This window comes from Streptosporangium sp. NPDC023615, from assembly GCF_040640155.1.
Taxonomy (GTDB): Bacteria; Actinomycetota; Actinomycetes; order Streptosporangiales; family Streptosporangiaceae; genus Streptosporangium.
In genome coordinates, this window is sequence record NZ_JBFABE010000002.1 from 175,279 (window position 1) to 231,212 (window position 55,934).

The 55,934-nt window shown below is 72.2% G+C and carries 54 protein-coding genes (2 of these 54 only partly in view); 28 read left to right on the forward strand and 26 right to left on the reverse strand.

The annotated features are described in order from the left end of the window. Nucleotides 1-50, reverse strand: partial view of a uridine kinase gene (locus AB0G16_RS02240; RefSeq protein WP_362797445.1) — the 5' portion only. 583 nt of this gene lie to the left of the window's left edge; only the first 50 of its 633 coding nucleotides appear in the window; its start codon is at nucleotides 48-50; its stop codon lies off the left edge, out of view. A gap of 385 nt (nucleotides 51-435) precedes the next feature. On the opposite strand from AB0G16_RS02240, the gene AB0G16_RS02245 reads away from it, so the two are divergent. Continuing rightward, nucleotides 436-825 carry an isoamylase early set domain-containing protein gene (locus AB0G16_RS02245; RefSeq protein WP_362797447.1) on the forward strand — a complete coding sequence of 130 codons (390 nt, stop codon included), beginning with the start codon at nucleotides 436-438 and terminating at the stop codon, nucleotides 823-825. 66 nt (nucleotides 826-891) lie between these two features. Here AB0G16_RS02245 and AB0G16_RS02250 read toward each other — a convergent pair whose 3' ends face one another. Next, nucleotides 892-1,371: a DUF6789 family protein gene (locus AB0G16_RS02250; protein WP_362797449.1), complete on the reverse strand. Its 480-nt coding sequence runs from the start codon at nucleotides 1,369-1,371 to the stop codon at nucleotides 892-894. A gap of 371 nt (nucleotides 1,372-1,742) precedes the next feature. Between AB0G16_RS02250 and AB0G16_RS02255 the strand changes: the two genes are divergently transcribed. Beyond that, nucleotides 1,743-2,090 carry an STAS domain-containing protein gene (locus AB0G16_RS02255; RefSeq protein WP_362797451.1) on the forward strand — a complete coding sequence of 116 codons (348 nt, stop codon included), beginning with the start codon at nucleotides 1,743-1,745 and terminating at the stop codon, nucleotides 2,088-2,090. Between the two features lie 78 nt (nucleotides 2,091-2,168). Here AB0G16_RS02255 and AB0G16_RS02260 read toward each other — a convergent pair whose 3' ends face one another. Further along, complete coding sequence (locus AB0G16_RS02260) at nucleotides 2,169-2,570, reverse strand: ATP-binding protein (protein WP_362797453.1); 402 nt, start codon at nucleotides 2,568-2,570, stop codon at nucleotides 2,169-2,171. Beyond that, nucleotides 2,563-2,889 (reverse strand): STAS domain-containing protein, encoded by a 327-nt coding sequence (locus AB0G16_RS02265; RefSeq protein ID WP_362797454.1) that lies wholly within the window; start codon nucleotides 2,887-2,889, stop codon nucleotides 2,563-2,565. The genes AB0G16_RS02260 and AB0G16_RS02265 overlap by 8 nt, the downstream gene beginning before the upstream one ends. Nucleotides 2,890-2,954: 65 nt before the next feature. On the opposite strand from AB0G16_RS02265, the gene AB0G16_RS02270 reads away from it, so the two are divergent. After that, nucleotides 2,955-6,299 (forward strand): SpoIIE family protein phosphatase, encoded by a 3,345-nt coding sequence (locus tag AB0G16_RS02270; RefSeq protein WP_362797456.1) that lies wholly within the window; start codon nucleotides 2,955-2,957, stop codon nucleotides 6,297-6,299. Between the two features lie 148 nt (nucleotides 6,300-6,447). Here the strand turns inward: AB0G16_RS02270 and AB0G16_RS02275 are convergent, their stop codons facing one another. Then, nucleotides 6,448-6,666 (reverse strand): EF-hand domain-containing protein, encoded by a 219-nt coding sequence (locus tag AB0G16_RS02275; RefSeq protein ID WP_362797458.1) that lies wholly within the window; start codon nucleotides 6,664-6,666, stop codon nucleotides 6,448-6,450. 150 nt (nucleotides 6,667-6,816) lie between these two features. Between AB0G16_RS02275 and AB0G16_RS02280 the strand changes: the two genes are divergently transcribed. The 3 genes from AB0G16_RS02280 to AB0G16_RS02290 all read left to right on the forward strand — a co-directional run bounded on the left by AB0G16_RS02280 (nucleotide 6,817) and on the right by AB0G16_RS02290 (nucleotide 9,483). After that, nucleotides 6,817-7,305 carry a GNAT family N-acetyltransferase gene (locus tag AB0G16_RS02280; protein ID WP_362797460.1) on the forward strand — a complete coding sequence of 163 codons (489 nt, stop codon included), beginning with the start codon at nucleotides 6,817-6,819 and terminating at the stop codon, nucleotides 7,303-7,305. Between the two features lie 330 nt (nucleotides 7,306-7,635). Next, the gene (locus tag AB0G16_RS02285; protein ID WP_362797463.1) at nucleotides 7,636-8,715 is read left to right on the forward strand and encodes a lytic polysaccharide monooxygenase; all 1,080 of its coding nucleotides are present in this window, start codon (nucleotides 7,636-7,638) and stop codon (nucleotides 8,713-8,715) included. Nucleotides 8,716-8,898: 183 nt separating this feature from the next. After that, the gene (locus AB0G16_RS02290) at nucleotides 8,899-9,483 is read left to right on the forward strand and encodes a cellulose binding domain-containing protein (RefSeq protein WP_362797465.1); all 585 of its coding nucleotides are present in this window, start codon (nucleotides 8,899-8,901) and stop codon (nucleotides 9,481-9,483) included. A gap of 39 nt (nucleotides 9,484-9,522) precedes the next feature. On the opposite strand, the gene AB0G16_RS02295 is transcribed toward AB0G16_RS02290, so the two are convergent. Further along, the gene (locus AB0G16_RS02295) at nucleotides 9,523-9,768 is read right to left on the reverse strand and encodes a type B 50S ribosomal protein L31 (RefSeq protein ID WP_362797467.1); all 246 of its coding nucleotides are present in this window, start codon (nucleotides 9,766-9,768) and stop codon (nucleotides 9,523-9,525) included. 3 nt (nucleotides 9,769-9,771) lie between these two features. Continuing rightward, nucleotides 9,772-9,936, reverse strand: a complete 165-nt coding sequence (gene rpmG, locus AB0G16_RS02300) for a 50S ribosomal protein L33 (protein ID WP_362797469.1) — start codon at nucleotides 9,934-9,936, stop codon at nucleotides 9,772-9,774. 232 nt (nucleotides 9,937-10,168) lie between these two features. Between rpmG and AB0G16_RS02305 the strand changes: the two genes are divergently transcribed. Together AB0G16_RS02305 and AB0G16_RS02310 are read left to right on the forward strand one after the other, a co-directional pair. Then, nucleotides 10,169-11,251, forward strand: coding sequence for a sialidase family protein (locus AB0G16_RS02305; RefSeq protein ID WP_362797471.1), 1,083 nt, complete (start codon nucleotides 10,169-10,171; stop codon nucleotides 11,249-11,251). A 127-nt stretch (nucleotides 11,252-11,378) separates the two neighbouring features. Next, nucleotides 11,379-13,796, forward strand: coding sequence for a Tex family protein (locus AB0G16_RS02310; protein WP_362797473.1), 2,418 nt, complete (start codon nucleotides 11,379-11,381; stop codon nucleotides 13,794-13,796). 52 nt (nucleotides 13,797-13,848) lie between these two features. Here AB0G16_RS02310 and AB0G16_RS02315 read toward each other — a convergent pair whose 3' ends face one another. Together AB0G16_RS02315 and AB0G16_RS02320 are read right to left on the reverse strand one after the other, a co-directional pair. Further along, on the reverse strand, nucleotides 13,849-14,037 hold the full coding sequence (locus tag AB0G16_RS02315) for a hypothetical protein (RefSeq protein WP_362797475.1): 189 nt from the start codon (nucleotides 14,035-14,037) through the stop codon (nucleotides 13,849-13,851). Between the two features lie 58 nt (nucleotides 14,038-14,095). Continuing rightward, on the reverse strand, nucleotides 14,096-14,641 hold the full coding sequence (locus AB0G16_RS02320; RefSeq protein ID WP_362797477.1) for a GNAT family protein: 546 nt from the start codon (nucleotides 14,639-14,641) through the stop codon (nucleotides 14,096-14,098). A gap of 616 nt (nucleotides 14,642-15,257) precedes the next feature. Here AB0G16_RS02320 and AB0G16_RS02325 point away from each other — a divergent pair. Then, the gene (locus AB0G16_RS02325; protein WP_362797479.1) at nucleotides 15,258-16,622 is read left to right on the forward strand and encodes a family 16 glycosylhydrolase; all 1,365 of its coding nucleotides are present in this window, start codon (nucleotides 15,258-15,260) and stop codon (nucleotides 16,620-16,622) included. A 106-nt stretch (nucleotides 16,623-16,728) separates the two neighbouring features. Here the strand turns inward: AB0G16_RS02325 and AB0G16_RS02330 are convergent, their stop codons facing one another. From AB0G16_RS02330 to AB0G16_RS02340, 3 genes are all read right to left on the reverse strand, one after another. Continuing rightward, nucleotides 16,729-18,171, reverse strand: a complete 1,443-nt coding sequence (locus AB0G16_RS02330) for a WGR domain-containing protein (protein ID WP_362797481.1) — start codon at nucleotides 18,169-18,171, stop codon at nucleotides 16,729-16,731. A 64-nt stretch (nucleotides 18,172-18,235) separates the two neighbouring features. Beyond that, entirely contained in the window at nucleotides 18,236-19,213 is a 978-nt protein-coding gene (locus tag AB0G16_RS02335; RefSeq protein WP_362797483.1) for a phosphotriesterase-related protein, read from the reverse strand. 166 nt (nucleotides 19,214-19,379) lie between these two features. Continuing rightward, nucleotides 19,380-20,057 carry a DUF998 domain-containing protein gene (locus AB0G16_RS02340; protein WP_362797485.1) on the reverse strand — a complete coding sequence of 226 codons (678 nt, stop codon included), beginning with the start codon at nucleotides 20,055-20,057 and terminating at the stop codon, nucleotides 19,380-19,382. A gap of 295 nt (nucleotides 20,058-20,352) precedes the next feature. Between AB0G16_RS02340 and AB0G16_RS02345 the strand changes: the two genes are divergently transcribed. Both AB0G16_RS02345 and AB0G16_RS02350 read left to right on the forward strand, forming a co-directional pair. Continuing rightward, complete coding sequence (locus AB0G16_RS02345) at nucleotides 20,353-20,715, forward strand: MerR family transcriptional regulator (protein ID WP_362797487.1); 363 nt, start codon at nucleotides 20,353-20,355, stop codon at nucleotides 20,713-20,715. Beyond that, entirely contained in the window at nucleotides 20,712-21,689 is a 978-nt protein-coding gene (locus AB0G16_RS02350) for an aldo/keto reductase (protein ID WP_362797489.1), read from the forward strand. Before AB0G16_RS02345 ends, AB0G16_RS02350 begins: the two co-directional genes overlap by 4 nt. 39 nt (nucleotides 21,690-21,728) lie before the next feature. Here AB0G16_RS02350 and AB0G16_RS02355 read toward each other — a convergent pair whose 3' ends face one another. The 6 genes from AB0G16_RS02355 to AB0G16_RS02380 form a co-directional block, all read right to left on the reverse strand. Further along, entirely contained in the window at nucleotides 21,729-22,172 is a 444-nt protein-coding gene (locus tag AB0G16_RS02355; protein ID WP_362797491.1) for a protocatechuate 3,4-dioxygenase subunit alpha, read from the reverse strand. Further along, on the reverse strand, nucleotides 22,172-22,879 hold the full coding sequence (gene pcaH, locus AB0G16_RS02360; protein ID WP_362797493.1) for a protocatechuate 3,4-dioxygenase subunit beta: 708 nt from the start codon (nucleotides 22,877-22,879) through the stop codon (nucleotides 22,172-22,174). Before pcaH ends, AB0G16_RS02355 begins: the two co-directional genes overlap by 1 nt. A gap of 89 nt (nucleotides 22,880-22,968) precedes the next feature. After that, complete coding sequence (locus AB0G16_RS02365; RefSeq protein ID WP_362797495.1) at nucleotides 22,969-23,715, reverse strand: IclR family transcriptional regulator; 747 nt, start codon at nucleotides 23,713-23,715, stop codon at nucleotides 22,969-22,971. A gap of 43 nt (nucleotides 23,716-23,758) precedes the next feature. Continuing rightward, nucleotides 23,759-24,199: an SRPBCC family protein gene (locus AB0G16_RS02370; RefSeq protein WP_362797497.1), complete on the reverse strand. Its 441-nt coding sequence runs from the start codon at nucleotides 24,197-24,199 to the stop codon at nucleotides 23,759-23,761. Nucleotides 24,200-24,222: 23 nt separating this feature from the next. Next, on the reverse strand, nucleotides 24,223-25,137 hold the full coding sequence (locus tag AB0G16_RS02375) for an aminoglycoside phosphotransferase family protein (protein WP_362797499.1): 915 nt from the start codon (nucleotides 25,135-25,137) through the stop codon (nucleotides 24,223-24,225). After that, nucleotides 25,137-26,627, reverse strand: a complete 1,491-nt coding sequence (locus AB0G16_RS02380; RefSeq protein ID WP_362797501.1) for a helix-turn-helix transcriptional regulator — start codon at nucleotides 26,625-26,627, stop codon at nucleotides 25,137-25,139. Before AB0G16_RS02380 ends, AB0G16_RS02375 begins: the two co-directional genes overlap by 1 nt. A gap of 226 nt (nucleotides 26,628-26,853) precedes the next feature. On the opposite strand from AB0G16_RS02380, the gene AB0G16_RS02385 reads away from it, so the two are divergent. Continuing rightward, nucleotides 26,854-27,138 (forward strand): hypothetical protein, encoded by a 285-nt coding sequence (locus tag AB0G16_RS02385; protein ID WP_362797503.1) that lies wholly within the window; start codon nucleotides 26,854-26,856, stop codon nucleotides 27,136-27,138. Nucleotides 27,139-27,418: 280 nt separating this feature from the next. Beyond that, nucleotides 27,419-28,153, forward strand: a complete 735-nt coding sequence (locus AB0G16_RS02390; protein WP_362797505.1) for a glycosyltransferase family 2 protein — start codon at nucleotides 27,419-27,421, stop codon at nucleotides 28,151-28,153. Between the two features lie 25 nt (nucleotides 28,154-28,178). Here the strand turns inward: AB0G16_RS02390 and AB0G16_RS02395 are convergent, their stop codons facing one another. Then, the gene (locus AB0G16_RS02395; RefSeq protein ID WP_362797507.1) at nucleotides 28,179-28,544 is read right to left on the reverse strand and encodes an STAS domain-containing protein; all 366 of its coding nucleotides are present in this window, start codon (nucleotides 28,542-28,544) and stop codon (nucleotides 28,179-28,181) included. Nucleotides 28,545-28,644: 100 nt separating this feature from the next. Next, nucleotides 28,645-28,998, reverse strand: coding sequence for an STAS domain-containing protein (locus AB0G16_RS02400; RefSeq protein WP_362797509.1), 354 nt, complete (start codon nucleotides 28,996-28,998; stop codon nucleotides 28,645-28,647). Between the two features lie 121 nt (nucleotides 28,999-29,119). On the opposite strand from AB0G16_RS02400, the gene AB0G16_RS02405 reads away from it, so the two are divergent. After that, nucleotides 29,120-30,403: a hypothetical protein gene (locus AB0G16_RS02405; protein WP_362797511.1), complete on the forward strand. Its 1,284-nt coding sequence runs from the start codon at nucleotides 29,120-29,122 to the stop codon at nucleotides 30,401-30,403. Nucleotides 30,404-30,545: 142 nt separating this feature from the next. On the opposite strand, the gene AB0G16_RS02410 is transcribed toward AB0G16_RS02405, so the two are convergent. Beyond that, nucleotides 30,546-31,886, reverse strand: coding sequence for an APC family permease (locus AB0G16_RS02410; RefSeq protein ID WP_362797513.1), 1,341 nt, complete (start codon nucleotides 31,884-31,886; stop codon nucleotides 30,546-30,548). A 134-nt stretch (nucleotides 31,887-32,020) separates the two neighbouring features. Between AB0G16_RS02410 and AB0G16_RS02415 the strand changes: the two genes are divergently transcribed. Continuing rightward, nucleotides 32,021-32,413, forward strand: coding sequence for a hypothetical protein (locus AB0G16_RS02415; RefSeq protein WP_362797515.1), 393 nt, complete (start codon nucleotides 32,021-32,023; stop codon nucleotides 32,411-32,413). 189 nt (nucleotides 32,414-32,602) lie between these two features. On the opposite strand, the gene AB0G16_RS02420 is transcribed toward AB0G16_RS02415, so the two are convergent. Then, a complete protein-coding gene (locus tag AB0G16_RS02420; protein WP_362797517.1) occupies nucleotides 32,603-33,775 on the reverse strand; it encodes a glycosyltransferase family 4 protein in 1,173 nt (390 codons plus the stop codon). A gap of 60 nt (nucleotides 33,776-33,835) precedes the next feature. Here AB0G16_RS02420 and AB0G16_RS02425 point away from each other — a divergent pair, with 60 nt between their 5' ends. From AB0G16_RS02425 to AB0G16_RS02435, 3 genes are read left to right on the forward strand one after another with little or no spacing between them, the layout of a single operon-like run. After that, nucleotides 33,836-34,666 carry a PIG-L family deacetylase gene (locus AB0G16_RS02425; RefSeq protein WP_362797519.1) on the forward strand — a complete coding sequence of 277 codons (831 nt, stop codon included), beginning with the start codon at nucleotides 33,836-33,838 and terminating at the stop codon, nucleotides 34,664-34,666. A gap of 54 nt (nucleotides 34,667-34,720) precedes the next feature. Further along, the gene (locus AB0G16_RS02430; protein ID WP_362797521.1) at nucleotides 34,721-35,782 is read left to right on the forward strand and encodes a lysylphosphatidylglycerol synthase domain-containing protein; all 1,062 of its coding nucleotides are present in this window, start codon (nucleotides 34,721-34,723) and stop codon (nucleotides 35,780-35,782) included. A 41-nt stretch (nucleotides 35,783-35,823) separates the two neighbouring features. Then, on the forward strand, nucleotides 35,824-39,210 hold the full coding sequence (locus AB0G16_RS02435) for a BTAD domain-containing putative transcriptional regulator (protein WP_362797523.1): 3,387 nt from the start codon (nucleotides 35,824-35,826) through the stop codon (nucleotides 39,208-39,210). Nucleotides 39,211-39,243: 33 nt separating this feature from the next. On the opposite strand, the gene AB0G16_RS02440 is transcribed toward AB0G16_RS02435, so the two are convergent. Beyond that, the gene (locus tag AB0G16_RS02440; protein ID WP_362797525.1) at nucleotides 39,244-39,957 is read right to left on the reverse strand and encodes a hypothetical protein; all 714 of its coding nucleotides are present in this window, start codon (nucleotides 39,955-39,957) and stop codon (nucleotides 39,244-39,246) included. Between the two features lie 242 nt (nucleotides 39,958-40,199). On the opposite strand from AB0G16_RS02440, the gene AB0G16_RS02445 reads away from it, so the two are divergent. From AB0G16_RS02445 to AB0G16_RS02460, 4 genes are all read left to right on the forward strand, one after another. Continuing rightward, nucleotides 40,200-40,703: a hypothetical protein gene (locus tag AB0G16_RS02445; protein ID WP_362797528.1), complete on the forward strand. Its 504-nt coding sequence runs from the start codon at nucleotides 40,200-40,202 to the stop codon at nucleotides 40,701-40,703. Then, nucleotides 40,700-41,026: a transcriptional regulator gene (locus AB0G16_RS02450; RefSeq protein ID WP_362797530.1), complete on the forward strand. Its 327-nt coding sequence runs from the start codon at nucleotides 40,700-40,702 to the stop codon at nucleotides 41,024-41,026. The genes AB0G16_RS02445 and AB0G16_RS02450 overlap by 4 nt, the downstream gene beginning before the upstream one ends. 169 nt (nucleotides 41,027-41,195) lie before the next feature. Next, nucleotides 41,196-41,744: a VTT domain-containing protein gene (locus tag AB0G16_RS02455; protein WP_362797532.1), complete on the forward strand. Its 549-nt coding sequence runs from the start codon at nucleotides 41,196-41,198 to the stop codon at nucleotides 41,742-41,744. Nucleotides 41,745-41,913: 169 nt separating this feature from the next. Continuing rightward, nucleotides 41,914-42,849, forward strand: coding sequence for a serine hydrolase (locus AB0G16_RS02460; protein WP_362797534.1), 936 nt, complete (start codon nucleotides 41,914-41,916; stop codon nucleotides 42,847-42,849). Between the two features lie 149 nt (nucleotides 42,850-42,998). On the opposite strand, the gene AB0G16_RS02465 is transcribed toward AB0G16_RS02460, so the two are convergent. From AB0G16_RS02465 to AB0G16_RS02475, 3 genes are all read right to left on the reverse strand, one after another. Continuing rightward, nucleotides 42,999-45,668, reverse strand: coding sequence for a tetratricopeptide repeat protein (locus AB0G16_RS02465; protein WP_362797536.1), 2,670 nt, complete (start codon nucleotides 45,666-45,668; stop codon nucleotides 42,999-43,001). Nucleotides 45,669-45,870: 202 nt separating this feature from the next. Then, complete coding sequence (locus tag AB0G16_RS02470) at nucleotides 45,871-46,713, reverse strand: RNA methyltransferase (RefSeq protein ID WP_362797722.1); 843 nt, start codon at nucleotides 46,711-46,713, stop codon at nucleotides 45,871-45,873. Nucleotides 46,714-46,816: 103 nt separating this feature from the next. Continuing rightward, on the reverse strand, nucleotides 46,817-47,590 hold the full coding sequence (locus AB0G16_RS02475; protein ID WP_362797538.1) for a DUF4184 family protein: 774 nt from the start codon (nucleotides 47,588-47,590) through the stop codon (nucleotides 46,817-46,819). Nucleotides 47,591-47,901: 311 nt separating this feature from the next. On the opposite strand from AB0G16_RS02475, the gene AB0G16_RS02480 reads away from it, so the two are divergent. The 6 genes from AB0G16_RS02480 to AB0G16_RS02505 all read left to right on the forward strand — a co-directional run. Beyond that, on the forward strand, nucleotides 47,902-48,567 hold the full coding sequence (locus tag AB0G16_RS02480) for a hypothetical protein (protein ID WP_362797539.1): 666 nt from the start codon (nucleotides 47,902-47,904) through the stop codon (nucleotides 48,565-48,567). Nucleotides 48,568-48,746: 179 nt separating this feature from the next. Continuing rightward, a complete protein-coding gene (locus AB0G16_RS02485; RefSeq protein ID WP_362797541.1) occupies nucleotides 48,747-50,531 on the forward strand; it encodes a substrate-binding and VWA domain-containing protein in 1,785 nt (594 codons plus the stop codon). A gap of 202 nt (nucleotides 50,532-50,733) precedes the next feature. Then, nucleotides 50,734-52,788 carry a sigma-70 family RNA polymerase sigma factor gene (locus tag AB0G16_RS02490; protein WP_362797543.1) on the forward strand — a complete coding sequence of 685 codons (2,055 nt, stop codon included), beginning with the start codon at nucleotides 50,734-50,736 and terminating at the stop codon, nucleotides 52,786-52,788. Nucleotides 52,789-53,378: 590 nt separating this feature from the next. Continuing rightward, the gene (locus AB0G16_RS02495; RefSeq protein WP_362797545.1) at nucleotides 53,379-54,437 is read left to right on the forward strand and encodes a GNAT family N-acetyltransferase; all 1,059 of its coding nucleotides are present in this window, start codon (nucleotides 53,379-53,381) and stop codon (nucleotides 54,435-54,437) included. 150 nt (nucleotides 54,438-54,587) lie between these two features. After that, entirely contained in the window at nucleotides 54,588-55,418 is an 831-nt protein-coding gene (locus AB0G16_RS02500) for a glycosyltransferase family 2 protein (RefSeq protein WP_362797547.1), read from the forward strand. Nucleotides 55,419-55,420: 2 nt separating this feature from the next. After that, nucleotides 55,421-55,934, forward strand: the 5' portion of a protein-coding gene (locus AB0G16_RS02505; RefSeq protein WP_362797548.1) for a glycosyltransferase family 2 protein. The gene runs 434 nt beyond the window's last position; 514 of the gene's 948 nt are visible here — the first part of the coding sequence; its start codon is at nucleotides 55,421-55,423; its stop codon lies beyond the right edge, outside the window.

A 55,934-nucleotide genomic window follows, 5' to 3' on the forward strand; every position in this document is an offset into this window, starting at 1 on the left:
GCGAGTTCCTCTATCAGTGACGACGGGGAGATCGGCCGTATCTGCTGCACCCCACCATCCTGACCGACGCGCGGCCGTCACGGATCCGCGGGGACGGGCTCCGGCCCACCCGCGCGTGAGAGCCTCGCCCCACCGCTGGGACCCCGTCGGCTCCACGGGTACGGGCCCCGATCCACGACCGCGGGCCCGCCGAGCATCATGGCCCGGTCAAGGTCGGACGTGAGGGCGCTCAAAAATCGGCGTGCCCGGGTTGTCCGGCCGCTATGGGCGGTAACGAACCATATGGATCGACGGCTCGGCCGTGACCGGGCGTCGGCCTCCTGATCGCGTCACGTCTCTGTCGGCGCGATCCGGTAGTTGGCGTGATCCTCACGCTTTCCGCAATCGAGATCACGGCGCATTACGTACAGAGACAGTGATGTCAGGAGGATTTCAGTGATCAAGCGCGGTAAGCCGACCAAGAACGGCCAGGTCAAGCTGACTTTCACGATAACGGAGAACCCGGGCCATGGCGGGGTCTCGCTGGTCGGCGACTTCAACGACTGGGACCCTTACGCCCACCCCATGGAACTCAAGGAGAACGGCGCCTACCAGGTGAGCGTGGTCGTTCCCGCCCGGCAGCCCATCCGCTTCCGCTATCTCGCGGACGGCGGCGTGTGGTTCGACGACGCCGACGCCGACCACCACGACGAGCACGGCGGCCGGATCAACCCGGTGGACGTACCGGAGATGCCTGACATGACCACGGCGCGCACCGTCGGCAAGCCGATGCGGCAGACGCTCTCGGCCGAGCAGCCGGCTCCGGCCTCGGTCTCCGCCTCCTAGGCACCTCCTGGGACGGGACCTCGTTCGCGGGGACGGCCGGATCCGCGGTCCCCGCGAACCCCGCGCTCACCCGCGCGGATCGCCGCTCCCCGGTCCGGCAGGGCCGGCGGAGCGGCGGATGCCGTTCACGGCCAGGGCGAGCGTCGCGCCGTACACGACGTGGGCGGCGCCCATCACCGCCGGGCGTCCCGGCCGGTCGTCGGAGATCGGCGGCAGAATCCCCATCATCGGCACCCAGCCCTGGTAGCTGACCGCCCAGATCGCCAGCCCGTACCCCACCCCGAGCGTCACCGGGGCGCGGCGTTTCCGGCAGAGCACCCCGAACGCGGCCCCGCACGCGGTCCCGAACGCGAAGTGGGTGAGCGTGCCCAGCGCCTTCTCCCCCTGCTTGGGCCGGTGCCGGTGTCCGGGCATGAAGGCGCGGACGATCCGCTTGGGCGGCTGGTCGGGCATCAGGCCCGCGCGATCCCCGGCGAGCATCACCGCGCTCATCGCCGTGGTGGCGAGAAGACCGCTCGCGGCCCCCCTGACGAGATCACGAAACATGACCGCTCCTTTCGACGCGTCCGGTCCGCGAGGCCCCGTCCCCGCCGGATCGGTGGCCCCGCCCCCACGCCGTGCCCGCGACCGGGCCGGGCAAACGGCGGCTTCCCGGCAGGTCAACCGGTCCGCGCCGACGGGGCCGGGGGCGGGGCGCGGGGTGGGGCCGGAGCGGGAACGGCGGAGGCGCCGGCGCGCACCGTCGGTGGAGTCCCCGGGACGTTCGGTCACCGGTGGTATGACGTCAGCCGTTGAACTGTCACGAGCCACGGGCGTACGGTGGTGCCAATGGCATCCGTCCTTGCACGGCTCCCGACCGGGCGCTGTCCCCAACCTGCCGTAGACAGCGGGGCGATATGACTCGGCTTTCCGTCACCGTGGACACACATCCGCGCTTCTCCGTGGTGACCCTGACCGGAGATCTGGACAAGTCCTCGGCACCGGGACTGGAGGAGCGGCTCGCGGAGTTCATGAGGCGGGGGCATGTCTGCCTGATCATCGACACCACGGATCTGGAGTTCTGCGACTCCACGGGCATCTGGGTGCTGCTGACGAGCCTGCGACGCGCCTACGAGCGGAAGGGATGGCTGCGCCTGGCGGGCGTGCACGGTTTCCTCGGCCGCCTGCTCGAACTGACCCGCCTGCGCGACGCGTTCCCCATCGACTCCACCGTCGAGGAGTCCCTGCGCGTGCTGTCCGGCGGAAACGTCCCGGTCGCGCGCTGATCCCGGCCCGCGGGGAACCAGAGAACCCGGAGAACCCGGAAAAGGCGGAGAACCGGTGCCGCGACGACCTCGTGGCCCTCAGGGAAGCAGCATCGTGAGCCGTACGGTCGACCCCTCGGGACCGTGCAGGATCTCCACCGAGTCGCACAGCCGGCGCATCAGCCAGAGCCCGTAGCCCCGGCGTGACCCCACCGGCGGCTGCTTCGTGCCCGCCTCGGGATCGACCAGCAGGCCGGCCTCGTCGTGGATCTCCGCGACGACCCGTCCCTCGAGGTAGCGCATCGTGAGAGTGCCGGTGACTCCCGAGTGGTCGAGCACGTTGTTGGCCGCCTCGCTCAGGGCGAGGATGAAGTTCTTCTCGGTGACGTCGTCGAAGCGCGCCCGGGTCAGGAACGCGCGGGCCCTCGCCCTGAGGGAACCCAGATCCCCGGCGATCGGGAAGGACACGTCGGCGATCTCGTTCCCCCTCCCGTCATCCATGGGATTCCTCGACGATCCGGATCACCTGGTCGAGCGCGGAGATCCGGAAGAGCTCCCGCAGATGCCCGCCCACCCCGGTGAGGACGAACTCGACCCCCAGGCGCGAGGCGTCGTCGTGCGCGTCGAAAAGGGCGACGATCCCCGAGGAGTCACAGAACGGCACCCGCGTCAGCTCCACGACCAGCCGGGGCGGAGACTTCCGCAGATCCGCGTTCACCGCCGCGGCCAGCGGTTCGGTGAAATCCCGGTCGAGATCACCGATCGGGATGATCACCAGTGAACCGTCGGGGTCGGTCCTTCGCTCCAGACGAATGCCCATGTCCTCACCGCGAAAGCCGTTGGTCCAGCAGGTATCGTCACATTACCTGATGGGTGGGGAGTGAGATGCGGCAGGTGAGCCTTCCCGGCGGGGAGATGGGCCGGCGGATTCACGGTCACGACTGGGCCGCCACGCCGCTGGGCCCGCGGGAGAGCTGGCCCGCGGCGCTGAGGTCCGCGGTCGACATCGCGCTCTCCTCCCGCGCCCAGATCGTCATCTTCTGGGGGCCGGACTACGTCGCGCTCTACAACGATCCGTACATCCCCACCATCGGCGCGAAGCATCCGGCGGCGCTCGGCCGGCCCGCCGTGGAGAACTGGTCCGAGACCTGGGACGTCCTCAAGCCACTGCTCGACGAGGTGCGGAAGACCGGCGAGCCCTTCTGGGCCCAGGACCACCTGTTCCTGCTGGAACGTCACGGCTTCCTGGAGGAGACCTACTTCGACGTCTCCTACGGCCCGATCCGGCTGGAGGACCAGACGGTCGGCGGGGTGATGTGCCTGGTCAGCGAGACGACCGGGCGGGTGCTCGGCGAGCGCAGGATGCGCACGCTGAGCCGGGTGGGCGAGGCGGCCAACGGCAGGGCCACCCGGGACGAGGTGGCACGGGCGGCGCTGTCGGCCCTCGCCGAGGCGCGCGACGACGTGCCGTTCGCCCTCGCCTATCTCGCCGGGGACGCGGACGATCTCACCGGGGACGCGGACGGTCTCACCGGGGACGCGGACGACGAACCGGGCGGCGGCGCGTCGGTCCCTCCTGTCGGCGGCACCGGCCGCGACGCGCCGCACACGTCCTCGGACGGGAACGGTCCCGGTGGGGACGGATCCCGCGGGGACGAATCCCGCGGGGACGGATCCGGCGAGGACGGGACGGGTGAGGACGCCTACGGGGGCGCCGCCGAGCTGCGCATCGTCGTGCCGGACGGGGCGGCGCCGGAGCGGATCGGCGCGGGCGAGGAGCCGGCGTGGTTCGCGCGGGCCGTCACCGCCGTGCCCGGCGAGCGGTTCGGCGCGCGGGGACCCGCCGTCGCCCTGCCGCTCACCTCCGGCGCCGGGATCCGGGGACTGCTGGTGTGCGGGGTGAACCCCCGGTTGCAGCCGTACGACGAGTTCTTCGGGATGCTCGCGACGAGCGTGTCGCGCGCGCTGTCGGCGGCGGAGGCGCACGAGCGGGAGCGCGGGCACGCGCGCAGGCTCGCCAGGCTCGACGCCGACAAGACCGCGTTCTTCGCCAACGTCAGTCACGAGCTCCGTACCCCGCTGACGTTGATCCTCGGTCCGCTGGAGGAACTGCTCGAGGATCCCTCCATCGGCCCGGAGCAGGGCGCGGTGCTGCGGACCGCCCGCCGCAACGCGGTGCGGCTGCTCACGCTCCTGGACGACGTGCTCGACGTGACCAGCTTCGACGCGGGCCGGACCCGCGCCTACCACCGTCCGGCCGACCTGGTGGCGCAGACCACCGAGCTGGTGAGCGTGTTCCGCTCCGCGGCCGAGAGCGTCGGGCTCACCCTCACCGTCGAGTCCGAGCCGCTGCCCGAGCCGGTCTTCCTGGACCGGCGGATGTGGGAGCGGATCGTCTTCAACCTGCTCTCCAACGCGGTGAAGCACACCTTCTCCGGGGGCGTCACCGTCGGCGTCCGCTCCGGCGGCGACCACGCCGTGGTCACGGTCTCCGACACCGGCATCGGCATCCCCGGCGGGGAGATCCCGCACCTGTTCGAGCGCTTCCGCCGGGTGCCCGGTTCCCGCGCGCGCAGCCACGAGGGGGCCGGCATCGGCCTGGCGCTCGTCCACGAGCTGGTCGGCCAGCACGGCGGGCGCATCGAGGCCAGCAGCGTCGTCGGCGAGGGGACCACGTTCACGATCAGGCTGCCGTACGGCTCCGCGCACCTGCCCCCCTCGCAGGTGGGCGAGGCGGCGCAGCCGTACGAGCCCGGGACCGGCTACCTGTCGCACTGGCTGCCGCTGCCCGGCGAGTCCTCGGGGCGGCTCTCCGCGGACGGGATCGCGACGCCGGCGGGCCCGCGGGGGCCGGAGCGCATCCTGGTCGCCGACGACAACGAGGACCTGCGCCACTACCTGGTCCGGCTGCTCAGCCCGTACTGGTCGGTGACGGCGGTCGCCGACGGGGCCGCCGCGCTGCGCGCCGCCCGGGAGGAGGTGCCGGACATGATCGTCGCGGATGTGATGATGCCCGGTATGGACGGCCTGGACCTGGTCCGCAGGCTCCGCGCCGACGAGGTCACCCGGAGCGTTCCGATCATGCTCCTGTCGGCCAAGGCCGGGCAGGAGGCGTCGCTGAGCGGGCTGATCGCGGGCGCCGACGAGTACCTGGCGAAACCCTTCTCCGCCCGCGAGCTGCTCACCCGCGTGCGGGGCGTGCTGAGCCTGTCGGCCGTCCGGTCCCGGCACAACCGCCAGCTACGGGAGCTGACCGAGGCGGCCCTCGCGCTCAACGGGGCGTCCAGCACGGCGGAGGTGCTGGCGCTCGCCGAGACGTACGGCGAGCGACTGGCCGGCACCTCCGGGGTGAAGGTGGCGCTCACCGACGACACGACCGGCCACGACGACCGTGACACGAGGACCGGGACGGTACGGATCGCGGTCTCCGGCGGTGACCCCGGCCGGATGACGGACGACACCGTGCTGCGGCGGCTCGCCCAGCTCACCTCGGCCCGGCTGCGGAACCTGGAGCGGTTCGAGCAGGAGCACCGGATCGCGACCACGCTGCAACTGGCCCTGCTGCCGGAGGTCCCCGAGATCGGCGGCACCGCGATCGTCGGCCGCTACGTGCCCGGCAGCGACGAGGCCGGGGTGGGCGGCGACTGGTACGACGTCATCCGGATCTCCGACACCGAGCTGGTGCTGGTCATCGGCGACATCGTCGGCAAGGGCCTGCGGGCCGCCGCCTCGATGGGCCGGATGCGCAACGCGCTCAGGGCGTACGCGCTGGAGGACCCCGACCCCGGACGCACCCTCGGCCGCCTCAACCGGATGACCGCCGGACGGCACGACCGCATGCACGCCACCGTCCTGTGCGTGCGCCTCTCCCTCACCGACGGGCGGGTGGAGTACGCCAGCGCGGGCCACCCGCCCGCCCTGGTCTGCACCGCGGACGGGCGGGCGGACTTCCTCGGCGGAGCCCTCTCCCCGCTGATCGGCGCCATGCCCTTCACCGACTTCCCGACCGGCACGACCCGGCTGGAACGCGGCGACCGGCTGCTCCTCTACACCGACGGCATCGTGGAGAACCGGTCACGGAACATCCTGGACGGCATGAACAGGCTGAGCGAGGAGATGGCGAGGGCCTCGCGGCTCGATCTCGGCGCCATGCTGGAGTCGCTGCTCACCCTGGTCGAGGGCGGGGAGAAGCGCGACGACGTGGCCCTCCTCGGGTTCGCCCGCGCCTGAGAGAGTCCCCGCCCGAAGCCCCGAACCCCCCGAAGTCCCGGCGGACCGGTGGGCCGGGCGGACCGGTGGGCCACGGGTTCGGCGTGCCGCGGGCCCGGCGGAGAAAGGCTCGTCGGACCGGGGCCTCGGCGCCCGAGGCCCCGGGGGATCAGTCGCGGGCGACCAGGCGGACGAACTCCTCGAAGGAGAAGCGGCCGTCGCCGTCGGAGTCGGCGTCCCGGTTCAACGAGCCCAGGGCCTCGGCGGGCAGGGCCGGGAAGTGCTCGCCGAACTCCCTTTCGGTGATGAAACCGTCGCCGTCGGTGTCGATGAAGGTGAACGTCTGCCTCAGCTCCGCCAACCGCTCCCCGCTGGGCTCTGTCGACATGGTGACCCGCCTTCCTCAACGACCCGTGCTTCGATCAGCAGACAACTTACGGGAGAGGCCACCGACACGACCACACGACCCCTTATAAGTGGATTTATCATTGAAAATCCTTTTTCGAGGTCGTGCGCCGCCCCCACCTAGACTTCGGAGATGATTCGCCCCGCAACGCCGGACGACGTACCGGCGATCATCGACATGATCCGCGGACTCGCGGAGTACGAGAAGGCGCTGGACAAGGTCGAGACCACCGCCGACCAGCTCCGGGAGGCGCTCTTCGGCCCCTCTCCCGCGGTGTTCTGCCACATCGCCACCGACGACGAGGGGGTCGCGGGCTTCGCGGTCTGGTTCGTGTCCTACTCGACCTGGCTCGGCAGGCACGGGATCTACCTGGAGGACCTCTACGTCCACCCCGACCGGCGCGGGGGCGGGCACGGCAAGCGGCTGCTGGCGGAACTGGCCCGCATCTGCGTGGAGCGCGGTTACGGCCGCTTCGAGTGGGCGGTGCTGGACTGGAACACCCCCACGATCGACTTCTACCGCTCGATCGGCGCGGAACCGCTGGACGAATGGATCGGCCACCGCCTCACCGGCTCCGCGCTCCAGCGGCTCGCCGCCACCGCGCAGGAGCCGCGGGCGTAGCCGGGTTCACCGGTGGAGGCGCCGGCCCGGCCGCCCCGCCGGGCCCGCGCGCCGCCGGAAGCACGGGCAAGCCGGAAGCACGGGCAAGCGGGAAGCACGGGCAAGCACGGGGAGAGCGCGTTCCGTACGTGAATCTTTCATGCTCCGGCGGGGGCCCGCGTCCCCTCTGATCTCGTACGACGGCCGGCGGCCGGGGCGCGGGGGACACGCCTCGTTTACACCCGCGAAACAGGGACCTAGAGTCCGTCTCGCGTGAGCGCTCAACGCCATTGATCGGCAACCCTTCATCCCCCGAAAGGGAGGGTAAATCCTGTGAGTAAATGGCGAAGCATGGCTGTCGCCGGTGTGGTCACATTGATGACCGCGCTTCTCGCCGTCGTTCTCGTCCCCCAATCGGCATCGGCGCACGGCGCCATGATGGTGCCGGGCAGCCGGACCTTCTTCTGCTGGCAGGACGGCCTCTCCCCGCAGGGGAACATCGTGCCCATCAACCCGGCGTGCAAGGCAGCGGTGGCCCAGAGCGGGGACAACTCGCTCTACAACTGGTTCAGCCTGCTGCGCTCGGACGGAGCCGGCCGGACCCGGGGCTTCATCCCCGACGGCAAGGTGTGCAGCGGCGGTAACCCCGGCTACAGCGGGTTCGACCTCCCGAGCGCCGACTGGCCGGTCACCCACCTGACCGCGGGCTCGAACCTGCAGTTCAAGTACAACAAGTGGGCCGCCCACCCCGGCTGGTTCTACCTCTACATCACCAAGGACGGCTGGAACCCCAACCGGGCCCTCACCTGGGACGACCTGGAGAGCGAGCCCTTCCACACGGCCGACCACCCCCAGAGCGTCGGCTCGCCGGGCACCAACGACGCCAACTACTACTGGAACGCCAGGCTTCCCTCGGGCAAGTCGGGTCGCCACATCATCTACTCGGTGTGGAAGCGTTCCGACAGCGCGGAGACGTTCTACAACTGCTCCGACGTGGTCTTCGACGGCGGCAACGGCGAGGTGACCGGAGTCGGCAGGCCCGGCCCCACGCCCAGCCCGACCCCGACCGTCACGCCGACCCCCGAGCCGACCCCCAGCGTCACGCCGACCGTCACGCCGACGCCCGGGCCCGATGGACCCTGCACCGCCACCTACAAGACCGTCAGCTCCTGGTCCGGTGGTTTCCAGGGTGAGGTGACCGTGAGCAACCCCGGTTCGACGGCCCTCAACGGCTGGTCGGCCACGTGGACGCTCGGTAACGGCAGCACCGTGAACAGTGTGTGGAACGGCACGCACACGACATCGGGATCGTCCATCACGGTGAGGAACGTCGACTGGAACCGGACACTGGCCGGTGGCGGCTCCACGACCTTCGGGTTCACCGCCTCGGGCAGCAGCGGCACCCCCGCGGTGACCTGCACCAGTCCGTGACGAAAGGAGGTCCCGGCCGGTGCCCGACGGCACCGGCCGGGACCTCGCCCGTTCCGCCCCCCGCCTTCCGGCCGCCCGCCCTCACGGCGCCCGCACGGCCGTCACGCCCTCTCGAATCCGCCCTTCGCGGCGCGTCCGTACGGTCACCGCGCCCTCTGCACAGGGAGTCCCGTGCCGCCCACCATGAAGTTGACCTCGCTGCTGGGCCTCGTGTCGCTCGCGGCGGCGGCGGCCCTGCTCGGAGCGGCGTGCGCCGGTCGTACGGCGGAGAGCGGTCACGCCGGCGCGCACGCGCCCTCCCCGGCCGCGCAGACCGCCGCCCCGCCGGACGCGGCACCGCCGAGCGGCGCCGCGCGGAACGCGGCCCAGGCGACCCCGCCCGGCACCGCCCCGCCCTCGTCCCCGTCGTCCCCCTCGTCCCCGTCGTCGGCGGCCGGTGACCCGACGCACACGATCAACCCGGTGGCGGCGAAGTGCCGGGCGACGGTCACCCTGGTGGAGACGTGGCCGGGCGGCTACCGGGGCACGGCGACGATCACCAACAAGGGTGACCGGCCGCTGGGAGGCTGGTACATCCAGTGGATGATGCCGCTCGAGGCGACGATCACCCAGGCCTGGCAGGGGACCCACATGAAGAGCGGGCCGGTCGCGATGATCCACGCCCTGCCCGAGGCCCCGCCCCTGGCGCCGGGGAAGAAGCTCTCGGAGATCGGCTTCATCGGGGCCTCGGCCACTCCCCCGGCCTTCACCGAGGTCACCTGCGGCTAGGACCGCCGAGGGATCCCTCCCGCCCTTCGCGGGCCGGTCTCAGCTCCTGCCGTAGCGCTGGTTGAAGCGCTCGACGCGGCCGGCCGTGTCGAGGACCCGGCCGCGGCCGGTGTAGAAGGGGTGGCTCTCGGAGGAGACGTCGACGTCGACCAGCGGGTAGACGTTCCCGTCCTCCCACTCGACGGTCCTGCCGGTCCGGACGGTGGAACGGGTCAGGAAGGCGTAACCGACGCTCGGGTCGCGGAAGACGACCGGGCGGTAGTCGGGGTGGATGCCCTTCTTCATGATCTATCGGTCCTCTCGGAACGGGACGTGCTGGCGGACGATGGGGTCGTACTTGACGAGGGTGAGCCGGTCGGGGTCGTTACGCCGGTTCTTGCGGGTGACGTAGGTGTAACCGGTACCCGCGGTGGACCTCAGCTTGATCACTGAGCGCACCTCGTTCCTGGCCACTGTCGGCTCCTTTCCGGGGGACGCGTCCTGTGGTGCCGATGATAACGGTTTTCATTGACGGAACATTCCCGCCGGGGACCGGCGGGCCGATCGCGGCGCCCGCCCTCGCGCCCCGGGGCGGACGACGCCCCCGGACGCCCTCGGACGCCCCCCGGAGGCCCCCGAACGCCCCCCGGACGCCTCCCGGACGTCACCCCCCGGCAACCTCCCGGCCATCGCCCGCCTGTTCGCCGTGACCCATGTCCTGGCCGGAGACCGACATCGCCTGTGGCTGGTGCCGTACTGGCGCCAGGCGGGCGGCACGACCAGGGCGGGCGTGCTGCGCTCGGCCGACCTGACGAGCTGGACCTCGGGCGAGCTCGCGGAGAACCCGCCGGGCGTGGCGGTCGAGGAACCGCAGATCGCTCCCTCCGGCGACGCCCCGGGGACCCTCGTCATGGTGACCCGGACCCTGGACCTGCGGAGCGGCACCTCCGCGGCGGCGCGCGACGCCCGCTACCGGTCGGGCGCGGCCCACTGCGCCACGGCCGTCAGCACCGACGCCGGGCTGACCTGGTCACCGCTGCGGCTGGACGAGGACCTGCCCAACTACTACGTCAAGACGTTCTTCACCCGCGACTCGGCCGGCCGCCAGCTGGCGATCTTCAACACGCTGGCGGGACCGTTCACCGGCCCCTCGGCGAGCAAGCCCGACCAGTACCGGGAGGTGCTCTACTACAAGGTCAGGCGGCCCGGCGGGCCCTGGGAGCCGGGCAGGCTCTTCGCCGGCGGCCCACGGCTGACGAGGGGCGCGGCGCGGGGGTGGGACGTCTACCCCAGCGCCGACGAGTACGAGCCCGGCCGCTTCTTCGTCGTCTGGGAGCACAACCAGACCAACATCAAGGTCGCCCGGCTCGACATCACCCGGCCCCTCCCCGACACCCCCCTGGCCACGGGCACCTGGGCCGCCGGTCCGGGGGACCCGCCCGGCCGGACGGGGTCCGGGGCGGGGGGCTGGACGCTGGGCGGCGGCGCGCGGGTCACCGGTGACGGGCTCCGGCTCAGGAGCACCGGCACCGGTACGTGCCACGCGTCCTTTCCCCTCGCCCCCTCCCGGGGGTGCGACTTCGTCCTGGAGTTCCGCGGCCGGGTGGACGACGACAGCGCGCTCGACCCGCGCACCGGCCACGGCGTCTGCCTCGGCGCGAAGGTGGCCAACGGCGCCAGGCGGCTCGTGCACTGGGTGGCGGGCACCCCCGGCGGCAACGGCGGCAACACGGCCGGGGCCACCGTCGAGTGGACGCGCCTGACCCCCGCCCTGGAGACGTCGCCCTGAGCCCCTCCCCGGCCGTGCCCGTACGCCCGGTTCCTCTGTGGTTCCCCGGATTCGCCCCCGCGGCTCTCCGATCCGACGGCGGACGAGGCGGTAGCTTGGTCACTGCCACCACGGAGGAAGAGAGATCGTGACCACGTCTATTCATCAGCGGATCGCCGAAGAGCTGGGTGTGCGCGAGCGACAGGTGCGGGCGGCGGTGGACCTGCTCGACGGCGGCGCCACCGTGCCGTTCATCGCCCGGTACCGCAAGGAAGCCACCGAGATGCTCGACGACACGCAGCTGCGCACGCTGGAGGAGCGGCTGCGCTACCTGCGGGAGCTGGAGGAGCGGCGCACCGCGATCCTGGAGTCCGTCGACGGCCAGGGCAAGCTCGACGACACCCTGCGCGCGCAGATCATGGCGGCCGAGTCCAAGGCCCGGCTGGAGGACATCTACCTCCCGTACAAGCCCAAGCGGCACACCAAGGCGCAGATCGCCAGGGAGGCGGGGCTCGAACCTCTCGCCGACGGCCTGCTGGCGGACCCGTCCGCCGACCCGAGGGCCGCGGCGGAGGCGTTCGTCGGCGAGGGCGTGGCCGACGCCGCCGCCGCGCTGGACGGCGCCCGCGCGATCCTGGTCGAGCGGTTCGCCGAGGACGCCGACCTGGTCGGGGAGCTGCGCGAGCGGATGTGGACGAAGGGACGCCTGGTCGCGGCGGTCCGCGAGGGCAAGGAGGAGGAGGGCGCCAAGTTCTCCGACTACTTCGACTTCGCCGAGCCGTTCACCAAGCTGCCCTCGCACCGGATCCTGGCGATGTTCCGGGGGGAGAAGGAGGAGGCCCTCACCCTCACCCTGGAGCCGGAACCCGAGCCCACCGGCACCTACGAGGGCCGCATCGCGCACCGCTTCGGCATCGCCGACCGCGGGCGGCCCGCCGACGCGTGGCTGGCCGACACGGTCCGCTGGGCCTGGCGCACCCGCATCCTCGTCCGTCTCGGCATCGACCTGCGGATGCGCATGTGGCAGGCCGCCGAGGAGGAGGCGGTGCGGGTGTTCGCGGCGAACCTGCGCGACCTGCTGCTCGCCGCGCCCGCCGGGAGCCGCGCCACCATGGGGCTCGACCCCGGGCTGCGCACCGGCGTGAAGGTGGCGGTGGTCGACGCGACCGGCAAGGTGCTGGAGACCGCCACGATCTACCCCCACGAGCCGCGCCGCCAGTGGGACCAGTCGCTGGCCGTCCTGGCCGCGCTGGCGAGGAGGCACGACGTGGAGCTCGTCTCCATCGGCAACGGCACCGCCTCGCGCGAGACCGACAGGCTCGCCGCCGAGCTGGTGAAGCTGGTCCCCGGCCTGACCAAGGTGATGGTGTCGGAGGCGGGCGCGTCGGTCTACTCCGCCTCGGCGTTCGCCTCGCAGGAACTGCCCGGCATGGACGTGTCGCTGCGCGGCGCCGTGTCGATCGCCCGGCGCCTGCAGGACCCGCTGGCCGAGCTCGTCAAGATCGACCCCAAGTCGATCGGCGTCGGCCAGTACCAGCACGACCTCGCAGAGACCAAGCTCTCCCGCTCGCTCGACGCGGTCGTGGAGGACTGCGTGAACGCCGTCGGCGTGGACGTCAACACGGCCTCCGCACCGCTGCTGACCCGGGTGTCGGGCATCGGCTCGGGCCTGGCGGAGAACATCGTCGCCCACCGCGACGCCAACGGCCCGTTCCGCTCCCGCAGGGCGCTCAAGGACGTGGCCAGGCTCGGCCCGAAGGCCTTCGAGCAGTGCGCGGGCTTCCTGCGCATCCGCGGGGGCGACGACCCGCTCGACTCCTCCAGCGTGCACCCGGAGGCGTACCCGGTGGTCCGGCGCATCCTGAGGCGCGCCGGCGGCGACGTCTCGACGCTCATCGGCAACGGCACGGTGCTGCGGACGCTGGACCCGCGGGAGTTCGTGGACGACACCTTCGGCCTGCCGACCGTCACCGACATCCTCTCCGAGCTGGAGAAGCCGGGCCGCGACCCCCGTCCGGCCTTCAAGACCGCGACGTTCAAGGAGGGCGTGGAGAAGCTCTCCGACCTGACGCCCGGCATGCTGCTGGAGGGCGTGGTCACCAACGTGGCCGCCTTCGGCGCGTTCGTCGACGTCGGCGTGCACCAGGACGGCCTGGTCCACGTGTCGGCGCTCTCGTACGAGTTCGTCAAGGACCCGCGCGAGGTGGTCAAGCCCGGCGACGTCGTCCGGGTGAAGGTGCTCGACGTCGACATCCCGCGCAAGCGCATCTCGCTCACCCTGCGCCTGGAGGACGACGTCAAGCCCGCGGGACCGCGCGGGCAGCGTGACCAGCAGGCCGGCGCGGGACGCGGCGAGGGGCGTGACGGCGGCGGGCAGGGCCAGGACGGCGGCAGGCAGAGCGGCGGCCAAGGGCGCGGGCAGGCACGCGGGCAGGGACGCGGGCAGGGCGGCGACCGGCAGCGGCAGGACCGCGGAGACCGGTCGCAGTCGCGCAACGCGCCGAGCGGCGCGATGGCCGACGCCCTGCGCCGCGCCGGTCTCGACGGCTCGGGCAAACGCCCCTGACCCGCGCCGAGCGCCCCGCGACGGGTTCGGCGGCGGCGCCGCGGTGACGGGTTCAGCGGCGCCGCAGCAGGGCCGAGACGGTGAGGACGACGCCGACGGCGAACATCGCCAGGCCGATCCACGTCCACTCACGGGCCCCGCTCATGAAACTCCCGCCGACGTGGCCGAGCCCCTGGAGCGCCCAGAGGCCGCCCACCAGGATGAGCAGGATGCCGAGACCGGCCGGGAGCCAGGTCCTCATCGGGTACCTCCGGTGTGGAAGGCCCGGGCTCTCCGGCCCGGGCGGGACGTCGGCACTCTCACAGACCCGCGCCGGCGCGCGGGCCGGTGAACTCGGTGGCGAGGAGGCCGAACAGCGCCTCGTCGACGAAGGAGCCGGCCACCCAGGAGTGGCCGCGGAGGGTGCCCTCGCGCCGGAAACCGGTCCTCTCCGCGGCGGCGATCATCGCGGTGTTGGTGACGAGCGTCTCCAGGCCGAGCCGGTACAGGCCGCGGATGCGGAAGGCGTAGTCGCACAGCAGCCCCAGCGCGGCGGGGGCGTACCCCTGGCCGCGCGCCTCGGTGAGCAGCGAGAGGCCCAGGTGCCCGTTGCGGTTGAGGGTGTCGATGCCCCAGACGATGCCGAAGCCGAGCAGCTCTCCGGAGAGGGACTGGACGGCGAACTCGACGTTGGCCGGGTCGGGCTCCCGGCGCTCGTACCGGGCGACGGCCTGCTCGGCCGTCTCGGGAAGCCAGGGCATCACGGTGGCGCCGACCGCCGTCTCCACGTCGTCGTGCAGCCGCTGGAGCGGGACCAGGTCCTCCTTGGTGATGGCCCTGAGCAGAACCCTGTCGCCACGAAGCATGAACGGAACCTCGATGTCGGATGTCGTACGGCCTGTCGCCGGGTGACTCGCGGGGACGATCACCTACCGGACATCACACCACACGGTCCGCCGGGAGGGTGAGGAACGACGCCCCGGCAGGAGGGTCCGGCGGCCGCCCCTGACAGGCACCCCTGACACCCGTTCCCCCTGGAACGATCCCGGCGCCGCCCGCCCCGGGCCGCCCCCCGCCGCCGTCCCGCAGCCCAGGGGGCTCCCCCGCCCACGGCCCGCCACGGTCGCGCGGCTTTTTTTACTGCTTGTATTGACCCGAGAACGAAGGCTGACCTATGGTTCCGGCAGGCGGGCCCTCGCCTCCCGGCCCGTCCCCCGGATCACCCCGAATCACCCCCGACTCCCCCCGAATCGCCTCCAGAGCCGTTCTCCCCGCCGTATCCGTCGCGGCGGGGCACAGGACGCGCCACGCGCCGCCCCGCGGCGGGCCCACCCGGCCGGCCGCGGTAGGCGACACGCTCACCGCGTCCGGCGGCATCCGCACGTCACCCCCCACCCGGGTCGTGGTGCCGGTCACGCGTTCCCCGCGCAACGGGTCGCGTCGTCACCGGAGACCACCTCCCACGACGGAAGGAGTCCGCGCATGGACGCCACACGACCCTCTCCCCGGCGCCGTCGCGTCTCGCTGCCGGCCGCCCTCGGCGGCGCGTTCACCGCCCTCCTGCTCGCCGTCGCCGGCGTGGCGGCCGTGCCGCCCGCCGCCGCGGCCGGCACGCAGGCGGGCGCACAGGCGGGCGCACAGGCGGGCGCACAGGCGGGCGCACAGGCGGGCGCGGCCCACGCCCCGGCCCTGAGCTCGGCCGCGGCGCCCGGTCCCCTCGTCTGGTCGGACGAGTTCAACGCCGCCGCCGGCACCGGCGCGGACGCCGCGAAGTGGCGCCACGACGTGGGCGGCGGCGGCTGGGGCAACAACGAGCGGCAGTACTACACCACGGGCACCCAGAACATCGCCCACGACGGCGCCGGCAACCTGGTCATCACCGCGCGCAAGGGCAACCCGTCCGGTCACGGCTGCTGGTACGGCTCCTGCGAGTACACCTCCGGCAAGCTGACCACGGCCGCGACGTTCACCCGCGCCTACGGCCGCTTCGAGGCGCGGATGAAGCTCCCGCGCGGCAAGGGCATGTGGCCGGCGTTCTGGATGCTGGGCACCGGGGGCGCCACCTGGCCGGCCAACGGTGAGATCGACATCATGGAGAACGTCGGCAGCGTCCCCGGGCAGGTGCTCGGCAGCCTGCACGGCCCCGGCTACTCGGGCGGCAGCCCGCTGAGCGGCAGCTACGACCTGCCCGCCGGGCAGGCGTTCGCCGACGCCTTCCACACCTTCGCCGTCGACTGGGAGCCCGGCTCGGTGACCTGGTACGTCGACGGCGTGCAGTACTCCAGGAAGACCCCCGCCGACACCAGGGGCAACCCCTGGGTCTACGACCACCCGTTCTTCATGATCCTCAACCTGGCGGTGGGCGGGAACTGGCCCGGCTCCCCGGACGCCTCCACGACCTTCCCGCAGCAGCTCACCGTCGACTACGTCCGCGTCTACGCGCAGGGCGGCGGGACCGGCGGCCGCACCGGGCAGATCACCGGCATCGCCGGCAAGTGCGTGGACGTCGCCGGCGCCGGCAGCGCCAACGGCACCCCCGTCCAGCTCTACGACTGCAACGGCACCGGCGCCCAGCAGTGGACGATCGGCACCGACGGCACGATCCGCGCGCTCGGCAAGTGCCTGGACGTCACCGCCGCCTCCACCGCCGACGGGGCGCAGATCCAGCTCTACGACTGCAACGGCACCTCGGCCCAGCGGTGGGTGTACAGCGGCGCGCGCGACCTGGTGAACCCGGCGGCGAACAAGTGCCTGGACGCCACCGGGCAGTCCAGCGCCAACGGAACCCGCCTGCAGATCTGGACCTGCGGCGGCACCGCCAACCAGAAGTGGAACATCCCGGCCTGACCCCGCCCGCGGGCCGGGACACCCGTCCCGGCCCGCCACGGGCCCGTCCCGCTCGCACCCGCCACGAGCCCGTTCCCGCTCCGGCCCGCGGCGGGCCCGCGGTCGCTCAGAGCAGGCGCCTGATGTCGCCGTACGCCCGGTAGAAGCCGCCCCGCTCGGAGAAGCGGACGCCCTCGACGAGGTAGCGGGCCCCGGCCTCGCGCACGTCCTTGGGGAACTGCACGTTGCGCCGCACGTCGTAGCCCTCGCTGACCACCCGTACCCGGAGCCGGTCGCCCTCGCGGAAGCACTCGACCACGACGCCGTCGCCGCCGCCGGGGACGGCGTCGAAGGTCACGGTCTCCAGCGTCGCGGTGGGTTCCACCACGGCCAGCCCGGCGGCGGCCTTGACGTCGACCGGCGTGGGGACGCTGCCGGCCTGGGCCGCCCTGATCGCCTCCTCGGTCGCGTCGACGCAGGCCAGGGTGCCGTCGGTGGTCACGATGTAGAGGCGCTCGTCGAGGTACTGCATGGAGAAGGCCGACCCGCAGCCGGTGGCCAGCTTCCACAGCCGCTTGCCACCCTCGTCGAAGCAGTAGATCGAGGAGTGGCTGTCGCCGGCGAAGACGTACCGGCCGCCGGGGGCGGTGGCGCAGGAGAAGACGGTGTCGTCGCAGCGGTAGACGGCCTGGGGGACGCCGTCGGACTTGCGCAGGCGGTGCACGGCGCCGTTCCCGGTGCCCGCGTACACCGCGTCGGCCTCCTGCCAGCCGAAGAGCACCGAACCGTCGACGGGCGTCTCCCACACGGGCGTGCCGTCCGCGGCGTCGTAGCGGGCCACCCCGGTGGAGTGGCCGTGGTAGACGGCCTCGTCGTCGCAGCGCACCATCCAGGCCGAGTGGCCCCTGCCCTTGCGGGCCCACTGGAACTCGTCCTCGTGGTCGATGGTGGTGATCCGGCCCTCCCGGTCGGAGACGCCCAGCACGCCCTCGTGGATGTCGAGCCAGTAGATGTCGACGTCCTCGGCGATCTCGTACGCCACCCTGGGGACCTTGCCGCTGAGGTCGTAGACCTTGCCGTCGTCTGCGCCCGCGTAGATCCAGAAGTCGTCGGCGACGATGCACTTGACCCCGTCCGGCAGCCGGAAGCGGCCGGTGACGGTGCCGTCGTGGGTGACGGTGTAGACGTCGCCGCGCTGGTTGCCGACCCAGCAGCGCCCGGCGTCGACGAAGATGCCGAACGCCGCCGCGCCGCTGGCGAAGCGCCACAGCACCGGCGCCTGGGTGGCGGTGGAGCGGCTGCTCTGCACGCTGCGCCGGGTGACGGTGCGGCGCTGGCGCACTCCCCGCACGGCCGGGGCGTACCCCCGGCGGACCTTCTCGCCGATCTTCTTCGCGGCGGCCGCCGCGGCCTTCTCCGCGCTGGCGAAGGCCGAGGCCTTGGACTGGCCGGGCTCGCCGATGCGGCCGTACCTGATCGTCACCTCGGTGCCGTCGAGCACGACCTCGTAGAACTTGTGCGAGCTCCCGTCCTCCTCCGAGAGCTCCAGGTACGTGCTGCGTGCGGTCATGCTCCACCCCTCCGTCGTTCGGTCTCACGGAGCGTACGGGAGGTATATGACAAACGACGAAATGTCAGGAGAAGTAGCGCCGGGGATTGCCGACGAGCATGAGGTCGATCTGCTCGTCCGTCACCCCGGCCTCGCGCAGGGCCGGGAGCACGTCGTCGTGGACGTGGTCGAACCGCCAGTTGGGGGCGGCCAGCGGGATGCCCTCGTCCCAGGCCTCGCCGAAGTAGTCCATGAAGCACGCGGTGTCGTGGCTGAGCACCATCCGGTCGGCGTACCCGCGCTCGCACAGCGCCACGATCGTGGCCACCCGGGACGACGTGGGGTTGTAGGCGTCGAGCCCGAAGCGGTCCATGCCGAGCGTCGCCCCGGTGTCGGCCAGCCGCATCAGGTGGTCCAGGTCGTTGCTGTCGCCCGAGTGCCCGAGCACGACCTTCGCCGGGTCGACCCCCTCCTGCCGGAACAGCTCCAGGGCGAGCAGGCCGGTCCCGGCCGAGGGGTTGGTGTGCACGGTGATCGGCGCGCCGGTCTCCCGGTGGGCGACGGCGACCGCCCGGCAGATCCGCTCGACGCCGGGGGTCAGCCCCTTGCTCTCCACCACGCACTTGAGGAACGCGGCCCGCACGCCGGTGTCGGCGATGCCCCGGGTGATGTCGCGGGTGAAGTCCTCGACCATCGGCTCGGGCACGTCCATCATCAGGCCGGGCCCGCGGTGCGCGTAGTGGAAGGGGATCTCGTCGTAGGAGTAGACGCCGGTGGCGACGACGACGTTCAGCTCCGGCACCTGCTCGGCCACCCGCCGGACGCGCGGGATGTAGCGGCCCAGCCCCCACACGGTGGGGTCGACGATGGTCCGCACGCCCTTGGCCGCCACCGCCCTGAGCTTGGCGACCGCGTCGGCCACCCGGAACTCCTCGTCCCACCAGGCGCCCCTGCCGTGGTTGTCGACGTGCTCGGGGGAGATCACGAAGACGTGCTCGTGCATCAGGGTCTGCCCCAGGTCGGCGACGTCGACGGGACCTCGGACGGTGTTCACGACCGGCATGCGCGTCCTTTCGGGGTGCCCCGACCGGACGGCGGTGACCTACCGAGCGGTCGCTTCATGCGAAGGTAGGCCCGGCGGCCGGGGCCGTCAACCGGGCCACGCGGCGCGGGGCCGGGGTGTTCCGCGAGGTCGCGGAGCCCCTCGGGGAGTCCTCCGCGAAGGCCCCCTAGGAGATCCCCGCCACCCGCCGGGAGGTCGCGACGGCCCTCCGGGGGGCTCCGGCCGCCCGCAGGGAGGTGCTGGCGACCAGGCCCAGCAGGGTCAGCACCGCGACCTCGAAGCCCACCACCAGCCGCTGGGTCACCCCGGCGGGGATGTCGTCGTTGGTCACCTCCACGCCGAACGTCCGCAGCACGTACGGAAGGATCACCAGGACCAGCACCCCCAGCGAGGCCAGGCTGAGCAGGCGGACCGTGCGGGCGTACCGGCCGGACGCGTGCCGCCGCGCCAGGATCAGCCCGGCGACCGGCATGGTGAGGAAGGCCACGAACGCGGCGTAGCGGTGGATGCCGCCGGACATCGAGAGCGGCAGGCCGGGCTCGTCGGTGGGGAAGGCGCCGATCAGCAGCATGCACAGGCCCCAGGTGCCGACCAGCAGGGCGGCCCCGCGGTTCTCGGTGTCCCTGGCCAGCATGGCCGCGATGACCGTCGCGGCGGCGGCGAAGAGGGTGAGGGAGAGCGGCAGCAGCCAGCCGTCCGCCTCGAACGCGTACTCGCTGATCACCGTGTGCACCGGGTCGAGGCCCGTGACCACGTGCAGCCCCAGCATCGTGGTGGCCCCGGCGCCGATCGCCGCGTGACCGCCGAGGATGACCATGGATCCCGTGAACGCCTGACTTCCCATGACCTCAACGATGGCGACGGCCGGGTCCGCCGAACATCGGAGACAGCCCCCGGCCGTCCCTGAGCGATCCCGGAGGCGCCCCGGGAGCACGGGGTGCCCGCCACCCCGGGACGCCCGCCCCGCCATGCCCCTGAACTGCGCGAAGTCCGGCGGCGGTAGGGCCCTCCCCCTCAGGGTCGCCCTCGGGCGACCTCCCCGGTCCCCGGGAACCCCGGGAAGACCGGGAACCCCGGCAAGACCGGCCCCCGAGGACCCCGGTTGACTTCGAGCGCGCTCGAAGGAGCATGGTGGTCCCATGGGGATCACCATCCAGGAGGCCTCGCGCACCTCGGGGCTGAGCGCGCACACGCTGCGCTACTACGAGCGCATCGGGCTCATCCACCCGGTGGACCGGAGCGTCAGCGGGCACCGCGTCTACACCGGACCCGACCTCGACTGGCTCGTCTTCCTCACCAGGCTGCGCTCGACCGGCATGCCGATCGCCGACATGTGCCGCTACGCCGAGCTGCGCAGGCAGGGTCCGGAGACCTCCGCCGAGCGGCGCAGGATCCTGGCGGCCCATCGCGAGCGGGTGCGGGAGCGGATCGCGCGCCTCACCGAGGATCTGGGGGTCCTCGACATGAAGATCGAGATGTACGACACCAGGGAGCACACATGAACAGGCGTCACATCGGCCGGGGCGGTCCGGAGGTCTCGGCCATCGGGCTCGGCTGCATGGGCATGTCGGAGTTCTACGGCACCGCCGACGAGAGCGAGTCGGTCGCGGTCGTGCACCGCGCCCTCGACCTGGGGGTGAACTTCCTCGACACCGCCGACATGTACGGCAGCGGCCACAACGAGGAACTGGTGGGACGGGCGATCTCCGGCCGCAGGGACGAGGTCTTCCTCGCCACCAAGTTCGGCATCGTCCGGAGCGAGAACCCGCCCGGAAGAGGCATCGACGGCAGCCCCGCGTACGTGCGCAAGGCCGCCGACGCCTCGCTCAGGCGGCTGAACGTGGACCACATCGACCTGTACTACCTGCACCGCCGCGACACCCGGGTGCCCATCGAGGAGACCGTCGGCGCGATGGCCGAGCTCGTCGCGGCGGGCAAGGTCGGCCGTCTCGGGCTGTCGGAGGTCAGCGCCGAGACGCTGCGCAAGGCGCACGCCACCCACCCGATCGCCGCCCTGCAGAACGAGTACTCGCTGTTCACCCGGGACCCGGAGGAGATCCTGCCGGTCACCCGGGAGCTGGGCGTCACGCTGGTGGCCTACTCGCCGATCAGCCGGGGACTGCTCGGCGGCACGCTGGAGCCGGCCGAGAAGCTCTCGGACGACGACTTCCGCAAGCACCACCCCCGCTTCACCGGGGAGGCCGGGGCGGCCAACGAGGCGCTCGTCGCGAGGATCCGCGACGTCGCCGCCGAGGTGGGCTGCACCCCGGCCCAGCTCTCCCTGGCCTGGCTGTTGTCCCGGGGCGAGGACGTCGTCCCCATCCCCGGCACCAAGCGGATGCGCTACCTGGAGGAGAACACCGCCGCGGCCGGCATCACGCTGACCCTGGCCCAGCTCGACGCGCTGGAGGCGGCCGTGCCCGCCGGCGCGGTCAGGGGCGAGCGGTACGCGGACATGTCGTCGATCGGGAGGTGACCGGCGGACGTGCCGCCCGCGGGGAAGCGGCCCGGGGGCTCAGAAGGCGAGGAACACCGTCTCGTCCTCGCCTTGGAGGCGGACGTCGAACCGGTAGGTCCGCTCCCCCTCCCGCCGGGCGACGAGCGTGCCCCGGCGGGCCGGGGCCACCCCGGCGAGGAACGGCGCGTCCGGCGTGAGGTAGATCCGGGTCCGGACCGGCTTGAGCAGGCCCCGGGCGAAGACCAGCAGGGGGATGTAGTCGCCCGTCGCGGCCGTGCGGAAACGCCAGGAGCCGTCGGTCCCGGTCTCGCACCGGCCGAACAGCCCCGGCTGGCAGATCTCCAGCAGCGCGTCGGGCACCGGCTCCCCGGCGCCGTCGACGACCCGGCCGTGCAGCTCGATCACGTCCGGGTGGTCCTCGGGCACCACGAGGGGGCCCTCGGCGTACGGCAGGGCGTGCGCGAAGAACGGGCCCACGGTCTGCGACGGGGTCGGCACCATCACTCCTCCTCCAGGGGGGTCGCCCCCAGCACGACGTCCCAGCGGTAGCCCAGCGCCCACCCCGGCTCGGTGACGTCCAGGTCGAAGGCGGCGACCAGCCGCTCACGGTCCCTGGCCTCCGGGACGGACCCGAGGATCGGGTCGTGGGCGAGCAGGGGGTCGCCGGGGAAGTACATCTGGGTGATCAGCCGCTGGGTGAAGGCGGTGCCGAACACCGAGAAGTGGATGTGCGCGGGCCGCCAGGCGTTGGGGTGGTTGCGCCAGGGGTAGGCGCCCGGCTTGATCGTGACGAACCGGTAGCGGCCCTCGGCGCCGGTCAGGCAGCGGCCGAACCCGGTGAAGTTGGGGTCGGGCGGGGCCGGGTGCCGGTCCAGCGGGTGGGCGTACCTGCCGGTGGCGGCCGCCTGCCACACCTCCACCAGCGTGTTCGGTACGGCCCGGCCCCGGCTGTCGAGGACCCGGCCGGTGACGACGATGCGCTCGCCGATCGGCTCGCCCGCGTGCTGCCGGGTCAGGTCGTGGTCGAGCTCCCCGACCGGCCGGTGGCCGTAGACCGGGTCGAGCAGCTCCGCGGCCTCGGGGTCGAGGACGGGCCTCAGCGGCGGGTACGAGGGGGCCCGCAGCACGGTGCCGCGGTAACCGGGGCTGAGGTGGGGCGGATGCGGATCGGCGGGCCCGGCGCCGGCGATCCCTGCCTGAGTTCGCATTCCCCGAGCATCACCCACCGTGCCTCCGCGCCGGCCCCGTCCTTCCGCTCAGCGGAAACCTCCCATCCGACGGGGACGTCCCCTCCGCCTCATCGCTCCAGGGCGGCGAGGTCGCGGGAGAGGGCCCGGGCCGCGGCCAGCACGGCCGGCACCAGCCTGCGCAGGTCGGCGTTGTGCCGCCAGGCCACCAGCGACAGGGCGGCCACGACCCGGTCGTCCGGTCCCCGTACCGGAACCGCGACCGAGCAGGTGCCCAGGGTCATCTCCTCCTGCGTGCGGGCGACCCCGGTGCGGCGGACCTCCTCCAGCTCGGCCCGGAGCCGCGCCGGGTCGACCACCGTGTTCGGCGTGTGCGAGGTGAGCTCCCCGGCCAGCACCCGCTCCACGGTCTCGGAACCGGCGAAGGCCAGCAGGACCTTCCCGACGCCGGTCGCGTGCAGCGGCAGCTCCCCGGCCACCCGCGAGACGATCGGCACCGAGGTGCGCCCGCGCAGCCGTTCCACGTACAGCACCCGGTCGTCGTGCAGCACCGCGAGCTGCACGTTCTCGCGGGTGGTGGCGTAGAGGTCCTCCATGTACGGCAGGGCCAGCTCGCGCAGCTCCCTCGGCTCGGCGGCCTGGGCCCCGAGGCGCCACAGCAGCATGCCGACCCGGTAGGAGCCGTCCGGCAGCCGCTCCAGGAAGTCGCCCCCGACCAGCTCCCCGACCAGCCGGTGCCCGGTGGCGAGGGGCAGGTCGGCCCGGCGGCAGATCTCGGTGAGCGTCAGCCGCACGTCCCCCGGCAGGAACGCGCCGAGGATCGCCATGACCTTCCCGGTGACCGTCGGAGCCCTCACACGATCACCCTAGGTCAGCCGGTGGCGCCCGGTCGCCGGCGCCTCACACCGTGGAGTCCAGCCGGGAGGCCAGCAGCGCGGCCCGGGCGAGCTGCACCTCGCGGGCCTTCCTGGCGGCGAAGTTCAGCAGCGGCCTGATCCAGGCGTGCACCACGAGCACGTCCTCGACCTCGGTGCCGCGGCCGTCCCCGGTGAGGGTGAACCGGTAGTCCATGCGCACCCCGCCGGGGCTGACGACCTCGCCCTCGACGGTGCGCGGCGTGCTCCGCAGCGTCACCTTGATCATGTTGTCGTACCTGAGGCCGAGGAACCTGAACCGCTCCACCGAGGTGTAACGGGTCTCGTCGGGACCGGGCCGGATGTCCTTGACCGCGACCACCAGCGGCGAGAGCCCCACGTAGCTCTGCGGCTGGCTCAGGTGCGCCCGCAGCGCCTCCGGTGAGTTACGGACGTGAAAGGTGTTGCGCAGTGTGACCTTTGGCATGTTCTGCCCCCATTTGAAGATCTTTACTGGGAGACAGTAACGGGTTCGGCCATGTACCAGCGGGCGTTGTCCTCCCCTCGGGTGAGGGAGTCGAGCCGGCGGGGCAGCTCGCGCCGGGAGAAGGGGTCGGCGGCGGCGTTGCGGATGTGGATGCCCACCGCGTAGACGTCCCTGACCTCCATCAGCGTGGAGTACCCCGGCCAGGACCGCAGGTCGCTGCCGTAGGCGTCGGCGAAGGCGTCCACGTCGGCGGAGGTCAGGCCGAAGCGGCGCTGGCCGTGGTAGGTGTGCACCAGGTCCCACTCGCGGGGGCCGACCGCGACGCCGTCCCAGTCGCAGAGCACCACGTGGCCGTCCGCGCGGCGCAGCAGGTTGTCGATCCAGGCGTCGCCGTGCAGCAGCACCGGCGCGTCGTCGATGTCCAGCTCCGACCAGCGTTCGGTCAGCTCGGCGATGCGGTCGCTCAGCCAGGCGCGCTGGCCGCCGGTGAGCTCCCGGGAGCGGTCCACGGCGCGGCGTACCTCGCAGAGCGGGTCGGCGAACCGCCGCAGCGCCACCGGCGGCACCGGCAGCAGATGCAGGCTGCGCAGGATCCCGCCCAGCTCGGTGGTGGTGGGCCGCCCGCTGGCCGGCACGTAGTGCCAGAACGTGACGACCCTGCCGTCGTGCACCACGGGCTGCTCGGAGATCTCGTCGGCCGGCCGCACCGCGGGGAAGCCCTGTTCGGCGAGCCAGCGGGCCACGGCGAGCACCAGCGGCAGCCGGGTCGGCGCGTGGGGCGCGGTGGCGATCCTGACCACGATCTCGCCGAGCTCGCCGCGCAGCTTGAAGACGGCGTTGCTGCGCACCCGGAGCAGTTCCGCGTCCCGGTGGTCGATGCCGCGTTCCTCGCAGACCTCGCGCAGGACGGTGAACGCCTCCTCGGCGAGCGACGCCATCAGCCGGCCGGCGCCGTGGCGGGGACGACGGAGACGGCCGAGACGAGGTCGGCCAGGCGGCGCACCGCCGCCGCCCTCTGCCGGCCGGGCGGCACCTCCGACAGCAGCGCCCGCGCGCGGTTGACCACGATCGAGGTGCGGTGCTCGGGCGGGACCTGGAGCAGCGCCCTCTCCGCCAGCTCGCAGGCCTCCTCGACCCTGCCGTGGCGCAGGGTGTGGGCGGCCTGGTCGAGCAGGATCAGCACCGGGTCGATGGCGTACGGCCCCGAGGGCCCCGAGGGCCCCGTGGGCCCCGGCTGCCACTCCACGTCCTCGCCCAGCTCGATCAGGGTGCCGATCCGGTAGAACTGCAGCCGCCGCTCGGAGAAGCGGAAGGCCAGGTGGTCGTGACCCTCGGGGGGCATCCTGGCGAAGATCCGCTCCGCCTCGGCGAGGGCGATCCTGGCGGCCTTGTGCTCCCCCATCCTGGCCAGCGCCCGCGCCTCGGCCGCCGCGCCGAGCGCCGCCGGGGAGCTGGGCGCGCTGCCCGCGAGCCTGCGGGCCTCGCGCGCCAGCCGCACGGTCTCGGCCAGGTCGCCGTAGTGGTACGGGAGCATCGCCTGCTGCGCCCTGACCAGGGCGCGCAGCCGCACGTCCCCCATGTCGTCGGCGGCGTTGCGCGCGGTGCCGTACCAGGCGTGGGCCTGGCGGGTGTCACCGAGCTTCATCAGCGCGTCGGCCGCGAGCAGCGCCAGCATGACGGTCGCGTTGAGCAGGCGGCGCTGGGCCATCGCGGGCTGGCGGGACAGCGAGAGCGCCCGCACGTCCGACAGCTCCAGCATCAGCCGGTAGAGCATGGGCACCGGGGCGCTGCTGATGTACTCGCGCCGGTAACTCAGCACCTGCTCGTCCAGCCGGTCGAGCTGCTCCTCGGAGACGGTGGCGAGCGCGAGCGTGCGGTCCAGGTCCTGGCGGGTGCGCTCGACCTCGGCCAGCAGGCGGCCGGTCATCACCGGCCCCGTCGCCTGCGAGCCGAGCAGCGCGTGGTGGAAGAGCGCGCGCCGCTCCATGTCGTCCCCGGACCGTTCCCGTTCCTCGGCCCGGTACGGTGAGCGGGCCTCGCCGGCCGAGACGACCACCACCCTGGCGCCGCCCTCGTCGCCGTCGTCGCAGTAGTCGCCGGCCAGGCCGAGCCTGACGGCGTTGGCCCGGTAGAGGCGCGCCAGCAGGTCGATCGTCTGCGGGCGGGGCCTGGCCCGGTTGTTCTCCCAGGCGTTGAGCAGGTCGATGCTGGCCCGCGCCTCGCCCAGGTCCTGGCGCTCGCAGAGCTCCTCCAGCTCCTGGACGGCCTGCCTGGCCGACCATCCCCTGGCCAGGCGGTGCGCCTTGAGGAGGCTGACCCCGCAGCAGCCGTGGACGGCCTGGGTGGTCTGCCAGTGGGTCCACTGCCGCGACGTGGCCGTCTCGCGCCAACGGCGCGCGCACGCGGGCGAATGCTCACCTCTGGCCACGACGCTCCTCCCGGAACGGTTCACGCAACATTAACAAGGGCGCACCATGCTCTTGGCTTACCTGTGCATTGCATTCCCCTTATTCGCGGTTTCCCCACGGAACGGCGGCAGGTTCCCGCCCTATTCCACTGATCCGATGAGATGCCGGAGAAGGAGCGATTGCCTCGGATGCCGGGAAACCGCACGCTGCAGAGAACAACCATCGGTGTCCGCGGGAGTGATCCGGATGAGGGCAGAGCGACGCGAGGCCGTCGACCATCTGCGGCGGCTGGCCGCGCAACTCGAGGCGCACGCCTTCCAGGTGCGTCTCAGCTCGCCCGCGGAGCCCCACCCCAGGCTGCACGTGACCAACCCCATGGTCCCGGCCGTGACCGAGGACGTGCTCGCCGCCCACGAGGAGGACGGCGAGTGGTGGTTCTGGCTGTCCTGGGCCGGGCGCATCGGGCAGGCCGAGGACGTGGCCACGGCGGCGGAGCGTGTGGCCAGTGTTCTTCATGTGATACGGAGATAGGTGATTCTTTGCCTTCGCATGGGTACCACTTGGTGATCAAGGCAGGCACGGAGGAGGAGCAGTGAAAAAGATCCAGGTCGTGCAACGTCCGCGCCCGCCCCGGGAGGTCACCCCCCTGGACCTGCGCACTCCTTCAGGACGTACACTCCCTTTTTGACGGTCCGCAAAGTGGCCTTCCCAATGTCCCAAAGGAGAGGCCATGCTTCAGGACCGTTCGTCCGCGCGAGGCTTGCAAGAGGTTGGCAAGTGGTCTGCAGGCGCCCCGGTGCATCGTTCACCCATGAACAGCGCGCCTTTCGCCTTCAGTGTCAGTGTGGTCGTTCCCGCCATGAACGAGGCGGAGAACCTGCCTCACGTCTTCGCGACCCTGCCGTCCTGGATCGATGAGGTGATCCTCGTCGACGGGAACTCCGTCGACGACACGGTGGCCGTCGCCAAGTCCCTCCGCCCCGACCTCCGCGTCGTCCGGCAGACCCGCAAGGGCAAGGGGAACGCCCTCACCGAGGGGTTCGCCGCCGCGACCGGCGACATCATCGTCATGATCGACGCCGATGGCTCCACCGACGGCCGTGAGATCCACTCCTTCGTGACCGCGCTGGTCGAGGGAGCCGACTTCGCCAAGGGGTCCCGCTGTGCCCCCGGAGGCGGGTCCGACGACATCAGCCCGATCCGCTCGCTGGGCAACACCGTCCTCACCAGGATCACCAACTGGCTGTACGGCACCTCGTACACCGACCTGTGCTACGGCTACAACGCCTTCTGGGCCCGGCACCTCGACGCGCTCGACCTCGACTGCGACGGCTTCGAGATCGAGACGCTGATGAACATCCGCGCCGCCCAGGCCGGGCTCGTCATCCACGAGGTTCCCAGCCACGAGCGCAGCCGCATCCACGGCGCCAGCAACCTTCACGCCGTCCGTGACGGCCTGCGGGTCCTGCGCACCATCCTGCGCGAGCGCGACGGGCACGTCACCGCCCCCGTGCGCCTCCACCAGGAGCACGCCACCGCCGCCTGACCCTCGTTCCGCGGGCCGCCCCGTCTCAGGCGGCCTCGATCGCGTCGGCCACCGACGGGAAGATCTCGAACACCGGGAGCAGGCCGGCCAGGGTGAGCCGCCGGGCCAGGTTGCCCTGGATGCCGGTGAGGATGACCCGGACCCCCTCGGTCAGGCCCTGGTGGCGCACCTGGAGCAGTTCACCGATCCCGGAGGAGTCGCAGAAGGTCAGGGCGGAGAGGTCGAGGATGAGGATCGGCGCGCGCAGCATGCCCCAGGCCCTGGCCAGTTCCTCCCGCAGCACCGGGATCCGGTAGTGGTCGAGTTCCCCGCTCGCCCGGATCACCAGCGTCGTACCGTGCAACCCGGAGGTGGCGGTGAAGACCGGCTCCGGCTGATTTCCCGCGAACATGAGCAACCCTCTGAACGATCCTGCGCGAGTACACAACTGTCTCATACGGCGCGGATCGAACCGGTGCGGCGGAGCGTCCGCTCCCGCCGCCGGCGCGGGCTCACGTCGCCTCGGGGAACGTCTCCATGGCCTCCTCGACGGTGCGTCGCGTCTCGAACAGCTCGGCCACCCCGAGGCGGTTCAGCCGGTTCCGCATCACGGCCGAGGTGCCGACCAGGACGAGCGAGCCGGCCAGCCGCCGGACCCGCGTGAGGGCGTACATCAGCACGCCGTAGCCGGTGGAGTCGCAGAAGGTGACCTCGCTGAGGTCGATCACCAGCCTCGGGTGGTCCATCGCGCCCAGCGCGGCGTCGGCCTCCTTCTTCAGCATCGGCGAGGAGGCGTAGTCCAGTGCCCCCATCGCGTGCAGGGCGGTGACACGGCCGCGCCTGTCGGCCCGGACGCGGAACCGCACAGCCTCTTCTTCGGCCCTTGACATCGGTATCCTCTCCGCCTACGTCCCAGGTGCCCCGGCCAGGAGGTTCTAATCCTGGCGGGCACGGCCCGGGGAGGACGGCGTGGGCGACAATGAGGACATGCCGAATCCGCGCCCGGTGGCGGCCCTGGTCGTCGGAACGCTCCTCGTCGCCGCCTGCGGCACGGGCGGCACGGGCGGCACGATGCCCGCCCCCACCGCCGCCCCGCCGGGCTCCACCACGGGGAACGGCTCCCCGGGGCAGGCGACCCCACCGGCTCCCGCGCCGGACGGGAGCGGGTCGTCCACCCCCGCGGCGGATCCCCCGGCCCCCCCGGCCCCCTCGGCAGGCGCCTCCGCGACCGGGGCGACCACCGCCTCCGCAGCGTGGGAGACCGTCGGGGCCACGGACCTTCCCGGGAGCACGGCACTGCTCGACGTGGCCGCGACCGGCCCCCGCGACGCCTGGGCCGTCGGCTACCAGGACGGCGCCGAGGACAGGGAGGGCGCGCCCGCCGTGCTGCGCTGGAACGGGAGCCGCTGGCGGGAGGTGGCCGTCGGGGACGGGACCGGCGCCCATCACCTGGAGGGGGTGAGCGCGGGCGGGCCGCGTGACGTGTGGGTGGTGGGCAACGGCCCGAGCGCGTTCGCCGCGCACTGGAACGGGCGGGCCTGGACCCCGTACCGGCCCTTCGGGGTGGCCGAGGACTACCGGCTGGCCGACGTCGCCGCGGGCGACGGCGACGCCTGGTTCGCCGCGAACGGCCCCTCGGGCGCGGTCGTGCTGGAGGCGGAGGACGGCGGGTTCCGCAACGCGCTGAGCACCGAGGGCGCCCTCCGGGCGATCACCTCCCGGCAGGGGCACGTCTGGGCGGTGGGGACGAGCACGGCCCGCACCCCCCTGGTCTGGCACGGCAGGGACGGGTCCTGGGAGAACCTCGCGATGCCCCCGGTCCCCGGCGGCGTCCTCAACCGGGTCTGGCAGGTCTCACCGTCGGAGGTCTGGGCGGTCGGGCAGGTCTCCGCCTCCCCCGGGGACCGCCCTGCGGCGAAGGACGCGCGTCCTCTCGTCATGCGCTGGGACGGGAGCCGCTGGTCCCGGGTCGAGGTGCCGGTCTCCCGCGGCGTGCTGCACGGTGTCACCGCCACCGGCCCCGGCGACCTGTGGATCAGCGGCGTCGACGCCGACCACTCCGGCCAGGTGCTCGTCCTGCGCTACGACGGGACCTCCTGGTCACGCGAGTACGGCCCGCTGCTGCGCGCCCACACCTCCACCCAGCAGTACGAGGGGACCGACGACATCGCCTCCACCGGACTCACCCGGGTGCCGGGCACCGGCACGCTGTGGGCGGTGGGCTCGGTCGGGGTGGGCGACGACGAGAAGGCGTTCGTGCTCCGGCGCTGACCGAAAAATCACAGAAAAAGTCGGTCAAGTGACGTAGTCTCTCTCAAACTCCAACAAAGAGGGAGTCGGCATGAAAAAGGTCGTGATTCATACCAAGCCCCGCCCGCCCCGCGAGCCCGTGCCCCTCGATCTGCGCACCCCCTCAGGACGCGCCCTTCCGTTCTGACACGAACAACCGGTTGACGAACCACAGAAGCGCCCCGATCGCCAGCAGGACCCCCGCGCGGACGTAGACGTCCGCCGCCCTGCCGGTGATGGGCAGGACCAGCACGAGACAGACCAACGCCCCCAGGATCGGCATCCAGCTCGGCGCCCGGAAGTGATCGTGGTCCACCCGGTCCTTGCGGAGGACGAGCACGGCCACGTTCACCATCGCGAAGACGCAGAGCAGCAGGAGCACCGTGGTGTCCGCGAGGTTCTTCACGTCCCCGGTGGCGACCAGCACCGCGGCGACGCCCACCGTGAAGACGGTGGAGACCCACGGGGTCGACCTCGTCGCGTGGACCTTCGCGAAGACCCGCGGCACGATCCCCTCGCGCGCCATGCCGTAGACGAGGCGCGAGGCCATCAGCATGTTGATCAGTGCGGTGTTGCCCACCGCGAGCAGCGCGATCAGGGCGAACAGCTTGGGCGGGAACGCCAGCCCGGCCACCTTGACGACCTCCAGCAGCGGGCCGGAGGAGTCCACCAGCGTCTTGGTGTCGACCAGCATGGTGGCGGTGAACGCGACCGCCAGGTAGATGACCCCCGCGACGGCCAGGCCGCCGAAGAGCGCGCGCGGGAAGTCGCGCTGCGGCTCCTTGGCCTCCTCCGCCATGTTGACCGAGTCCTCGAAGCCGAGCAGCGCGTAGAAGGCCAGGGCCGTGCCGCCCAGGACGCCGAGGAAGGCGCCGTTGGCCGGGTGGAACTCCAGGGCCCGGGAGGGCTCGCCGTCACCGGCGATCAGGGCGTAGATCCCGATCGCGATGATCACCAGCAGCCCGAAGACCTCGATGATCGTCAGCACCGCGTTGACCTTGACGGACTGGGAGACGCCCGCGAGGTTCACCAGCGTGATCAGGCCGAGGAAGATGAACGCGCCCACGACGACCGGGATCGAGACGAACTCCGCGAGGTAGTCGCCGCCGAACGCCCTGGCCGCGGCGCTCGCCGAGGTGATCCCGCTCATCAGCACCGCGAACGCCACGATGAAGGTGACGAACGGGATGTTGAACGCCTTGTTGGCGTAGAGCGCCGCACCGGCGGCCTGGGGGTACTTCCCGACGAGCTCGGCGTAGGCCGTCGCCGTCAGGGCCGCCAGCACGAAGGCCACCAGGAACGGCACCCAGAGCGCCCCGCCGACGTTACCGGCGACCTTGCCCACCAGGGCGTAGATGCCCGCGCCGAGGATGTCCCCCACCACGAAGAGCAGCAGTACCTTCCGGCCGATGACCCGCTTGAGCGAGTGCTGACCGGAGCCCGGACCGACGATCGCCTCAGCCATGGACGTCTCTTACCCAGCGGCCGGGTGGAATCACGTCACGTCACGGGAGTCACTTCTGTAAGCAAGGTGAAAGTGGCGCGCAAGGACACCCTCATATAGTTCTGATCATCACGAACTGCAATGAAGGGTACAAATTGTTCCGCGCACTTTCCTCCCGCCGTATCGCCGTCGCCGTCGCGGGAGCCGCCCTCGTCTCACTGACCGCCGCCTGTGGCAGCTCCGCCAACGACGAGGTCTGCAACGGCGCCGCCTGGTCGAAGCCCTTCACCGACTTCAACACCACGCTCACCGGTGCCGCGGGCGACACGGCGAAGATCAACGCCGCGACCACCAAGCTCGGCACCGACCTCAAGGCACTGGCGGCCGGCGCCGACGGCGACGTGGCAACCGCCCTGAACGACATGGCGGCCTCGTTCGCGGCGGTCAAGATCGACGAGAAGGACCCGGCCGCCACGGCCGCCGCCACCGGGCCGCTGGTGTCGAAGATCCAGGAGGCCAGCACCAAGCTCAACGCCGCCTGCTCCTGACGGCCCTCCCGCCCGCGCCCGCGCCTTCCTTCGAGGGAGGCGCCCGGCCGGGCCGGGACGGCGAGGTACGGTCGCCGCTCCGCCCGCGGGGGGCGGTGCGGGGCGGCGGCCGTACCGGATCTCCCCGAAGGACCCCCGCCACCGCACGGCGGGGGTCCTTCGCGTCTCCCCGCCTCGCGTCCCGGCCCGTCAGTCCCTCCGGGAGCGGGCCTGGTCGTAGCAGCGCTCGAACCCCTCCAGCACGGCCGGCCACGAGCTGCGGACCGGCTCGGTCTCCCGGTTGTGCGCCGCGATCGACTCGCGCAGCTCACGGTCCCGGACCAGCCGGGCCACCGACGTGACCAGCTCGTCGAAGCTCCGCCCGAGCAGCCCCTCCTTGCCGGGCCGCACGAAGTCGGCCACCCCGCTCTGCGCGCGGGCCACCACCGGCACCCCCGCGGCCCTGGCCTCCAGCGCGGCCAGCCCGAAGGACTCGCGCGGCGCGGGCGCGACGAACACGTCCGTCGAGGCGAGCAGCTCGCGGATCCGCTCGCGGCTGTAGCGGCCCGGGAGCGAGACCCAGCCGGTCATCCCGTGGGCGTTCAGGTAACGCTCCATCCGCGACCTGGCCGGGCCGTCGCCGACGACGGTGGCGCGCATCGGCGTCCCGGCCGGGACCCGCGCGCGGGCCTCCCTCAGCAGCCGCAGCAACCGGAGCGGCTGCTTGCGGGGCGCCAGCCGTCCCACCGCCACGACGTGCACCGGCGAGGGCGTCCTCCCCGGCTCGGGCGCCCCTCCCACCTCGGGCGCCTCGCCCTCGGGCACCTCCCGCCCGGGAAGCTCCCGCACCCCGGGCCCGGCGGAGCGCCAGCCCGAGACGTCCAGGCCGTTGGAGACCACGTGCACCGGCACGCCCGGACCGGCCACCGCGCGGATCGGCAGCGCCGCCGCCTCGCTCACCGCGGTGCCCACCAGTCCCCAGCGGTGCCAGCCCGACAGCAGCCGCAGCCCCCGGTACACGGCCCGGGTCACCGGGTCCCACATGCTGTGCACGGTCACGACCACGGGCAGCCCGGCCCGCGTCGCCGCCCGTACACCCATCCAGGCGAACGGCGAGACCGCGCCGGCGTGCACGTGGACCACGTCGGGGCGGCGCACCCTCATCAGGCGGAGCAGGTACCCCGTCCCCAGGGGGTGGACCGGCAGGTCGAAGGGGAGACGCGCGACGATCCTGTGCACTCCGGGCAGGGGTTCACCCGGGGTGGCCGTGGCCACCTCGACCCGGTGACCGGCCTGCCGCTGCATCCGGATCAGATCGGCGACCTGCACCTCGATCCCGCCCAGGCGCGGCAGGTAACAGTCACTGACATGGAGGATCCTCACCGTGCCAGCGTAGACCCGCATGAGATCATGCCTGCGTGCCCACCGGGGCACGTGCGAGCCGTGAACGGAGTGAACCCGATCAGCAACGCCAGGACAGCAGTGTTCTTCCATGCCCACCCCGACGACGAGGCCCTGCTGACCGCGGGCACCATGGCGATGCTCGCCGCGGAGGGGCACCGGGTGGTGCTCGTCGTGGCGACCTCGGGAGAGCGGGGCCAGGCCGACGTCGAGCCCGGCGAGGCCCTCGGCGCCACCCGGATGGCCGAGCTGTACGCCTCCGCGGCGGCGCTCGGCTGCGCCCGGGTGGTGAACCTGGGCTACGCCGACTCCGGGCTGTCGCCCGACGGCGGCCTCGCCGACGACCGTCCCGACGGCGCCTTCATCGACGCCGACGTCGAGGAGGCCGCCGGACGGCTGGCCGCCGTCCTCGCCGAGGAGGAGGCCGACCTGCTGACCACCTACGACCCGGCGGGCGGCTACGGCCACCCCGACCACGTCCAGGTGAACCGGGTCGGCGGCCGGGCGGCCGAGATCGCCGGCACCCCGATCGTGCTGGAGGCCACGGTCAACCGCGACCCCCTGCTGCGGGGGCTGAGGCTGGTCCGCAGGTTCTACCCCCAGCTCGACATCCGGGCCTTCGAGCGGGCCTACTCCCCCGGCGAGGTGATCACCCACCGGGTGGGCGTGCGGCGCTTCGCCCGCCAGAAGCGGGCGAGCATGGCCGCCCACGCCTCCCAGGCCACCGGGGCCGACACCCGCACGCTCGGGGTCATGCTCAAGATCCCCCGGCCGCTGTACCGCCTGATCTTCGGCACCGAGTGGTACGTCCGCCGGGACGCCCCCCTGGGCTCCAGGCTGAGGCACCCCTTCGAAGCTCCTCCGAAAGGATGAGGGCGGGACCGGCAGACTTGGTCGGGGTTGTCCCATGACGAGCGGGTGTGGCAGATGAAGAACAGGTGGGTGCAGGTCGGGCTGTCGGTCGCGTCGCTGGCGCTGGCCGTCACGCTCGTGGTCTTCATGCCCCAGGTGGTGGGCGCCCTCACCGGCAAGCAGGTCTCCTGGCCGCAGATCGGCGCGCAGTTCGCCGCGCTGGGTCCCGGGGAGATCGCGCTGATGGCCGCCGTCTGGCTGCTCAGCCTGCTGTCCTACACGTTCGTGCTGACCGCCTCGCTCCCCGGCCTGAACCATCTGCAGGCGCTGACGCTGAACGCCGGCGGCAGCGCGGTGAGCAACCTGCTGCCCTTCGGCGGCGCGGCCGGGGTCGCGGTGACGTTCGCGATGACCAAGGGGTGGGGCTTCCCGGCCAGGGCGGTGGTGGTCTCCACCCTGACCACCGGCATCTGGAACACCCTGTTCCGCTTCCTGCTGCCCGCGGCGGGCATCGTGGCCCTGCTCCTCAGCGGGCAGGCGCTCAGCCCCACGGTGACCCGCGCGGGCTGGGCGGGCGCGCTCTCCATCCTCGTCCTGGTCGCGGTGGTGGCCGCCGCGCTCTACTGGGACCGCGCCGCGGCGCTCCTCGGCCGCGGCCTGGACGCGGGGGCCCGGCTGCTGCCGCGCCGGATCCGGCCCGGCGCGCACGGCGCCTCCGAGGCGCTGGGCAGGCTGCGGGCCGACACCTCCGAGGTCGTACGGCGCCGCTGGGCCGGGCTGACCCTGGGGATGGCGTTCTTCCTGGGGTTCCAGTGGCTGATCCTGGTCGTCTGCCTGCACGCCACCGGCGCCTACCCGGGCCTGGCCCAGTCCATCGCCGCGTTCGCCCTCTCCCGGGTCCTCACCACGGCTTTGGTGACCCCGAGCGGTACGGGGATAATGGAGGCCGGAACCATCGGCGCCCTGGTCTTCTTCGGTGCTCCACTGGACTCGGCCACCGCCGCCGCACTGCTCTTCGGCTTCTGGACCTACACTGTCGAAATCCCCTTCGGCGGGCTGGCGCTCGGCGCGTGGACGTTCCTGCGCCGGCGTGAGAACGCCGCACCGGCCCCTGAAAAGGAGTCGATCAGCCGCTAGATTGGGAAATACCTTGTGCGCGATCCGAAGGCCCGCATAGCGTGACGGCTGACATGGTGGCGTTCCGAGTTCTCGGCCCGGTCGAGGCGTACTCCGGCGACGACGAGCTCGACCTGGGCGGGCTGCGTCAGCGTGCGGTCCTGGCCCGCCTGCTCGTGGCGCGCGGGCAGGTCGTGCCCGTCGACTCCCTGCTGTACGACCTCTGGGACGACGACGCGGCCAAGGGCGCGCAGTCGGGCCTGCAGGTCTACATCTCCCGGCTGCGGCGGGTGCTGGAGCCCGGCCGCCCGCGCGGGGGCCCCAACCGGCTGCTGGTGACGGTCGCCTCGGGGTACGCGCTGCGCGCCGCCCCCGACCAGGTCGACGCGCTGCGCTTCGAGACGCTGGTCCGCAACGCCGGTGAGCAGCTCGAGGCCGACGAGCCGGCCCTGGCGCGGGCCCGCCTGGAGAAGGCCCTGGGCCTGTGGCGCGGCACCCCCTACTCCGACTTCGCCGACCAGCCGTGGGCCGAGGCCGAGGTCAACCGGCTCGCCGAGCTGCGCCTGGTGGCGCGCGAGCGGCACGCCGACAGCGGCCTGCGGATGGGCCTGCCCGCCGAGTCGGTGCCCGACGTGGAGGCGCTGACCACCGAGCACCCGCTCCGCGAGGAGGGCTGGCGGCTGCTCGCCCTCGGCCTGTACCGGTGCGGGCGGCAGGGCGACGCGCTGGCCGCGCTGCGCAGGGCGCGCACGATCCTCTCCGACGAGCTGGGCATCGACCCCGGCCCGGCGCTGCGCAAGCTGGAGTCCGACATCCTGTCCCAGGATCCGGGCCTGCAGCTCGCCGTGACGCCGCAGGCCAGGCAGCGCGCGCAGCCGGTGTCCGCCGACACCTGGCCGCCCAGGCCCACGGTCGCCCAGGTGGAGCTCCCGCCGCTGGAGCCCGAGCCGTTCGTCGGCCGCGACGCCGAGCTGAGCAGGCTCACCACGGCCGCCGCCAGGACCGGGCGCTTCACCGTCGCGATCATCAGCGGCGACGCCGGGGCGGGCAAGACCACCCTGGTGCGCCAGCTCATCAGGGTGCTGTCGCAGGACGGCTGGGGCATCTCCTCGGGCGCCTGCCCCGACAGCAGCGCCACCCCGCCCGGCTGGGCCTGGGTGGAGATCCTGCGCACCCTGGTGAACGCGGCCGGTCCCGGCGAGTACGCCTCGCTGCTGGCCCCGCTCCTGGACGACGCGGCCCCCGAGCCCGACGACGACCAGGCGTCCGGCGGTTTCCGCCTGCACCGGGCGGTGGGCGGCTACCTCGCCGCGGTCGCCAAGGAGACGCCGATCCTGCTGACCCTGGAGGACCTGCACTGGGCCGACGACCAGACGCTGGCGCTGCTGCGCGCGCTGCCCAGCCTGCTGGCCACCAGCCGGGTGCTGCTGGTGGTGACGTGCCGCGACAGCGAGCTGAGCGACCAGCAGGCCGACGTGCTGGCCGCGCTGGCCAGGCTCGGCCCGATCCGGGTCGGCCTGACCGGCCTGGACACCAAGGCGGTGGCCGAGCTGGTGCGGGCCACCTGCGTGCGCGAGGTCGACGAGGACGCGGTGAACAGCATCGTCGAGCGCACCGGCGGCAACCCGTTCTTCGTGCGCGAGACGGTCCGCCTGCTCGACGCCGAGGCGGTCAGCGACCGCGCCACGGCCGCCGAGGTGATCTCCGGCGTGCCCTCGGGTGTCCGTGACGTGCTGCGGCGGCGGATCTCCCGCCTGCCGCAGGCCGCCCAGCAGATCCTGCTGCAGGCCGCGGTGATCGGCCGCGACGTGGACGTGGACGTGCTGGTCGACGTGGCCGGCGACGAGGAGGCCGTGGTCGACGCGGTGGAGGCGGCGCTCCTGGCCGGCCTGGTGACCGAGCCGGGCCCGGGCATGCTCCGCTTCGACCACGACCTGGTGCGCGACACCCTGTACTCCGACGCCTCCCGGCTGCGCCGCTCCCGGCTGCACGCCGCGGTGGCCGCGGTGATCGAGCGCAGGAACCCCGGCGACGTGGCCGCGCTGGCCCACCACTACGCCTCGGCCGGCACCAGCGAGACCGCCATCAAGACGGTGAACTACGCCGGGCTCGCCGCCGAGCAGGCCGAGCGCCGCTTCGCCCACCGCGAGGCCGCCGCCCTGTGGGAGCAGGCCATCGCCGCCTTCGACCGGTCGGGCATCACCCGGACGCCCGACAGCACCCGGGACCGGCTGCTGCTGACCCTGCGGCTGATCAAGGCGCTGGCGCTCTGCGGCGACATGGCCGCGGCCCGCAGGCGGCGGCGCGAGGCGATGGACGCGGCGCTGCCGCTGGGCAACCTCGAACTCACCGCCCGGGTGGCCGCCTCGCTGGCCGTGCCGCACAAGGGCATGGCCCGCGACTTCACCCGTACCGCCTGGGAGATCGTCGACGTCGCCGAGCAGGCGCTGGTCGAGCTGCCCGCGGGCGAGCAGTCGCTGCGGGCGAGCCTGCTGGCCACGCTCGCCCTGGAGCTGGAGGGCTCGGCCACCCCGCGGGGCGAGCAGGCCTCGCTGGAGGCCGAGGAGCTGGCCCGCCGGTCGGGTGACCCGGCGCTGCTGGCGACCGCGCTGAGCGGCCGGCTGCGCCAGTCGTACGCGATCACGCCGGTGGGCGAGCGCGAGGTCATCGGCAGGGAGCTGCTGGAGGTCGGCCGTGCCAGCGGGCAGGTGTCGGTGCAGGCCCTGGCGCACCTGGTGCTGATGGAGTGCGCCGCCGCCTCGGGCGCGTTCGCCGAGGCCGACGCGCACGTCGCCACCGCCGACCGGCTCGCCAGGCAGTACGGCCTGTCCGCGCCCGCCGCCGTGGTCGCCTGGTACGCCGGGCAGCGGCTGATGATCGCCGGTGACTTCGCCGGGGCGACGCGCGCCTACCGCGACGCCGCCCGGCTGACCGCCAAGGCCGGGATGCTGGAGGGCCGCCAGGACCTTCCGCTGATCACCACCTTCTGCCTGCACCTGGTCAACGGGCGGGCGGCCGAGATGGTCGAGCCGCTGGCCGAGGCGCACCAGCGCGGGGCCAAGTGGACGCTCGACGCCTACGCGGTGGCGCTCGCCTCGGCGGGCCACCACCGCGACGCCAGGGCCGTGATCGCGGTGAAGACGCCCGTCCGGCCGGACTTCCTCTACGAGCTGGCGATGGTCTGGCGGGCCCTGGCCGGGATGCTGCTGGACGACCGGGAGCGGATGGTCGAGGCGTACGACACGCTGAAGCCGTTCGCCGACCGGATCGCGGGTGCCGGCACCGGCGTGGTGGCGCTCTGGCCGGTGGCGCTGACGCTGGGCGACCTGGCGCTGCGGCTGGGCTTCACCGACGCGGTACGGCCGCACTACGAGAACGCCCTGGCGGTGGCCCAGCGGGTCGGTGTGAGCCGCTGGGTGGAGGCGGCGCAGCGCTCCCTGGGCGGCTGAGCCCCCCGACGACGGCGCTCCTCGGCGGATGACTCAGCAGGTGACGAGGAACCTCTCGCTGCGCAGCGGGGACTCGCCCTGGACCGAGAGGACGACGCGGTACCGGCCGGGGTTGCCGACGATCCTGGGGCGCCACTCGACGGCCTGCCCCTCACCGGTGAACCCGCCCCCGGCGTTCAGGTAGGTGTGCCAGCGGTGGGTGGCCGAACTCCACCGCTCCAGGCGCCAGGCGTAGGAGACGGTGGCCCGCGGGTCGTCGTTGCCGATGACCGCCCGGGCCAGGTACGGGCTGTCGCACGGGCCGAGCGCGCCGCCCTCGCCGACGGCGATCTCGCCCGTCGCGGGCGCCCGTCCCACGGTGGCCGGGCCGGCGGCCGTCCCGTCCCGGACGGTCCGGGTCCCCGCGGTCCGGGCCTTCGTGGCCTGCGTCCCCGCGTGCCGCGTTCTCGTGTCCTGGGTCCTCGCGGGCCGGGTCCTCGCGTGCCGGGTCCTCGCGGCACGGGATCCCGTGTCCCGGGCCTTCACGGCTCCGCCCGGACCGACCGGCGCCGACCGCGAGGAGAGCACCACGAGGCGTACCGGCCCCTGGACCGTCTCGTCGGCCGAGACCCGCACCGGGGCCTGGGCCCCGGGCGTGCCCCAGACACCCAGGTAGACCCCGGCGAAGGCGAGGGTCGCGACGAGCAGCTTGACGACGCCCCCGACCCCACCGGCCAGTACCGGAACCACACTGCCACGCGGCCTCATCACGCACACCTTTCTTCGCTACCACCAGGTGTACGCCCCCGCCCTTGCCCGGGAGTTGACGTCCGCTTGCAGCGGGTGAACGTCCGGGGGCCGCCCACCCTCGCCCAGGTCCGCCCGGGGCGTACCGATCCATCGACGCGCCGGCGAACCCTGGGGGCCGCCGGATCGCCGGATCGCCGGCCACCGCCCGCACCCGCGGATGTGACTTTCCAAATGCGTAAGTCAAAGATAGACTTGCCGACATGGAAAACGACTTCGGCCGGGCCAGGCCCGACGGCCACGAGGGTCCCCTCACCTCGTCCCAGGCACGCGACGCCCTGGACCGTCTCGGCCTTGACGGCGCAAAACTCGCCGAGCGGGTGGTCACGCCATGGTGGTACCACCCCGTCCTCGGTCTGATCGTGGCGGTGCTCACCGGCGCCCAGGCACTGCCGGGGGCGGCGTCCTTCATCGTCATGGCCCTCGGCATCGTCGCGATCCCCCTGCTCACCGCCACCTACAACCGGCTCTACGGGATCTCCATCACCCAGCCGGCGGGTCCCCGCGGCAGGCGCCTGTCGCACACGATGTTCGGAGCCCTCGTCCTCGCCATGCTCACCGCCCTGGCCGTCAAGCTCACCGGTACCGCGCCGTGGTGGGGGCTGTTGCCGGCCGCTTTCGCCTTCGGCGTGATCGTCGTGTTCGGCCGACGCTATGACGACGTCCTCCGAGGTGAGCTCGCCCGCGGCGCCGGCGGGCGCGCATGAGCGCCCCGCCCGGCCCCGCGTTCAACGAGGTCATCCACTCGCCGGTGCGCCTGCGCATCTGCGGGCTGCTGCGGCGCATGTCGGAACTCGAGTTCGCCCTCATCAGGGACACCCTCGGACTGAACGACGCGAACCTGTCGAAGAACCTCAGGGTGCTCGCCGAGGCCGGCTTCGTCACGGTACGCAAGGAGAGCTCCCCCGTCCGGGCGGACGCCCGCCGGCTCACCTGGGTGGCGCTCACGGCCGAGGGGAGAAGCGCCCTGGAGGACCACCTGGCCGCGCTCGCCCGGATCGCCGAGGGCAGCCCCGACGTCGCGGGCTGAACCGGCGAAGGCCCTCCCGGGGGGACCACGAGAGTGGCCCTCGTCCACACCGGCGTGGCGTCGGGGACGGTGCGGCGTGGGGGGCCGAGCGTTCGAGGGGCTCCGCCCCGCCGTTCCAGGTAAGCCTGGCCTAATATCGGTACAGGCAGGTGAGACGACCCTGGTGGTGATGTTCGGAGTGCGACCTGTTGTGGCGGGCATCCCCGACCCCACGTCCGCGTCGTTCCTGGGCATGCCCCTGTGGCTCTGGGTGATCGTCGGCGGCGTGGCCCTGTTCGGCGCGTTCCAGGCCTACTACTGGATCGGCCACGTCCTGGGCTCGCGGCTCTACACCTCGCGACTGGGCCTCAAGATCGGCCAGGAGAACATCACCCGCGTCGAGAACGTGGTGAGGAAATGGGGCGCGCTCGCCGTCTACGCCTGTTTCTGGGTTCCCGGCCTGCGCCACACCCTGCCCTGGGTCGCCGGGGTGCTGAGGATCTCCTATCCCTGGTACGTCGTGGCCAGCGCGCTCGGCTGCCTGACCTGGGTGCCGGTGACGTCCTTCGGCCTGTACTCGGTGATCTGGGGCTGGCTGGGGCTGGCCGCGCGCTCGCCGCTGCTGGCCGGTCTGGCGGCCCTCGCCGTGATCGCGGTGATCGTCGCGCTCGCGTTGCGGCGCCGGCGCCGCCGTGCCGCCCGCCGCGAGGCCGAGGCGGATCAGGTCACCGTCCCCTGACGCGACAGGGCCGCCGCGGAGCCGTCCCGTCGCGCCACCGCGGCGGGACGTCGTCCGGACCGCCAGGTTCTCTTTTCTCCGGTTCGCCTCCTGTGACGCCGATGTCAACTTTTAAGCCGAACCGGTTGACCTTCCGCCCATGACGGGCCACCTCTGTCACCATGTCCTCATGCATTACGGGGGAATTCGGTTCATCGTCCGCGCCGCACTGGTCACCGTGGTCGGCCTGGCCACCGCCTCTCCGGCCGTCGCCCTGTCCTCGGCGTCCTCGGCGTCCTCGGCGTCCTCGGCGTCCTCGGCGGCCGGGGAACGGCGCACCGGCGTGCCCGCCGTGCCCGGCCGGGCCGCCTATATGTACGACCCGGCCACGGGAACGGTCCACCTGAGCAAGGGGGCCGCCAGGCGGATGCCGGTGGCCAGCCTGACGAAGGTCATGACGACGTACGTGGTGCTCAGGACCGCGCGGCTGGACGACGTCGTCACGATCCAGGCGGCGGACGTGCGGTACGCGGCGGCGAACGGCGCGACGCACGCCTCGCTGCGCGCGGGAGAGCGCCTGACCGTCAGGGACCTGCTGTACGCGGTGATGCTGCCCTCCGGGGCGGACGCCTCCCACGCCCTGGCCCGCGTCTACGGTCCGGGCAACACGAGGTTCGTGGCCAGGATGAACGCCACGGCCCGTTCCATGGGCCTGGCCGACACCCTGTACACCAACCCCGACGGCCTGCCGAAGCCCGCTCCGGGGCACTCGACCGCGCTGGACCAGGCGAAGCTGACCGACATCGCGCTGCGCGACCCGGTGCTGCGGACGATCGCCTCCACCGGACGGCACATCGTGAACAAGTCGAAGATCCACCGGGCGCACACCTGGATCAACTCCAACAAGCTGCTCGGCAAGGCGCCCGGTGTCATCGGTCTCAAGACCGGCTACACGCGAGCCGCCGGGTACTGCCTGTCGTTCGCCGCCGACATCGAAGGCCGGCGGCTCGTGGGCGTCATCCTCGGCGAGACCAACGGCGACCGGCGCTTCTCGAGCGCGAAGCGGCTGCTGGAGTGGGCGGGCGAGCCGGCACCGCCGGAGCCGTGGGAATCCACCGCCAGGTAAGCGAGCCGATCGCCTCCGAGTCCATGGTCGTGCCGTCCCCGGATCCGATGATCGTCATCGCCGGATCCGGAGGTCGGGGCCCGGAAACCGGGTGGAGCGCTCCCGAGGATTCATCCCGGGTCCTCGACGTGCGGTGCCGGGACACGACCTCACCTGGTGATCTCGGCCTCAAGCCGTTTCATCAGCCTGACGCCGCCGAGGGTGACAGGGTGCCGCCTGCCCACCGTCTCCGTCTTCCACGTCAGCAACCACCGGAGTTCTCGCAGCGCCTGCGCGTGATGGTGCAGGTCACGCAGAATCTTCACCCGATTGCCGCGGACGCTGAAGTCGTAGGCCGGAAAATCGAGGTCCTTCCCGTTCCACAGATCTCGGAGAATGTTCAACTCCGCCCGCGCTCCCTCCAGATGTCCGAGGTACCAGGGCGTGCCCAGCACTCCTCGGTCGCCACGCCCCGCCTCGGCGTTCACCTCCTCCCAGACCCGAACCAATGATCGCCTCACCTCCTCCCCTTCCTCATGATGTCCGGCCTCGTGCAGCAACACCGAGAGCAGTGTTCTGGCGGCCAGCGATCTGGCGTCGGCCCGAGAGGGGCGCGCCTCCCCGAGGTCGACCACGGTTCGCTGCTGGACCACGGCCTCCCGGAGATCTCCGGAGGCGGCGAGCATCGAGGCGTAGCACTGACGGCTTTCGAGGGTGTCCCGGTGCCCTGGCCCCAGGGTGGACTCGCGGATCCGGACCAGCGTGCCGAACTCCACCAGGGACTCCTCACAGCGCCCCAGATCACGAAGGACCTTGGCCAGGTTGTTCCGGCTGCGCTGAACGTAGGGGTGCTGTTCCAGCTGCACCCGGGAACGGGCGTCCAGAACGGCCCGCAACTCGGTCTCCGCTTCCCGCATGCGGCCCATGTGCCACAGCACCGTCGCCTGGTTGTTCCGCAGGGTCAGCGTGTCCGGGTGCTCCGAACCCAGTACCCGCTCGTGAACCTCCAGCAGCTGCCGATTGGTGCGCTCGGCGTCGGTCAGCCGACCTTGTGACCAGTAGACGCTGCCGAGGCTGCGGCCGCTGAGAAGGGTGCACGGATGCTCGTCACCCAGCGCCCTGCGGCTGGTCTCCAGGACCTCCTTGTACTCGGTCTCCGCCTCGTCCAGGCGCCGGTGCTCCCACAGCACGCCCGCGAAGTCGTTTCGGCTTTTGAGCACCTCCTGGCTCTCGTGCCCGTGGAGATTCGTCCGCGCTTCGATGACGGAACGAAGCACGGCCTCCGCCTCCTCGAGTCGAGCCTGGGTGAACAGGAAGTGTCCCCACTCGGCACGGGCGGCGATGGTGAACTTGTGCGTGTCACCGTGCACGCGTCGGAGAACCTCGAGTGAACCCGCCAGTTCGGTCTCGGCCTCAGCCGGACGCCCCAGCGCGCAGAGCAGCCGAGCCAGGCCCACCCGGGCCATCAGTGTCGAGGAATGCTCCATACCGAGCTCGGCATCGCGGGTCAGGAGAAGCCGGCGCCGCAGGCGCTCCGCCAGACGGTAACGCCCTTGCCTCTCGATCGTTTCCGCCACCGACTCCAACTGGTCCGGATCGGCGAAACGCTCGATGGCGTCGATGACCGGATCGGGGACCGGATCGTTCGAACGCCCCCCGAGTTGTTCGGAATCGACGAGGTAGTCGAACACCAGGACGGCCGTTCCGTCCGGGGTCGGTGACAGCAGTGCCGTTGTGGACTCCCTGACCTCCGTGGCCCACTCCCATGCGTCCTCCAGCGTTCCGGGGCGGAGAAGAGACTCCCCTCGCACCCGAAGATACGACTCGTGAAGCTCTTGCACGAGCGCTCGGGGCACGGGGCCGTGGTATCCCGCCCGGCGGCAGTCGATCGCCGCGGCCACCAGGGCGGCACCTCGAGGACACACGTGAACGTCCCAGGCGTTCACGTACGACTGTTTCAGGACGGGGCCCGCCGCAAGATACTCGGCTATTCCGTACCGATCGGCGTTGGCGAGGGCGGAGGCTATCCTCGTGTCATCTTCGTGATCATGGGCTCGTGCCAGCTCGGCCCGGCTGAACCTCCGTGCCAGCGTGATCTGATCCGCCTGGTCGAACACCTCCCATGCCTCGTGCGAGAGTTGCCGAGCCCACTGATCCGCGTACCGTGTCGCGATCCGGGCCTGCTCGGCGCTCCTCATGGTCGCGAGAATCACCCGGTGATGCCCACTCCCTCCGACCACCCTGAAGATCCGCTCTCGTGTCAGGCCGCCGCTTCCCAGATAACGCTCGAGATCCGACAACCAGAGAACGGAGTTGTCGCGACGTACCGCTTCCTCGATCGCGGCCGGCAAGGCGGTGAGCTCGTCCGGAGCCACCAGGGTGTGGTCGCCCAGAACACTGCGCATCGCCTCGTAAGCCGTGCGTGACTTCCCGGCGGTCGAGTCGCCGACGATCAGTACGAATCCGCCCCGCCGGAGGCGTCCGCGCAACTCTTCGTCGACGTCACGAGGGATGTACTTCGGGGGCCCGGTCACCTTGTCACGTACTTCGATCGACCGATGCACTCCCAGCCGCACCGGGTCGTCGAACTTCCTCACTCGGCCGACCAGGCAGCCGGCCGCTATCCTCCCGTCGAGCTCATGGCGCCGGGCGACCACTTGTTTGTAGCGTTCCATCACAACGGCCCCCAGGGCCACGGCGAGCGCGGCGACGAGCACCAGGGTCACCGAGAGGCCGGTGGGCAGGGTCACCCCGGGCAGGACGCGGATCGCCGGGGTGGCGGCCACCACGGCAAGAATCAAAAGGAGCAAAACTATCCAGATTGCCTGCAACCGCTTCATTTCGGTCACTCCAGACAGGGAGCCCTACCCGCCGGGCTTTACAGATACGGGAAAATCCCCTTACCCCGGCCATCCTTTTTCACGCCCTCTCACCGTGGTTCGGGAAAGCTCGCGCTTGTCGCCGAACCAAGAGCATCAGCACAGCAAAAGGATAAAAGCCATTTATGCGGCAATTGACAATGAAACCATCTGACTGGTTTCTCTACCGGGACGGATCCGTCGAGCGCATCAGGCCGTGACAGGCGATGGCGGCGGCGGCCACCACGTTGAGGGAGTCGACCCCGAGTCCCATCGCGGCAGGGCTCATCGGGATGCAGACGGCCTCGTCGGCCTCGCGCAGCCAGCGTGAGGACAGCCCGTCCCCCTCGGAGCCGAGCAGCAGCGCCACCCGGTCGGCCGTCACGGCCCGGTCCAGCGGCGTGGCGGCCTGGTCGGGGGTGAGCGCGAGCGTCCGGAAACCGGCTTCGCGCAGCTCGGCCAGGCCCGCGTACCAGTCGGTCATCCGGGCGTACGGGATCGCGAAGACCGCGCCCATGGAGACCTTCACCGAGCGCCGGTAGAGGGGGTCGGCGCAGCGCGGCGAGAGGACGACGGCCTGGACGCCCAGCGCGGCGGCGCAGCGGAAGATGGCGCCGACGTTGCCGTGGTCGACGAGGTCCTCCAGGACCAGGATGCGGCCGGGCGGCGCCGGAACGTCTCCCGCCGCTCCCCGGCCGGGAAGGCCGGTACCGGAGAGGCCCGCGAGCACCTCCCCCACCTCGGGCAGCGGGAGGCGCTCCATCGCGGCCAGCGCCCCGCGGTGGACCTGGAAGCCGGCGACGCCCTCCATCGTGGCGTCGTCGACGACGTGCACCCGGTCACCGAGGGGGGCCAGCAGGTCGGCGAGGGGTTCGGCCCAGCGTGGGGTCAGCAGCACCGATCGCACGGGGTAGCCCGCCGCGACCGCGCGGCGGATGACCTTCTCCCCCTCGGCGATGAAGAGGCCGTGCTCGGCCTCCAGGCTCTTGCGCAACTCGACGTCGCGCAGGCCGGCGTAGTCCGCCAGAGGGTCGGCCTGACGATCGGCAGGGCGATCGGCAGGGCGATCGGCCGAGTGATCGGCCGGACGGCCGCTCGGGCGGCCGGCCGGGTGGGGGAGGTCGGTGGGCTCAGGCACCCTCGAATACTGCCATGAGCCGCCTGAGCTGCCATATCAGCGCGTACACGAGCAGCATGGCCGAGCAGCCGACGACCACCCCCGCGCCGATCCGCGTGACGAGCTCGGCCCTGGTCCCCGAGGGGAAGGCGGTCGTCCAGGCGAGCGCGCCCAGCAGGATCGACACGGCGGTGGCGACCAGGACGGCCGCCCGCTCCCCGGCGGGCAGGACCAGCCGTTCGGGCACCGGCCGGGGCTCCATCGCGGCCAGCCCGCGCCAGGCCCACCAGACCACCAGCGCCAGGCCGGCCACCGTGGAGGTGTACTGCAGCAGGCGGAAGACGGAGATCACGTCCCAGATCCGGTTGTCCAGCCAGGTCCAGCCCCACAGCGCCGCGCTGTAGGAGTGGGTGAAGGAGTCCCAGACCTTGTGGCTGAGGGCTCCCACGATGCCGCCGGCGATCACGGCGGGCAGCCGGCGCGGCCCGTACATGCCGGGTGTCAGCGCGGCGGCGCGCCCGGCGAGGCCCGGGGGCAGGAGCGCCGTCAGCGGGTCGCGGAGCACCAGGTGGAAGACGGCGAGCAGCACGACCACGGCGAACGGATCGATGGTGAGAACGCCCCTGATGGAGTGCCAGATCATGTAGTCCGGCAGGAACGGGAAGAAGATCGGCAGATCGGGCACCATGGCGCCCAGCGCGAGCGCCCAGGGGTCGAGCAGGCGGCGGATCCGTTCCGACGAGATGAGCGGCAGCACCGCGGCGACGTGACTGGGCGTGAACGGCACGCTTCCCCCCGACAAGCTGCTGGCGGCCTCCGATCCCGTGACGCGGCGGCCTGACGAGGATATGACGCCGCCACGGCGGAGCCTCCCGCTTCCCGTCACCTCGGCACCACGCGCCGTATACATTACCCAACGTGATCACAGGTCACTCGGCGTCATCGGACGCCGTCCGGAGTGGCCCCGCCCGTCCGGCGCCGGACGGCGCCGGACGGCGCCGCGCCGTCCGCCCGCATCCGCCCCCCCCGTCCCCGCCCGCTCGCCTGTTGTCACCCGGCGCCCCCGGCCGGGTGCCCGATCCGGTACCGGAGGTCACCGTGACCGAGCAGACCAAACACATCAAACAGACCGGGCAGACGGCTCCGACCGTGCCGGCGAGGCCCGGCGCGGAGTGGATGCGTGACGCCCGCAGGGCCCGCGCCCTGTCCCTGGCCACCCTGGTGTGGCTGGGCGCCGAGAGCGTGCTCGGCATCGCCGCGGGACTGGGCGCGCACTCGGTCGCCCTGATCGGCTGGGGCGCGACGGCCCTGGTCGAGGCGGCGGCCAGCCTGATCGTGGTCTGGCGTTTCACCGGGACGAGGACCCTCTCCGCGCACGCCGAGGAGCGGGCCCGCAGGGCCGTGGCGGTCAGTTTCTGGCTGCTGGCGCCGTATCTGGTGCTGCACGTGGCGCACGACCTGGACGCGGGCCACCGGGCCGTGCCGAGCACGCTGGGGATCGCGGTGACGGCGGCCAGCGTGCTCGGCATGCCGCTGCTGGGGACGGCCAAGCGGCGGCTGGGCGCCCGGCTGGGGTCGGCGGCGACCGCGGGCGAGGGCACCCAGAACCTGCTCTGCGCCGCGCTCGCGGCGGGGGTGCTCACCGGGCTCGCGCTCAACGGCGCCGGGTGGTGGTGGATCGATCCCGCCATGGCGGTCCTGCTGGCGGCGGTGGCGGCCCGGGAGGGGCGGCGGGCGTGGCGCGGGAACCATTGTTGCCACTGAGCTGGGGCTGCGCGGCCGGTACGCACGGTGCGGGAGTCGGCACACGAGGTGATCGCAGCAGCAAAATGCGTGTTTTGCCGCAGTAACCGTTCCAAGTACAGTTCCGTGAATATTGCGGAGAACCTCCCGGTAGGGTGGCCCCGCTCTGGCTCCATGACATCGACAGCTAAGAGGGCATCGTGGGCGGACGTCACCGGACGGATGAGCTCGAGGACGGCTACACCCCCTACAAGGAGCCCCAGCCACGGCGCCGTCACGGAGGACGCGGCGCGGTCCTGGTCCCGCTGGCCGGCTCCGTGGCCCTGGCGGTCCTGCTGGGCGTGGCCGCCTTCGTTGTCATCAACCGCGACCGGGGCTGCTCGGACGACACCCTGCCGCTGCGGATCACCGCCGCCCCCGACATCCAGCCCGCCGTCTCCAGGATCGCCGAGCGGTTCACCAAGGCGGCCCACGAGATCGAGGGGCGGTGCGTCACGGTCGCGGTGACCAAGGGGCTCCCGTCGGCCGTGGCCTCGGCGCTGGGCGGGGCCGGCGGCAAGGCCGCCGCGATGGACCTGTGGATCCCCGACTCGGGACTGTGGGTGACGAACCTTCGGGCGAGGAACCCCGAGGCGCCCGAGGCGGGCGCGTCCGTCGCCCGCTCCCCGATCGTCATGGTGGCCTCCGGCTCGGTGGTGCCCGTACTGCGCAAGAGCTTCGGCAAGGCGAGCTGGGGCGCCATGATCGACGCCGCCAACGTGGCCAACGTGGACGGTCCCGGCCGCAAGGTCCGGGTGCTCGTGCCGGACCCCTCGCTCAACGCGGCCGGGCTCGGCGCGCTGCTGGCCGCCGCCGGTGTCGCTACGGCCTCGGGAGCGGGCGAGGAGCGGCTCGTCGGCGCGCTCAAGAACCTGTCGGGGTCGACCTCGACGGTCCGCGACCAGGGCGCGCTGCTGTCCAGCCTGGGTGTCAAGGGCAGCAAGGCCCCGCTGGGCATCGCCTCGGAACAGGGCGTCTGGGCGTTCAACAGGAACAGGAAGCCCGAGGTCCCGGCGGTGCCGCTCTACCCGTCGGAGGGGACCGTCGACCTCGACTACCCGGTGGTGATCACCACCGGGGACGCCGGGGTCCGCAAGGCGGCCGAGGCGTTCCAGAAGGAGCTGGGCGGCGAGCAGGCCCGCAGGACCTTCCAGGAGCTCGGCTTCCGCACCCCCGACGGCAAGGGCGGCAAGGCCGTCACCGGCTCCGGGGGCTTCCAGGCCGCGGCCCCGAAGGCGATCGCGGTGCCCGACGCCAAGACCGTCGCGAGGATGTCCCAGACGTGGTCCCGGATCAAGCTGGGCACCAGGCTGGTCACCCTGCTGGACGTCTCGGGGACCATGGCCCTGCCGGTGCCGGGCACCGGCCTGACTCGGATGCAGGCGATCACGAGGATCGCCGTCGAGGGCATGAAGCTCTTCCCGGTCAAGAGCGAGCTGGGGCTCTGGGAGTTCTCCACCCACCTGAACGGCAGGGGGGTGGACTACCGCGAGACGGTCCCGGTCGGCCCGCTCACCGAGGAACTGGACGGGGGCCTGCGCAGGGACGTGATCAACCAGAGGCTGGTGGACACCCGGGCCAGGGCGACCGGCGACACCGGGCTCAACGACACCCTGGCCGCGGCCTATGAGCAGATGACGAAGGAGTACCAGAGCGACAAGATCAACACGGTGCTGATCCTCACCGACGGGGCCGGCAACGACGATCCCGACGGCGGGATCGGCAACCAGCAGATCCTGAAGCGGCTGAAGGAGCAGTTCGACCCGGAGAAGCCGGTCAGCGTGCTGATCATCGCCTTCGGGCCCGACGCCCCCAGGGGCAAGCGCCAGATGGACGCCCTGGCCAAGGCGACCGCGGGTGACGCGTACATCGCCAAGGACATCCTGGAGGTCAGGAAGTTCTTCCTGGAGGGCATGAAGCGCCGGCTCTGCTCGCCCAACTGCTGACCCCCGCGCCCCAGGGTCATCCGGTACGACAACCGTCACATCTGACCCATTTGTTAGCAGTTTTCCCAGGTCATACCGGGTGGGCATCATTCCCCGCCATCCGGTCAACCGGTTGCGGGCAGGTGGCGTCCTACGCGTGTGGGGCCTGGACCGGGCAGGGGTGACGCCCGGGAACGAGCCCGTCCCGCGGGGAGGAATGTCCGTGCCCGGATGGCCGACCGTCGGCCGAACCGACGATCAACACCTCGTTGAGGCGCTGCGGCGTGCCGACACAACGGCGCCCGCGAGCCTCTACGACTCCTATGCCGAACGTCTCGCCGACTACGCCTTCTCGCTGCTGGGCGACCGTGAGGCCGCCGCCGAGGCCGTGCACGACGCGCTGGTGACGGCCCAGGGCAGGACCGGGCACCTGCGCGAGCCCGGCCGCCTGCGCGCCTGGCTGTACGCGCTCGTACGCGTCCGGTGCGCGCCCGGCGAGCGGGCCCGCGACGGGCGGCAGGCGGCGACGGCGGGGCCGCCTCCCGACGCGCACGACGACCCGGGCGAGCGGGAGCTGGCCGCGCTGGTGCACGAGGCCATGGCCGAGCTGAGCCTTCAGGAGCGCGAGGTCCTGGAACTCTCCCTCCGTCACGACCTCGGCACCGGCGAGACCGGCGCGGTGCTCGGGCTCAGCTCGCGGCAGGTCGCGACGCGGCTCGGCCGGGCCAGGGACCATCTGGAGAACGCCGCGGCCGCCGTGGTGCTCGCCAAGGTCGGCCGGGCGCACTGCCCCGACCTGTCGGCGATGGTGGACTGCTGGGAGGGGCCGCTCACCACGATGCTGCGCCGGCGGCTCTCGGCCCACATCGGCCGCTGCGAGGTCTGCGTCGAGCGCAGGGACCGGCATGTCTCGGCGGGACGGCTGCTGGACCTGGTGCCGCTCGCCTACCCGCCGCTCTCGTTGCGCCGCAGGGTCATCGAGACGTGCGTGGACCCGGAGCTGCGCGACACGCGCGCCGCCGTCCTCGCCGGGTGCGAGCACTTCGACCGGTCCGGTTTCCCCGTGGCGGCCCCACGGCGGGCCGGGGGCCGCCGCTGGGGCGGACGCAAGGACTCCGCGACCTCCCGGGAGCCCACGGGCTCCAGGGGCTCCAGGGGATCCGGGGACTCCGGGACCACGGACGCCCGAAGGGGCCGTGACGAGGGGGGCGGGAGCCACCGGCACGTGACCCCCGTGACCCCCGTGACCCCCGCGGTCCCCGTGACCCCCGCGGTGCCGGCCGCGCGTCCCTGGCCCGTCGCGCCGGAGACGGAGTTCTGGCACGCCGACCCGAGTACGGAGACCTGGCAGACCGCCCTGGACGCGGACGCCTGGCAGACCGCTCAGGGCACGGAGACCTGGCGGGCCGCCTCGGGAACGGGGTCCCGGCAGGACCCTCAGGACGCGGACGCCTGGCGGGCCGCCTCGGGAGCGGAGACCTCGGGGGGAGGGGGGAGCAGGCACGCGGTGGCGCCGGCCCAGCGGCGCAGGCGCAGGCCGCGCAGGGGTCCGTTGCTGCTCGCCGCGGCCTGCGTGCTGGCGGCCACCGGGGCGGCGGTCGTGATCGGCGGGCAGGGCCTGGCCGGCGGGACCCTGAAGGTCTCCCCGGCCGCGCCGGAGGCGGCGGGGGCGCCGGGTACGCGGCCCGCCCTGATCACGACGGAGCCCGCCCCGGAGCCGGGCCCCGATCCGTCGGAGGCCGGACGGGAGGACGCCGGGGAGCGGCCGGAGGACGGGGAGCCGGGCGAGGACGCGCCGACCCCCACCACGGGCCCCGGCGCCAGGACCGCGGCCCCCCTCCCCTCGCGGGCGGCACCGGCCCGCAGGAGCACGGCGGCGGCGCGGCCCCGTCCCACCCGCACCCCCGCCCGGCGCCCCGTGACCGGGAAGCTGGTCGTCTCCTGCCCGGCCGACATCGGTCAGGGCGCCGGGCGGATCCGCCTCACGGCCCGCGGCGCCGCGGTCTCCTGGTCGGCCACCACCTCCGGTGGCCTGAACGCGCAACCGGCTCGGGGGCGGCTGGACGCGGGCACGGGTACAGTGATTTGGGTCACGGCCCGTGACCCCTCCCTGAGTGGTGCCGGACGGGTGGCGTTCAGGTCGGCCGGGGGCAACGCGGCCTGCGCCGTCTCGTGGGAAATCCCTGCCCCCGAGGCCTCGGACCCTCCCGAGGACCCCGAGCCCGATCCGGCGCCGACCCCGTCGGCCGAGACGGAGTCCGAGGTGGGAACGGACTGATTCCTGCATCTCCTTTTACCCAACACCGAGACTTCTTCCAGGGATCCGGTAAACCATGGGCTGGTGCCGAGCGTCGGCATTGACGTGCCCGCTGAGTGATTGGTCACATGAAGACGCGATCAGTCACGTCATCACCAACCTGGAGTCCGGAAGATGTCGATCAACCGCAGGGTGCTCACATGGGCGCTCACCTTGGCGTGCGTCACGGGAGCCGTGATCGCCTTAGCGGGCATCGACACGCCTTTACGCCTGGTTCTGACCCCCTTGTTCCTGTTGGTGGTTCCGGGCGCCGCGGTGGTAGGACTGTTGCGTGATCGTGACCCTCTTGAGGCACTATCAGTGGGAGCAGCAGCCAGCCTGGTGGTCAACGTTCTCCTGGCCGCTGCCATGCTTACCTTTGACGCATGGTCGCCCCGCGCCGGAGTCGCGACGATCGCGGTGCTCGGTGGCTTCATATACGTACTACGCGTGTTGTATCGGGGGAGCGGGAGCTTGCAGACCGAACAGGGGGTCAGGTCACGGTGAACATCGTCGTCGTTCGCCCGGGAGACCTCGGAGCCTCAGAGATCTCCCGGTGGCGGGAGTTGCAGGTGGCGGACCCCTCGCTGGACAACCCCTTCCTCTCGGTGGAGTTCGCCCTCGCCATGGGGCGCCTGCGCGACTACGTCCGCGTCGCGGTCATCCAGGACGGCGGCAAGACCGTGGGGTTCTTCCCCTATGAGCGCCACAACTTCGGGATCGGCAAGCCCCTCGGCGGTTTCCTGACCACCTGCCACGGGCTGATCTCCGTGCCGGACCTCCAGCTCGACGTACGGACCCTGCTTCGCGCCTGCAAGCTCTCGGTGTTCGACTTCGACCACCTGGTCCCCGGCCAGCCGACGTTCGCCCCGTACGAGTCCGACGTGCGCCCCGCGCCCGTCATGGACCTCAGCGTGGGATTCGAGACCTACATCGCGCAGGTCAAGGCCAACTCGCCGAAGAATCTCAAGACCGTCCGCTACAAGGAGCGCAAGCTCGGCCGCGAGCAGGGCGACATCCGTTTCGAGTGGTACTCGGCCGACCCGGGCACGCTCCGCACGCTCACCAACTGGAAGTCCGACCAGTACCGCAGGACCGGGCGGGTCGACCGGTTCGCCCAGCCGTGGATCGTCCAGCTTCTCGACGAGATGCACGCCGAGAGGTCGGAGAGCTTCGCGGGCGTCCTGACCATGGTCTACGCCGGGGACAGGCCCGTCGCCGGGCACTTCGGGCTGCGGACGGCGACCACCCTGGTGGGCTGGTTCCCCGCCTACGACACCGAGTTCGCCAAGTACTCGCCCGGTATCGTCCACCACCTGCACATGGCCGAGCACGCCGCCGCCTCCGGGCTGCGGCAGGTCGACATGGGCAAGGGCGGGCGGGAGTACAAGAGCTGGCTGAAGAGCGGCGACCTGTTCGTCGCGGAGGGCCGCGTCTCGCGCCCCTCCCCCGCCGCGGCGGTCCACTGGCTCGGCCGTACGCCGGTCAACAAGGCTCGAACGATCGTCACGGATCGCCCGCAGTTGTACAGACTTGCCGACCGTGTGCTGAAGGGTTTCGGCCGTATGCGCTCCCCCGCGCAGAACCAATCCGGTACGCCGGTCGTCAAGGAACCATGGGGAGTGGGTTAAGCCGCTTCCGTCATCGCCACACACCCGCCAGGACCCTCGCATGCATCCCTCACCGCATTCGCCATTTCCCCCGATCGTCCCGATCGTCTATGGCCACGGGTCCGTCCGCCAGTCATCTCTGACGACCGACCGCGAAGGACACTCGTCATCATGAGTCCCGAGATCACCAAGCATTACAACGGCAAGCCACCGCTCAGGGCGGTGCCCCCCATCGAGCGTTTCACGCCGATCACCCCGCACATGGCGATCTCCCCGACCGTCAGCGTCGTCGTCCCGGCCATGAACGAGGCGGAGAACCTTCCGCACGTCTTCGCGACGCTGCCCCAGTGGATCGACGAGATCGTCCTGGTGGACGGCAACTCCAAGGACGACACCGTCGCCGTGGCCAGGAAGCTGCGCCCCAACGTCCGCGTGGTCCACCAGACCGGCAAGGGCAAGGGGGACGCGCTCTCGGCCGGTTTCGCCGCCTGCACCGGCGACATCATCGTGATGATCGACGCCGACGGGTCCACCGACGGCCGCGAGATCATCCAGTTCGTGGGCGCGCTGGTCACCGGCGCCGACTTCGTCAAGGGCTCGCGGTACGCGGCCGGGGGCGGCAGCGACGACCTGACCTTCACCCGCACGTTCGGCAACAAGGCGCTGACCACGCTGGTCAACAAGATGTACGGCACCAGCTACAGCGACCTGTGCTACGGCTACAACGCGTTCTGGGCCCGGCACCTGGACGTCCTCAACCTCGACTGCGACGGCTTCGAGATCGAGACCCTCATGAACATCCGGGCCTTCAAGGCCGGGCTCAAGGTGCACGAGGTGCCCAGCCACGAGCGCTGCCGCATCCACGGCGAGAGCAACCTGCACGCGGTGCGCGACGGCATCCGGGTACTCAAGACCATCATCCGGGAGTGGCGCAGCAGCCCCGCCCCCGTCGTCCACGAGCCGGCCGCCGCCACCAGGGCCGCGGACCAGGGCGCCGCGTAATCATGAGAACCAGTGTCGTCATCTGCGTCTACACCGAGGATCGCTGGGAGGACATCCGCCAGGCCGTCGAGTCCGTCGAGAACCAGACCCGAAGGCCTCACGAGATCATCCTGGTCGTCGACTACAACCCGGAGCTCCATCTTCGGCTGAAGAAGGAGTACCCCGGCGCGATCGTGGTGGAGAACGCTCAGGAGAAGGGTCTGTCCGGTGGCAAGAACACCGGTGCGCAGATCGCCTCCGGCGACATCGTGGCGTACCTGGACGACGACGCCATAGCGGAACCCGGCTGGCTGGAAGCGCTGGAGGAGGGCTTCCAGGACCCGACCATCGTGGGGGTGGGCGGGCTGACCAGGCCGCTGTGGGGCACCGGGCGACGGCCCGGCTGGTACCCGCACGAGTTCGACTGGACCGTGGGCTGCAGCTATCGCGGCATGCCCACGGAGCGGGCGCGGATCCGCAACGTGATGGGCGGGAACGCGGCCTTCCGCAGGGAGCCGATCGGCGCGGTCGGCGGCT

Coding starts and splice junctions, on each gene's coding strand:
- AB0G16_RS02250 (WP_362797449.1), bottom strand. CDS start 1,371: ATGTTTCGTGATCTCGTCAGGGGGGCCGCGAGCGGTCTTCTCGCCACC.
- AB0G16_RS02260 (WP_362797453.1), bottom strand. CDS start 2,570: ATGGATGACGGGAGGGGGAACGAGATCGCCGACGTGTCCTTCCCGATC.
- AB0G16_RS02265 (WP_362797454.1), bottom strand. CDS start 2,889: ATGGGCATTCGTCTGGAGCGAAGGACCGACCCCGACGGTTCACTGGTG.
- AB0G16_RS02270 (WP_362797456.1), top strand. CDS start 2,955: ATGCGGCAGGTGAGCCTTCCCGGCGGGGAGATGGGCCGGCGGATTCAC.
- AB0G16_RS02275 (WP_362797458.1), bottom strand. CDS start 6,666: ATGTCGACAGAGCCCAGCGGGGAGCGGTTGGCGGAGCTGAGGCAGACG.
- AB0G16_RS02280 (WP_362797460.1), top strand. CDS start 6,817: ATGATTCGCCCCGCAACGCCGGACGACGTACCGGCGATCATCGACATG.
- AB0G16_RS02285 (WP_362797463.1), top strand. CDS start 7,636: ATGGCTGTCGCCGGTGTGGTCACATTGATGACCGCGCTTCTCGCCGTC.
- AB0G16_RS02290 (WP_362797465.1), top strand. CDS start 8,899: ATGAAGTTGACCTCGCTGCTGGGCCTCGTGTCGCTCGCGGCGGCGGCG.
- AB0G16_RS02295 (WP_362797467.1), bottom strand. CDS start 9,768: ATGAAGAAGGGCATCCACCCCGACTACCGCCCGGTCGTCTTCCGCGAC.
- AB0G16_RS02315 (WP_362797475.1), bottom strand. CDS start 14,037: ATGAGGACCTGGCTCCCGGCCGGTCTCGGCATCCTGCTCATCCTGGTG.
- AB0G16_RS02320 (WP_362797477.1), bottom strand. CDS start 14,641: ATGCTTCGTGGCGACAGGGTTCTGCTCAGGGCCATCACCAAGGAGGAC.
- AB0G16_RS02325 (WP_362797479.1), top strand. CDS start 15,258: ATGGACGCCACACGACCCTCTCCCCGGCGCCGTCGCGTCTCGCTGCCG.
- AB0G16_RS02330 (WP_362797481.1), bottom strand. CDS start 18,171: ATGACCGCACGCAGCACGTACCTGGAGCTCTCGGAGGAGGACGGGAGC.
- AB0G16_RS02335 (WP_362797483.1), bottom strand. CDS start 19,213: ATGCCGGTCGTGAACACCGTCCGAGGTCCCGTCGACGTCGCCGACCTG.
- AB0G16_RS02340 (WP_362797485.1), bottom strand. CDS start 20,057: ATGGGAAGTCAGGCGTTCACGGGATCCATGGTCATCCTCGGCGGTCAC.
- AB0G16_RS02345 (WP_362797487.1), top strand. CDS start 20,353: ATGGGGATCACCATCCAGGAGGCCTCGCGCACCTCGGGGCTGAGCGCG.
- AB0G16_RS02350 (WP_362797489.1), top strand. CDS start 20,712: ATGAACAGGCGTCACATCGGCCGGGGCGGTCCGGAGGTCTCGGCCATC.
- AB0G16_RS02355 (WP_362797491.1), bottom strand. CDS start 22,172: ATGGTGCCGACCCCGTCGCAGACCGTGGGCCCGTTCTTCGCGCACGCC.
- pcaH (WP_362797493.1), bottom strand. CDS start 22,879: ATGCGAACTCAGGCAGGGATCGCCGGCGCCGGGCCCGCCGATCCGCAT.
- AB0G16_RS02370 (WP_362797497.1), bottom strand. CDS start 24,199: ATGCCAAAGGTCACACTGCGCAACACCTTTCACGTCCGTAACTCACCG.
- AB0G16_RS02375 (WP_362797499.1), bottom strand. CDS start 25,137: ATGGCGTCGCTCGCCGAGGAGGCGTTCACCGTCCTGCGCGAGGTCTGC.
- AB0G16_RS02385 (WP_362797503.1), top strand. CDS start 26,854: ATGAGGGCAGAGCGACGCGAGGCCGTCGACCATCTGCGGCGGCTGGCC.
- AB0G16_RS02390 (WP_362797505.1), top strand. CDS start 27,419: ATGAACAGCGCGCCTTTCGCCTTCAGTGTCAGTGTGGTCGTTCCCGCC.
- AB0G16_RS02395 (WP_362797507.1), bottom strand. CDS start 28,544: ATGTTCGCGGGAAATCAGCCGGAGCCGGTCTTCACCGCCACCTCCGGG.
- AB0G16_RS02405 (WP_362797511.1), top strand. CDS start 29,120: ATGCCGAATCCGCGCCCGGTGGCGGCCCTGGTCGTCGGAACGCTCCTC.
- AB0G16_RS02410 (WP_362797513.1), bottom strand. CDS start 31,886: ATGGCTGAGGCGATCGTCGGTCCGGGCTCCGGTCAGCACTCGCTCAAG.
- AB0G16_RS02430 (WP_362797521.1), top strand. CDS start 34,721: ATGAAGAACAGGTGGGTGCAGGTCGGGCTGTCGGTCGCGTCGCTGGCG.
- AB0G16_RS02440 (WP_362797525.1), bottom strand. CDS start 39,957: ATGAGGCCGCGTGGCAGTGTGGTTCCGGTACTGGCCGGTGGGGTCGGG.
- AB0G16_RS02445 (WP_362797528.1), top strand. CDS start 40,200: ATGGAAAACGACTTCGGCCGGGCCAGGCCCGACGGCCACGAGGGTCCC.
- AB0G16_RS02450 (WP_362797530.1), top strand. CDS start 40,700: ATGAGCGCCCCGCCCGGCCCCGCGTTCAACGAGGTCATCCACTCGCCG.
- AB0G16_RS02455 (WP_362797532.1), top strand. CDS start 41,196: ATGTTCGGAGTGCGACCTGTTGTGGCGGGCATCCCCGACCCCACGTCC.
- AB0G16_RS02460 (WP_362797534.1), top strand. CDS start 41,914: ATGCATTACGGGGGAATTCGGTTCATCGTCCGCGCCGCACTGGTCACC.
- AB0G16_RS02465 (WP_362797536.1), bottom strand. CDS start 45,668: ATGAAGCGGTTGCAGGCAATCTGGATAGTTTTGCTCCTTTTGATTCTT.
- AB0G16_RS02500 (WP_362797547.1), top strand. CDS start 54,588: ATGAGTCCCGAGATCACCAAGCATTACAACGGCAAGCCACCGCTCAGG.